We start from the raw sequence: 41,011 nt of genomic DNA on the forward strand, positions 1-41,011 counted from the left end.
GGTAATGCTTCATAGCCATAGTCTTCCAGGACTCCCATCCACCCGAACCACTCAAGATCCAGGTTCCAGGTGTCCAAGATCAGGGGTCAACTCCCCCTTCTCCACGGCAAACTGCAGCGGGTCGGTCCAGTTGGGCGGGTTGCCCCCGGAGCCGTAGGACAGGTTGATGACACGGATCGGGTTGGCCGGGTCGTCATTGCGGTGCTTTACTACCCAATCGATCGCCGCGATCATCTGTGATACGTCCACAGCACCGCTTGCGGCACCGATCTTGACCGACGTCAGTTTTGCGTCGGTGGCGATGCCTTTCGCGCCGGACTCCTTGTCGTTGCCGACGATAATGCCGGCCAGGTGTGTGCCGTGCCCATACGTGTCCAGGTACCGCAGTTCCGGCGCCTGCGATTCGAACGACAGATCTGGTCCGTTGACCACGCTTGCAGCCGGCAATCCCGGTACCGGCGCAACACCGGTGTCGATCAGCGCCACACCCACCCCCCTGCCGGTCAATGCGGCAGCAGGGCCGGTGTCCGCACCGATGATGGCGCGTACCGCGGTCAGCGACGTCGCCGGCGACGCGGTATCCGTGGTGCTCGCCCACGCCGTTCCGTCTGTCCGCGACTCCGCGGACCGCAACATCCCAGGCATCGGGGCGCTCAACGCCGCCGGGATCGCCACCAATGCGATCATGGCACTGACTCGGCGCCGCCGACGCGAATCCATCTGGTTGTGGCCCACCCTGCACTCCTTCGCCGGGATGTTGACTGTGCTGCACCAACGATCACCGCAAGCGCGCGCTGCCGTCACCATGTAGCCCGACTTCGAGCCAACCGCCCGACAGGCTCAGACCGGTCGCAGTACACCGATCCGGCCGATTCAAGTCGAAGTCCTCAGGGCAGCCGACCTGCAACCGATGGAGGTTCCTGCTGTGTTTGTCGCAGGGCCGGTACGCCTCGAGTTCGGCGTACCACCTCATCGAGGCGGCTCGCGCCGATCGACTGGGCAGATCACGTTGGAGGTTGAATGGGGCCGGACGAGCTGACATCCGCGTCGCCGATGCTTGCGACGATCGTGAACACCCGGTCCAACGCGGTCATTCGGAAGATCCGTAGCAACCGCTCATGCGGGGTGGCCAGCGTCAGTCCAGCACCGTCGTCACGCAGGCGCTTGTGCACGCCGACGAATGCACACAGCGCAGTCGAGTCCAGGAACGCCACCTCGGTCAGGTCGACTATCAACGCCGTCGCACCGTCGTCGATGCAGCCGTGCAAGACCCGCCGAAGCTGCGCAGTGGTGGCGATGTCAAGTTCACCCGAAACCATCACCACGGTCCGGCCAGATACGTGTGTCACGGCGATCTCCACCATGGGCCTCCCGACAACCGGCGGCCAGACATCCGCTCCGACACATCGGAGACCGCGCCCGGCACCGCAGTTGTCGAAGCGCGGGCGGATGCCTGCCGCCCCGTCGCGACCAGAGCATTGAGATGCACCGATCGGGCATCTGAGGTTGCCGCCGGATGCGGCGGCCGAGAATCTTCATGAACTCTTTGACGACATCGACGGCGAACCTGCTGACGAGACTTTGACCTTCGGCGTTTGACGGCGTCGACTATCAGGTCGATCTCTCCTCGGCTAACGCGGGCAAACTCCGCGGAGCGTTGGCACCGTTCATCTCAGCCGGCAAACGCGTGGGCGGCCTCTCCGTCTCCAACGCAGGCCAGTACGTTGGCTCGCCACTCACGTGTACCGCTACTGCAATGGGTGATCGCTGAGACGATCCCGCGTTTTCCATCTCGGCGAACACTGATCGGGCGCCTATCCGAACCGCGACTGTGGCGTGCTGGGCTATGCCTGGCAGGTGGTGGGCATGCCGAAGCTGCGTGAGTTCGGTTGGTACGTCTCGTTCAAACCGCCGAGGTGGGGAGCAGCCCGATACGGCCGTGGTAGGTGCCACCGAGTTGGTCGGTGTCGGAACCGACCAGGAGCCCAGCGGAGCAGGTGACGAGGACTTCGACGCCGACGCCGCGGCTGTGCGTCGGGTTCCACGGCAGTGCTTTGCCGGTGACCGGGTCGACAGCGGCGATCCCCGGCCTTGATACGGCACCCGGGCCGGCGTTCTTACGACCGCGGGGATTGTCCATCCACTGCTGGTGTCCACCGACGTACACCGCGGCGTCGGTAACCGCGACAGACCACAGGGTGTTACCGCCGGTCCGGTTCACCCACACGGGCTGATGCGCACCAGCACCAGCGACGTCGAACCGGGCGACACTGTCACACATCAACGTCGGTCCCGCCATCCCCCCGGTCGCGGCGACCGCGAGGTACGAACCGTCCGGTGCGAAGTCAACCCCCCGCAGATAGCTGTCGTACAGGGTCTTGCACTTGCGGGCATAGATCTCAGTCGACCACCCGCTTAACGCCGTATCCGGGCCGCCGACGTCGGCGAGCAGCAGTTGCGCGCGCGGCGCGCCGGTGGCGGTGTCGAACGCGCCGACTGCGGCGAGGCGGGCACCGTCCTGCGTGACGGCGACCGTCTCGACCTTCACAACGCCACCGTCGCGGCGCGCCAGCCGCAGGTCGAGCCCAGCGTCCACTCCACCGGTCGTGGCCGACAGGCGTGCTAGACCAGCTCGACGCTGCCCGCCGATGCTGGTGAAGCTGCCTCCGATGTACAGCCACGCACCGGACGATGTCATCGTGCGGATCTGTCCTGCCCCGGCGGTGGCGGTGAACCCCGCTACCCGCTGGCCGGTGCCGACGTCCAGCTGGACCAGGCCGGGCCAGGCATCGCCGTTGACCTTCGTGAACGTGCCCGCGGCGTAGACCGTCCCGCCCGGCCCAGGCGCGACCGCAGTGACCCGGCCGTTCACCTCGGGCGCGAAGTCCAGCATCCGACCGGTGCCGAGCTGGAACGCGAACAGCGACCGGCGCACGGCACGACTGCCGGTCGCCGCGTCGGCGACGCTCGTGAAGTTCCCGCCGACTACGACGGTGTCACCGACCACCGCCATCCCGGCGATCGCCCTGTCCAGGACGTTCGGCGTCCATACGACCGGCCGTTGCGACACCACACCATGCAACGCGTGCCCAGCAACCGCTGCCCCAGCGGCCACCACCAGCACAGACACCAGCACAGACACGGCAGTCAACGTTCGACGCATCAGACGGCACCTCCCCCCACAGCGACAGCGACGCCGGGCCCGACACACCCGGCATGACGTTCAACGAGACAGGCGGCGGACCGGCTGCTGACACAGAGCAACGTCGTACAGGCCGTCCTCGGTCCGACCGGCACACGCCCCGATCCGCGAGCCGCCCAGTCGCGGATGTCGCGGTTGGTGGGAACAACACCTTGGGTCGGTCGTACGGTGGATACGTGGAGCAGGGCGCTGAGGCCGACATCGCCGCCCTGCTCCACGAACTGGATCAGCAGGCACATGCCTGGCGTGTGGTCCTGGACCGGCTCGCCGAGCTCGGTGTGCCGGCCACCGACCTGGTCGGACAGCACGCCAGACTCGACCAGGCGCAAGCCATGATCAAACACCTCCGCCGCTCGGACAGTACCCCGGCATCCCCTGCCTCCAAGACCAGTGGACCGCCGCAGCGGCAGGTACCGCCGCCCGGATAGTTACCTGCTGCAGCACAGACAAGGCTTGACTGCAACGCCGCGCCTGTGTTCAGCGCCTGTTCGTCCTGATCAGGCGGTGTAGGTGGCGATGGCGTCACGTAGGCCGGTGGACATGCTGGCGAGGGTGGCGGCGGTCTGCTGGGTTTCGGTGGCTCCGGTGGTGACGGCGTCGGCGGTGCGGGCAACGCCGGCGATGCTGGCGGCGATGTTGCCGGCGCTGGTGGCGGTCTCGGCGACGCTGCGGGAGATCTCCGCGGTGACAGCGGTCTGCTGCTCCACAGCCGAGGCGATCGTCGCGGTGTAGTCGTTGACCCGGCCGATGACTTCGGCGATCTGCCCGATCGCGGCGATCGTGCCGTCGGTCTCCTGTTGGATCGCGGTAACCTGCGCGGCGATCTGCTCGGTTGCTCGTGCGGTCTCCTGCGCCAGGTCCTTGACCTCCCCGGCAACGACGGCGAAGCCTTTCCCGGCGTCACCGGCCCGGGCCGCTTCGATGGTGGCGTTGAGGGCCAATAGGTTGGTCTGTTCGGCGATCGCGGTGATGAGCTTGACCACCGACCCGATCTGCGCCGATGAGGCTCCGAGGTTCTGCACCGACAGCTGCGCTCGATCGGTGATCTGCGCGGCGTCCGCGGCCACCCGGGATGCCTCGGTAGCGTTGGAGGTGATCTGCCGGATCGCCGCGCCCATCTGCTCCGCCCCGGTCGCGACGGTCGCGACGTTGCCCGACACTTGGCCCGCCTCGCCCAGGACGGCGGCGGCCTGCCGCGACGACGTCTGCGCCGACCTGGACAGCTGCGTCGCGACGCTCGACATCAGCGCCGACGTGTCGGTCAGCAGGTGCGCACTGTCTGCGACCCGGCGGACCGTGTCACCGACCGCGGCCGCGGTGGCGTTGAGGGTGTCGGCGAGCTCCCCGAGATCATCGCGGGTATCGACGTGGACGCGGGTGGTCAGGTCCCCCGCACCGATGCGCCGCAACGCCGTCATGCACCGCTGCAGGCCGGTGGAGATCAGCCGGGCCAGCCCGAACGCGAGCAGCAGCCCGAACGCCAGGGTCCCTACCAGTACGGCAATAACGACACGCAGCGTGTGACGGTAGCCGGCGTCGGCCTGCTCCTGCTGCGCCCCGGCGCTCAGCTCGGCTTGGGTCACAAGGGTGTCCAGCGCGGCGGAGACCTGGGTTGTCAGCGGGGCGATCTTCGTTGTGCGGACCGTTTCGATGCCGGCTAGGTCGCCACGTGCGGCGAGTGGTTGCAGTTCGCCGCGCAGGACCGTCAGATACGAGGACCATGCGGTGTCGAACGTGCCCAGAGCCTGCTGTGCCGCTGGCGTGAGCCCGTGCGCACGTACCGTCGCCTCGGCGTCCGTAACGGCCCGGGTGGTGGTGTCGATCGCCTGGGTCTTCGCAGTGACCGTCGCCGGAGTCTGGGCGAGGAACAGGTCCAGGGAGTTGATCCTGGCCTGATATACCGCGTCGCGGAGCCGACCGGTCGCCTCGACTTGGCGGGTGTGCCCGGCGACCGTGTCAACCCGCGCGTTCGTGGTGGCCAGTTCCTGCAGCGCGAACACGCTGTCGACGGTGCTCAACCCGGCAACGATCGCCACCGCCGTCAGGACCTTTGTACGAATCCGGAGATCGCGGATCCACGCCCACCAGCCCCGCCGAGTCGCATCCGCCGTCTGTGTCGCCACCGCCTCGACCCCCCAAAGCAACCTGCACCGCCTCCGCAACCATCGGCACCCTCAAGAGCACCCTGAGCCAATCGGCAGCGACACCCGCGGCACGGTCCGGTCGGCCCAGAAGGATGTGACGCTGCGTATCGCCGCCGTAGAGCCAGACCGGAAGTGCGTTGGGCCTGGTAACGCCATGGTTGGCGTCGGCGTCGCGACTCCGGCGATTTCCGCAGTGGCGTCAAGCGCGGCGGCCAGAAGCTGGTCGGCCGGCAGGACTGACGGCAGTACGCCAACGACGCGGTTTTCAGCATCAGTCAATTACTGAAAGTATTTGTCGATAGGTAAAGATTGTCCTAATTTGATAGACGTTTATCGATCTGCTGGGACTGGGGGGTCTGATGCTCGACGCCCAAGGTTGGGACCCATTCGGTGAGCCGGTCGACGGCGTCCGCGCCGACCCACGACTTCTCGCGCAGCCGGACCGACTCGGGCTTCTCCGACGAGCTGCTGTTCGTGTTGGCGCCGGCCCGCGGTGATGGCGGCGAGCGCACCGGCTGGGTCGGCCGTGACGACGACGTCCCCTTCATCTCCACGCTGGCGTGAGCACCCGCCTCTTCGGTGACCGGGTCACCGTCGACCACGCCCGTGTCCGGATCGTCGGCCGAGTGGAACCGCTTCGCCGGCTTGCCTGCGAAGCGCGCCGCCGCCGTCGAGTGCAACGTATTGAGCCCACCGTTCGCCCTGGCGAGCAACTCGACGATCCGGTGCAGGCGTATCCGGAACGGGCACCTACCGGACGGCGCGCCTGCCCGTCCTTGGTCTGCTTCGAGCCGCGGTCGCGGCTGATCAGACTCACTGCGCATCGCCGTACTGCAGCGCATCGCCGTACTGCAGCGCGCCAGCGTGTCGGCAAAGCAGCCATGGCAGTGAGCACCACGACGATCAGGCACTTCACGGAAGTTCGTGCTCGATGCGCGGCGCATTCCTAGCGGCGTGACCGACTCCGCCAGTGACGTGGACGATGGCGCAGCATCCGTCGTTTGGAGGCGGGGTGGTGAGGCCCATCCGGTATGCCTCGTGCCAGCGGAGCCCTTCTGCGCTAGCCGTACCCACAGTGGCTGGGCGCGCCGGCCACTCGGAAGTGTGACGGACCGTCGATCTCTCGTGTCAGGCAGACACCGGTCATAACCTGAGCGCATATGAGCAGCCCTCCCGCCTATCAGGCGCTCGCCGCCAACCTGCGGCGAGCAATACTGTCGGGTGTATGGAGGCCAGGTCAGCGTCTACCGAGCGAACAACAGCTGCAGGCGTCGAGCGGGCTGAGCCGCACCACTGTCCGCGAGGCGCTCCGCCAACTCGGCGCCCAGCAGATCATCACCATCCATGGCAGGCAGGGCGGCAACTACGTCGCGGTCCCCGACCCCGACACAATCAGCAGCACCTTCGCCGCGGGCGTCGGGCGGCTCGTCGCGGCCGGTGCGGTGACCCTGCACGACGCGTTCGAGGTCCGGCGCATGATCGAAGTCCCAACCGCCGGCCTCGCCGCCCAACACCGCACACCGGCCGACCTCAAACAGCTTGAGGCGGCGCTATTCAACCCGGACAGCGATGACTTGCACCAGTGCCTCACCGCCCACGCCGCGTTCCACCGCGCCATCGCCGCGGCAAGCGGCAACCCGATCCTGTCGATCCTGGCCTGGCCCCTGTACGAGGTCACCCCTACGCAGATGCAGGGCAACCCATCTCCTGCGGTGTGGCAGCAGATCGACAGCGACCATCGGGCACTGGCGCAGGCGATCCGCGATCACGCTGTCGGGCGCGCCGAAGCACTCGCCGCCGCACACCTCAAGCGCCTACAGCCCGCTGACTGAGTCACCTGTGCCGAGCGGGTCGGCCCTTGGACCCACGCTGGACGGCGGCTACGCAAGGGGTGACGGAACGTTCGGCGAGCCTGGCAGCTCGGCGCGGCAGCTGCCGTGCTGCGGAAGGCGATGGTCTCGGTAGGACGCACCGCAGCCACGCCAACCTGCACCCGGCCTCCCCCCGTGAGCGATCGCACACCTGCCGCGGTACCGGTTCTACGAGTGGTGCACCAACCGAGCTGCAACCGAGCGTGGAATACCGCGAATGCGAGGATGACGCCCCGCCTGCCTCCTCGACATTGCCGTGATGGCTCAGCCGGGCGGGCGCCTCGGGGCGCCTCGGGGTCGCGCTCAGGTCGTTGCGTTCCGAGATCCGCGTCGAGCATTACCTGGATCGTGTCGGGGTCATCCGCGCCATGATGAGTCGGGATGGCCCACCAGGCCGTCGAGCAGTACCTCGCCGTCAGGGAAGCGCCACTTGAGGTACGCCGTGAAGGTGGCGATGTATGCGATCTCGTCGGCGTGCAGTTCCAACGTCGGTCGAGACCTCCACGACGCATGCAACCTCACTGGTCCACGGCAGGCCGGGTTCGCGACGCTCACATCGCCGTATCCACCGTCGTGCCGGGGGCACCGCCCATCGCCGCGGCGAATGTCTCCGGTCGGGATCCGTGGCGCTCACCTGGCCATTCTCACCGTCTCGCCAGGGCACGGTCCACCTCCGTGGCCTGGCGTGACGTGATCGGGTGCGTGTCGAGATCCACAATGGATGAGATCTCCGGGTATGTGGTACATCGGCCAAGAACCTGTACCGGAGATCTGTGGACACCATGGGGGGACACAGCTGCATGTCCTAACCGACGCGCAATGGACAGTGCTGGGACCTTTGCCGGCCAGGCGGAAGCGGTCGGTCGACCGCACGAGTGCGCTCGACGAACAGTTCCTCGACGTCACGAGGCTACGCTAGCGTGATGGCGTTCAGCGACGGGCAAGGCTGGCTCCAACTGGGCGAACTCACTCTCGCACTGCTGCTCTCCGCAGTCATCGGCCTGGAGCGGGAAATCCGGCAGAAGAGCGCCGGCCTACGCACACACACCGTCGTCGGATTCGCAGCCGCGCTCATCATGCTGGTGTCAAAGCACGGATTTACCGACGTCGTCGGCGACCATGTCGTGCTCGACCCATCCCGCATCGCCGCCCAGATCGTCTCCGGCATCGGCTTCATCGGCGGCGGCCTGATCTTCGTACGCCGCGACGCAGTCCGCGGCCTGACAACCGCCGCCGTGATCTGGCTGACCGCCGCCGTCGGCATGGCCGCCGGCGCCGGGCTGTGGCTGCTTGCCGTCGCAGCAACCGCCGGGCACCTCCTCGTCGTGCTCGCCTTCGCCCCGCTGTCGGCCTACCTGCCCCGCTCGAAGTACGCGCCATGGCGCTTACGACTGACCTACCTCGACCGCCACGGCGTGCTGCGCGCCGCGATCGCCGCCTGCACCAGCCGCAGCTTCACGGTCGCCGAACTCTACGTCGAGCAACCTCGGCGCAACGAGGAACCGCCCGTCGTCACCGTCCTGCTCACCCTCACCGGCAGCCGAGACGTCACGCCGTTGATCGCCGCGTTGACCGACCTCGACGGTGTTCTCGCCGCCGCCGTCGACGATCCATCCGCCGGCAACGCCTGAACGCACACAAACCCCCCGTCACCCGCGTTCTACACGGTCAGCTGACGTCTGCGAAATACGGTTGGGTCATGGCAGAGATCGGCTGGTGGTGGTGCCCCCTCTGCAGCACCTTCAGGAACCCGTCCTGGCTCGGCCGGCACGGCGAGGCCGCCTACCACCAGTTCGGTCAGCCACCCTTCATCGCCCGGCACGCCCTCATCAACGCCCACCAACTCGATAAGAGCGCCACCTGCACGACCCCACCGCTTCGCGAGTGACCGCAGAACCTGCGACCTCCGAGTGTGTAAGGCCTGTCCAGCGTTATGGAGTTCCTCCGTGGACTTGGCGTTCTCTGGCGTCGAGCCGTAGATCACGCACCTCATCTGGTCCAGGCTGATCTACGTCGAGGTGGGTTCCGTCTCGTTGAGGACGGCGTTCGACGTCGCCGGTGGCGGCCGTGATGCGGCAGCGATCTCCGGACAGCTGCGCCTCCTCCGCAGGGCACGCACCCTTGGCCTGTACCGCTTCGTAGCCGGAGCTTCGACGGCTCGGTCTCTGCCGGAACCTGCTCCCGCGCGCTTTGATGGAACGGTTCGCCGCCGTCCGGGGTGCGAGGAGGCGCCGGACGGCGCCTCCTCGGTCCCAACCGAGGAGGACGCCGCCGATCCTCGTGTTGCGTGCGAGGAGGGTCTGTCGACCGAAAAGACACATCGGCGTCGCGGCTTATACGGTGGCGAGTTGTGGTCCGCTGAAGTTTCGGCGTAGCTTGCGCTGCAACGGGGACTGGATACCTCGGGTCAGGTGTGACGATTGTGACGGGCGGACGGTAGAAAGACTGTCACTGCAGCTGTAAGGGTGGACTGGACGGCTGCGGCTTCACCTGCGGTTGCGTAGTACACGAACGCGTCGCCGCGGCCCGGGGCGCTGATCGCCAGGATCCGCAGTGAACAGGCATAGCCGGTGGCCTCGGCGGCGAGCAGAATCTGTTCGTCGGTGGTGTCCGTGGACGCTGCGGGCCGAATGGTGATGATCGTGGCGTTGCCTCCGGACATCAGCTGGCATGCGAGGAATAGGTCGACGATCGATGTTGCCGACGCGGCGGGTCGGGTGGCTCGCGGCCATTGCATCGTGACGAGGCTGACCGGTTGGCCTTCGGTGTCGAGGGTGTCGAGTTCGGCGATGTCTGCGGTGTCGGTGAGGGCGAGGTGTGTGCGGCCGGTGGCGTGGGCCGCTGCGCGCAGGTGGGGGTCGTTGTCGAAGTCGAGCACGGCGTGTCCGTGTTCGGTGTAGATGAGGATGAGCTGCTTGGCGAGGTGTGCTGCGAAGTCGTTGTCTGGGTCGGCTGCAACATCTCGGTCGTGCTGTTCGCGTCGATGGTCGAGTTGCCATAGCACGACCGGTTCGTCCTGACGGGCAGCCAGCCCGTTCGAGGCGGCAGTGGGGTTGCTGTCGTGAGGTTCGGGGTGTGGTTGGCGGTGCATGCGCCAATTGGGAAGTGCCGTCATGGGCGGGTGGCTCCCACGGGTGGCTGTGTTCGCAGTACCGAAGTGCCCAACATGCCCGTCCAACAGACGGTGGTGCAGGATCGGCGGGGGCAACGGCGTCCGACAGGAGTTGGTCAACGTGCCGTGTTGGGCACGGTCCAGGCAACAGAAGCCAACAGCATCGGCGTGTTGGGTTGGTCGGACCGAACACTGCACCGCGGCCGACCGCTGTTGCCTGCTGTTGCCCGTTGTTGGGTGGACAAGACCCGGCAGTGATCCGAACCGGTACCTAACACGCCGTCGAACGGTCCGACCTGTCAGACGATGTTGGGTCGGGCCGCCTGGCCGTTCGATGAGGCGATGTCGCACGGCACGGCCGAGTCACCGACACCGGTAGCCACCTGGATTTCGCGCCGGAACTCTGGTCTGTGTGCCGTCCAGTGCAGGCTTGTCCGTTGCCGGAGCGCAGGGACGAGGTCCCGGTTGATCTGCTGCCACGACAGTCGACGCTGCGGAGCTGCGGCGGTGCGACCGGCAACGTCACCCAACTGCCCGGGTACGACCGGCATCAGTTGCGTGTTTCGGCAGGTGAGCGATCGTGCGCGGTGGTGGCCGGGCGTGGTTCGGATAGTTCACCGGCGGGTTCACGACGTCGGTGGTGGGGCCGTGGATGGGTGCTGGTGTTGGGTCGGCGTGCGCGGATAGGTCATGCGTCACCACTGGGGTGGTGCGATCTGTCGTAGGGAGTTCTGCGCATGTCTGCTGGTCCGTACACTGCTCGGGCATCGGTCCGGTCGTCTGGTCTGCGTGCTCGTTCCTGGCCGTCGGGGTGGCCTTCGTCGCCGTTGGACGTGGCTGAGCGTGCCTTTGACCTGTTGGTGCAGCCGCCGTCGCAGGTGGGGTTTGACGGGCGGGGGTTCGACGGGCTTCCCGATCGGGTGTTGTCGTTGCCTGAGTTGCGCCGGTTGTTGTTGGCGTGGGGCACGCCGGTCGCGGTTCGTGATGGGGTGTGGCGTGAGCTGGTGATCCGGGCGCGTCGGGATGGTCCGGCGTGGGTGGTCGCTGCGGTTGGTGTGGCGATGCCGGGTCTGCGTCGGCTCGCCGGCCTGTTGGCGGCTGGGTGGTGTGGCGACAGTGATGATCTGGACTCGGAGCTGATTGTCGGGTTCGTTGCGCGGTTGCAGACGGTGGACCTCGCGGAGCCGCGGATCTGTGGTCGGCTCATTGATGCCGGGCTGCGGGCGGCGCGCCGGGCGCGGGACCGCGAAGCTGATGCGCAGTTGGTGCGGGCGGCTGTGGCCGGGCCGATCGCGCCGGTCCTGCCGTGGGATCACCCAGATCTGGTCCTGGTCCGTGCGGTAGCGGCCGGTGTCCTGGATGCGGCCGAGGCGAAGCTGATCGGCGCGACCCGCCTGGGTGAGGCGACGCTGGCCGACAGTGCACGGTTGCTGGGGGTCAGTGCGGCGGTGGCGTCGTCGTGGCGGCGTAAGGCCGAACTGCGGCTGGCGGCGGCGATCCGTGCGGGTGACCTCGCGTTCGTGCCGTTGCGTCCGGATGCGGCTCGGCGGGACTGACGGTAATTACGGCGACTGCGCTGGTCGTCGCGAAGCCGAGTTCCCTCGGTTCTCTTTCGTGGGAGGGGCTCCGTCTGGCGTTCAACAGTGCACCGAGCAACGGTGGTGTCCACAGCCGTGGATGTGGATGTCGAAGTAGCTGGTGTTGGTGGCCTGTTGGGTGGCGGTCCGCCCAACAGTGCCGTGTTGGGTGGCGGTCGGCAGCCATTCGGAGGCAAGACATCGGTCTCAGCAGAGGCCGGTGTCGGCGTCCCGGTGCCGGGGCGTGACCGGCCGGTGTGGCTGTGTTCGCGCTCGATCACTCGCGGCTGGAAGGAGCGATGCTCCCACGGTCTCGTCCCGGTTCCGGCGGCGCCTTCGTCCCTTGATGTGAGCCCCGCCTGGCGGGGCAGGAGGTCCGTCATGTTCCGCCGCATCGTCTACCGCACCCCCTACCGCACCCCCTACCGCATGGTCTGCCGCATCGTCTGCCGATTCTGCGCGTTCGCGGTCACTGTGCTGATCGTCGGCCTCATCGCAGTACCAGCATGGGCTGCACCACCGACCGACCCGAATCCGACGGCGCGTATCAACGCGATCATCACGAACATCACGAACTGGGCCACCGGCCTGTTGATCGGGCTCGCCACCTTGTTTTTGACGATTGGTGGTCTGCGCCGACTGACGGCCGGCGGTGATCCGGCCGAGATCGAGAAGTCGAACTCGGCGTTCAAGAACAGTTTGCTCGGATACGCGTTGGCGGTGCTGGCGCCGGTCCTGCTCGGTGTCGTCAAGGGCTGGATCGGCGGCTGACGTGGACAGTTCGATCGGTGGCTACATTCTCGTGCCGATCCTCACGTGGTTCAGCACGGCGGTGCTGTCGGCACTGAACGGGCTGTGGGATCTGCTGGCAGAAGGGGTCTTCGACAACCCGGATGTCACGACGCTGCCGCAGGTGGCGGCGTTCGCCGCGACGTCGCTGCGGATCGTGAACAGCTGTTATGTCCTGGCGTGGTTGTGGGTGGCGGTGCTGGTGCTGGGCCGTGACACCGTGCAGAGCCGGTACGGTGCGGAGGAACTCGTTCCGCGGCTCATCGTCGGGTTGGTCGGGGCGAACTTCGCGCTGCCGGTGTGTTCCGCCGCGATCACCTCCGCGAACGCGTTGACCGGCGCGTTGACGGGGCAGGACGTCAGCTCGTCGAAGTCGATGCAGCTGTTGCGGAACACGACGATCGCGTCGATGAGCACGGCTCAGCAGCAGACGCCGGCGTCGTTGCTGTTGGTGGTGCTGGCGGTGCTCGTCACGGTGCTGGTGGGGATGCTGCTCATGCAGTGGATCGCCAGGGTGGGACTGCTGATCGTGTTGGCCTGTGTAGCGCCGATCGCGTTGGCGCTGCACGGCACCCCGCAGACCGAGGGGGTGGCGAAGCTGTGGTGGCGCACGCTCGGTGCGACCCTCGCCACCGTGCTGATCCAGGCCGTCGCCCTGCATACGACGATGACGGTCTTTCTCAGCCCGGACGCGAATCTGAAGGTGCTGGGCTGGCCGGGGCAGGGCAACCCGGTGCTGAACCTGCTGGTTGTCCTGTGCCTGTTCTGGGCGAATGTGAAGATTCCGGGCCTGATGCGTCAGGCCGTCACGCGGTCGAAGCCGAACCCGGTCGGGGCGATCCTGCGGATCGTGCTGATCCAGCAGATCACCAAGAAGCTGCGCCTGGGCGGCACCCGCAGCGCCGCCAGCGCCCGGGCATCCAGCGGGTCGGTCGGCGGCGCTGGCGGCCCGCGCCGGCCGGCCGGTTGGCCGCTCACCTGAAGGAGTACGCATGTATCAGGACCCTGATCCGGAGCCGATGGCGTGGATCCCGGCCGACGTCGACACCCCTGACAAGATCGTGTACGGGTTGACGGCACGGCAGCTCGCGATTCTCGCCGTTGCGGCGGCGGCCCTGTACGGCGTGTACCGGGCGGTTGGCGCGGTGCTGCCGGCGCCGGTGCTCGCTGCGGTACTCATTCCGCTGGCGGGGGCGGCGGTCGTGATCGCTGTCGGGCGCCGTGACGGCCTGTCGATGGACCGGTGGACCGTTGCGGCTGTCCGGCACGCGATCCACCCGCGACGGTTCGTATCCGCAACCACTGCACACACCGCAGCCAACGCACGGACCGTTCGGACAGCACGGAGCGTGCTGAACTGCAGGCGCGGGCGGGCGGTTCCCGTTATGGGCTGGGCACCGGAGGCCACCACACCCATCGCGGCAGTACCGCCACTGCGCCTACCGGCGACGGCGATCGCCGCATCCGGCGTCATCGACGTCGAGGACCGCGCCGTCGTACTGGTGGCGTGCACAACGGTGAACATCCGGCTGCGGACCGGCGATGAGCAGGCGGCACTGCTCGCCGCGTTCGGGCGGTGGCTCAACAGCCTCAGCGACCCGGTCCAGATCGTCATCTCCGCGCAGCGGGTCGACCTGTCCGGTCACGCCCGGCGGATCGCGGAGGCAGCCGACACCGCGCGGAATCCGGCGTTGGCCAGCGTCGCCCGCGACTATGCGGTGTTCCTCGCCAACCTGGCCAGCGACCGGGATCCGTTGTCCCGGACCGTCACGGTCGCCGTCACCGGCCCGCCCGTGCGCCCCGGCGTCAGCGGCGGTGGTGTGCGGGTGCGGGCCGGGGAGGTGCTGCGCCGTGCCGAGCAGACCGCGACAGCGCTGGCATCGCTCGGCGCGGACACCGCGGTCCTGGACGGCGACCGCGCCACGACGGTGCTCACCTGTGCCGTCGACCCGTACTCACCGGCCGGCGTGGGCTGGCGGCGGGCCCGCCCCGGCGCGGTCATCACCGGTCGCGGCGGCGTGGTGACCCACGGCCGGCCAACCCTCGAGCGACAGGAAGGCAGCAATCGATGACGGTGTTCCGCAGGCGGCGACCGGCCGCTGGTGCAGACCGGAGAGCGACTGTAATACCAGCGGCCGAGGACACGCCGGTCGAGGTACCGGAAATCTCTGGGGCGTCTGAGGTGGCCGCGGTCGTCGGTCCCGCAGCGGTGGAGAACGCACCACAGCATCTCCGGGTCGGGGACGGGTACGCGGCCACCCTGATCGTCACTGGGTATCCCGCGGAGGTCGGCGTCGCCTGGCTCGACCCGCTGCTGGCGTGGCCGGGCCGGCTCGACGTCGTGGTGCATGTCGAGCCGCTGCCGACGCAGGTCGCGGCGGCGCGGCTGCGCCGGCAGCGGGCCCGGCTGGAGTCGAACCGGCGCACCGACAGCGGCCACGGGCGGTTGACCGATCCGATGACCGACGCGGCCGCCGACGATGCCGGCGACCTGGCCGATCGGGTCGCCCGCGGGCAGGCGCGGTTGTTCCGGGTCGGGTTGTACCTGTGTGTGCACGCCGGCTCGTTGCCGGAGCTGCACTCTGCGGTCGCGGACGTTCGGGCGGTGGCCGCGTCGGTGCTGCTGGACGCGGAACCGGCGACGTGGCGGCAGTTGCAGGGGTGGTTGTCGACGCTGCCGTTGGGTGTTGACGGGCTCGGGATACGGCGGGTGATGGACACCGACGCGGTCGCTGCCGCGTTCCCGCTCGCCTCCGCCGACCTGCCCGCGGCGTTGCCCGGCGATCCGGTCCCGGCCGGCGGCATGTTGTACGGGACGAACCGGGATTCCGCTGGTGTGGTGTGGTGGGACCGGTGGGCGCAGCACAACGCGAACAGTGTCGTGCTGGCCCGTTCCGGCGCCGGAAAGTCGTACTTCGTTAAGCTTGAGGTGTTGCGGTCCCTCGCGGATGGCGTGCACTGCGCGGTGATCGACCCGGACAACGAATACCTGCGTCTCGCCGAACGTGTCGGCGGGGTGAGCATCGCCTTGGGCGCGGGCGGCGTGCGGGTCAACCCGTTGGACATTCCCGCCGATGACCGTCGACCGCAGGCGCGCACCCACCGGGCGATGTTCCTGCACACGCTGGTGGCGGTGCTCCTCGGCGAGGTGCTGCCGCCGTCGGAGCAGGCAGCGTTGGACCGGGCCGTCATCGACGCCTACGACGCTGCAGGGATCAGCGACGATCCGGGCACCTGGGGCCGGCCTGCGCCGCTGCTCCGCGACGTCGGCGCGGCTCTGCACGCGCAGCGCACCGACGCTGCCGACACGTTGGCGGCGCGGTTGACACCATGGACGACCGGGTCGTTCCGGGAGTTGTTCGACGGGCCGACCACGACAGTGCCGACCGGGCAGCTGGTTGTCTGGTCGACGCGGCACCTTGCCGAGGAGCTCCGCGGGCCGGGCATGCTGTTGGCCCTGGACGCCATCTGGCGCGATGTCAACACCACCACGACCGCGGTGGCAGACCTGCCGCGGAGGCTGGTGTTCGTCGACGAGGCGTGGATCTTGCTGCGCGACGGGGCGGGAGCCAGGTTTCCTGGCCCGGCTGGCCAAGAGCGCCAGGAAGCGCCGGGCCGGGCTGGCCGTCGTGACGCAGGACGTCGGTGACCTGCTCGGCTCCGACCTCGGGCGGGTTGTCGTCGCCAACGCGGCCACCCAGATTCTGTTGCGGCAGGCGCCGCAAGCGATCGAGGCGGTCAGCGAAGCGTTCGGGCTGACCGGTGGTGAGGCGAGGGTGCTGTTGAGCGCTCGCCGCGGTGAAGGGCTGCTGCTGTCCGGCAGTCACCGGGTCGGGTTTCAGTCGATCGCGTCGAAGGATGAGCACCGACTGTGCATCGGTGACATCGACCTCGCCGATCTGGACGACCTGAACGCCTGAACGCCTGAACACGTGAACGACCTGGTCGGTCTGGATGGTCTGGACGGGTTCTCGGCGCCGTGACGGTTCCGGCTGGTCTTGCCGGCGAGGGGTGACACGCACAGCAAGCTGACGTACCGCCAGGGCCGCGAGCCCTTTGAACGCCGCACCAACAGCACCGCCGCTTCACCAGCGGTACTGACCCGAGGGCCGTGGCCCGCCATCACCGGCGGTCCACGGCCCTTTTGCTGTCCGCCAGGAAGGACCCTCTGTTGTCCGCACGCATCCTGTTCGAAGATCCAACGATCGAACCGGGGCCGCAGCCATCTGCGGTGCCGCTCCCGACGTCCTGGCTGCAGGACACCGTCGCCGCCGTCACCGCCGGGGTGATGTCCTGGGTAGGGCAGCATCCGTGGTCCACCGGCGCTGTAGCCGCCGCTGTCACGGTCCTCGCCGCCGCCGGGTTCGCCGGTCGCGCGGCGCTGGCCCGGTACCGGCTGCGGTTGCTGACCCGGCGGGCGCAGGTCATCGTCATCAGTCCGCCCCCGGAGGTCGACCCGCGCGGCGTCGCCGTGTTCTGGGCCACGATCGCCGAGGTGCTGCGGGTCGGCTGGCGGCGCCGGCTGCGACAGGGCCGTAGCCACATCGCCGTCGAATACCGGTGGAGCGGGCGGGCGCTGAGTATCGCCGTGTGGCTGCCCGGCACGGTGCGGCCCGGACCGGTCCTCGCCGCGATCCAGGGCGCGTGGCCTGGCGCCGGCGTCACGGTCGTCGCCGCGGACCCACCACTGCCGGCCGACGCAACAGCGATCGGCGGCACCCTGAGACCGGTGTTGCCGGCATGGTTTCCGCTGCAGACCGGCCACGACAACGACCCGTTGCGAACCTTGATCGCGGTGGCGGCGGGCCTGCACACCACGGAGCACGCGTGTGTGCAGGTCCTGGCCCGACCCGCCACCGGCAGGCAGCTACGGCGGCTCCACGGCGGGGTGCAGGCACTGCGGTCCGGGACACCGCCGAACGGCGGGCTGCTGGACCCGGTCCTGTGGCTCCGTGCAGGCCTCGATCTGATCGTCGAGCTCCTCGGCAGGGGCCATGCCCGGACAGGTCGGGGAACAAGCCGCTCGGGCCGGTCGGAGCGGCCGTTGCCGGACGGGGATCCGCGCCGGGACCGGGATATCCGCGCCGCGGTCGACAAACTGGCGGGTCCGCAGTGGGAGGTCGCCATCCGCTACGCCGTCGCCCGGACCCGCCACCACGATCGACCCGTCCAGCCCAACCAGCCCAGACGATGTGGACAAGCTGGACGGTCTGGACCGACCCAACGGGCTGGCGGCGACGACGCAGACCTACGGCCGCGGCTGTTCACGCTCGCTGACGGTGTCGTGGCCGCGTTCGGCGTGTACACGGGCCGCAACCGGCTGCGCCGCATCCCGGTGCGGCGGCCGCAGGCGGTCCTTGCCGGGCGGACGCTGCGACGCGGGTTCCTGCTGGGCGCCACGGAGCTCGCTGCCGTCGCCGCGCTCCCCCACGACATCGCCGTGCCGGGCCTGGACCGGGCCCGTGCGATTCCACGACCGGCGCCGGTGTCGGTCCCGTCCGGCGGCCGTGGCACGAAGGTCCTCGGCAACGCGGATGTCGGCGGGCACTCGGTGGCGGTCAACGTCGCCGACAGCCGGCAGCATCTGCACGTGCTGGGGTCTACCGGATCCGGGAAGAGCACCCTGCTGCTGAACATGATTCTCGACGACATCCACGCCCGTCGCGGGACGATCGTCATCGACCCGAAGGGCGACCTGGTCATCGACCTGCTCGACCGGATCCCGGCCAGATACGCCGACCGGGTCGTCATCATCGACCCCGATCAGCCGCCCGGCGCGATCCTGAACCCGCTCGCCGGTGACGACCATGACCTGGTGGTGGACAACATCGTCAGCATCTTCGGCCGGATCTTCGCCAAGCATTGGGGTCCGCGTATCGACGACACGCTGCGGGTGGCGTGCCTGACCCTGCTGCGCAAGTCCAACGCCACGTTGACGTTGATCCCGCCGTTGCTGAACGACCGGCAGTTCCGGCACGCGTTCACGCAGGACCTCGACGACCCCGAAGGGCTCCGCGGCTACTGGGACTGGTTCGAGGCGACGCCGCCGCCGCTGCGGGCGCAGGTGATCGGTCCGGTCCTGTCACGGCTGCGGGCGTTCCTGTTGCGGGATTTCGTGCGCCGTACGCTCGGCGCGCCACGGTCGAGTTTCGATATGCGGCGGGTGCTGGACGGCGGGATCCTGCTGGCCCGGTTGCCGAAGGGGCAGATCGGTGAGGAGACCGCCCGGCTGATGGGGTCGTTCATCGTCGCGTCGGCGTGGCAGGCGGCGACCGGCCGAGTGCGGCTGCCGGAGCCGCAGCGTCGGGACGCGACCGCATACATCGACGAAGCACACAATTTCCTGAACCTGCCGGGCAGTGTCGGGGACATGCTCGCCGAGGCTCGCGGCTACCACTTCGGGCTGGTCCTGGCCCACCAGAACCTGGCCCAGATGCCGCGGGACACCCAGCTGGCGATCTCCGCGAACGCCCGCAACAAGATCTTCTTCAGTTGCGCGCCGGAGGACGCGCATCAGCTGGCCCGGCACACACAGCCGGAGCTCACCGAGCATGACCTGTCGCACATGGACGCGTACCGGGCAGCGTGCCGGCTCGTCGTCGACGGCCGAGAGACCGCCGCGTTCACGCTGCAGACCCGACCGCCGCGTCCGGTGGTCGGTGAGGCGACCGCCCTGCGGCAGGCCGTCGCCGCGGCCATCAGCGCCGACCAGCGCACAACATCCGGCGCCGACCGGCGCCGGATGTTGTCTCGGCGCGGCCGGCCAACCAACCGGAACACCGAACCGCACCCTCAACCGGACACCGACCGGACGGTCAACCCTGCTGCTGGCACAGACGCTGATCCAGGCGCTGATCCGGCCGCTGGCACGGAAGCTGGCACGGACGCTGACCCGGTCGAAAACACTCGTGTCGACCCTGGGGCCGCCCCCAGTGCCGCCTCCGGTGCCGCCTCCAGTGCTGCAGTTGGTGTTGACGCCGCTGTTGACGGAACCGGCGATCGGTTCAGTCGCCGCACCGCGATCGCGGAACTCGCCCGCATCACCAGTGCCGACCGGCCCAGATCCGCTGGACCCGGACCTGCCCGCTGACCCCGCCGATCCCCCAACGACTCCCCAACCAATCCCCCGGCCACAGCACCGGCCACAGGACCGGCCACAGGACCGGCCACAGGACCGGCCGGTGCCCGGCCCGGCACGGCCGGGTCCAGGCCAACCCTCCCCCTCGAACCGTCCAGGTAGGAGCCTCCATGTCTGCGCAACCCGAAACCCGACACCTCTCCCGAGGGACGATGCCCGAACCGGGAACCATGCAAGCCGTCGCCCGGCGAACCCCGGACGCTTCCCGCGCCGCGGGCAGTCTTGTGCACCTGTCACACCGGCTCCGGCCACGCGACTACACGATCGCGACCCTGCTCGACGAACACACCACCCTCACCACCGACCAACTCACCGCGGTGCTGTTCACCAGCTCCATCAGCTGCCGGCATCGACTGCACCAACTGCACGTGCTGCAGTTCGTCGACCGGTTCCTGCGCAACCGGCCCGGCGCACCGAACCCGGCCTGCTGGGTGCCGGGAGTCCTATCCGCCCGCTACGCGGCACTCGCCCGGGACGAACGCCCACCCAGCATCCGCCAACTACGGGACCGGCAGGACCGCATCTACGCCAGCCCGACACTGCTGCACCTGCTGGCCGTCAACGACTTCTTCGTCGCGCTGCTCAGCCACGCCCGGCAGCACCCGACATCGCGGCTACGCCGATGGTGGTCGGAACGAGACACCGCAGCCGCGTTCGGGCAACGGATCCACCCCGACGGACACGGCGTGTGGGCCGACGGCGACACGGAGGTCGGGTTCTTCCTGGAGCTGGACCGCGGCACGGAACCGGTATGGCGACTGGTGGACAAACTCGCCGCGCAGCGGCGGCTCCGGGACGCCGGCGGCCCGGACTATCCCGTGCTGTTCGTGTTGCCGACCCGGGCCCGGGAACAGCACCTGCACCGTCGGCTCGCCGATCAGCCGGAACCCACGCTGGTGGTGGCGACCACGTCCCCGGAAGCCGCCCGGGACCCGGGCCGGCTGCGTGCCCCGTACGGGCCGGCCGGTCCGGTGTGGCGGGTGGCGGGCAACGGCAGGCACCGGCTCCGGCTTGCCGAGCTGCCCGGCGGCCACGGCGACCCCGGTCCACTGAACCCCGCGGGGCCGCAGCCGCACGACGATCCACTGCGGCTGCTCGACGCGATCTGACGCAGACGGCCGGGCCTACGGGTGCGGTGACGCGGGCACCGACGGATGCGGGAGCGGATGCGGGAACAGGTCTGAGCGCAGTTGCTTGGAGCGGGCGAGCGGCCGGATGACCAGGCAGTTGGGTGATGACGCCGTTTCGATCCGGCCGACAAACCCAACAGCGGCGCCGCCCGCCGCCCGTCCAGTGCCGTGGTGGCACCCAACAGCGCAGGTCAACGGATGTTTCGGCGTCGGCGGAGGTGCCAGCATCGCTGTTGGGTGATCCGGCTACGGTCAGGGCTCACCTTTTGCACTGGTTGCTCCACCCCGGGCCCGCCGCCCACGATCCGGCGTTTGCAGTCGCCCACCCGCCCTCCCGGCCGGTCGGCCTGCCACGCCCGTCGGCGCCCTGCCCTCCCGCTCCACGATCGTCGCGCCTGCGCTGGCGTCAGCTTGCCGCGCCCGCCGTCGGTCATGTCCCGGTGCTCCGGTCGCTGGTTGCGATCGCACGCCACACCGCCTGTCTGTCCCTGTTGGAGGTAGCCCCCATGACCAACCCGTCCTACGCCCTGACCGTCGTGTGCCTGTCCAACGGCACCCCGTTGCACGAACTCGACCGGCACGCTGTTGCCCGTCTCACCACCTGCCGACAGCAGACCGGTGGATCGGTCGACGCCGCACCGGCGGCACATTTCACGATCACCACCCGGCTTCGGCGGGGGAAACTCCTGCAGCCTTGGCAGGACACCGCTGCGGGCGGCCCGATCCGACTGTTGGACCTGGACGCGATGCGCGTCGCCGGCCGCAACCGGTTCTGGTCCCGGTGGAACGTCTGGAACGCCGTCGTGGCCGGAACACCGGTCGCTCAACCGTTCTGGGTGTTCCAGCACCGGCACCTCGCCAACCCTGGCAAGTACCCGGTCGCACTGGCACAGCAGCAGTACCTGGCCCAGCCGCGGGTCCTGGCGATGCGGACCTACAACGCCATGCCGAACCGGATCATGGAGGTGCCGACCGGTCATCTGGAGGCCTTCCAGGCCGGCTGTCACACATATGCCCACCTCGGGTGGCTGATCGCCGTGCCGGGTGCCGCGTTCGTCGATGTCCATGGCACATACCTGGCAGCATCCGGTGACCAGCTTGCCGTTCGGCTGTCGTACCTGGCGGACGTCAACCGGCGTCTCGCCGCGCTGAGCGCCAGGGACTGTCTGGTGGCGCTGCTGGCGCGCTGACCATCCCGCAACGTTTCAACGGCTACTCCTACAGGCGGACCGGACTTTCCGGTCCGCCTGTTCGTGTTTTCCGGCATCGCCGCGTCGGCATGCCCGTACCGGCATGCCCGTGGCGGCGGTGCCAGATCGAAGTCCGGATCCCCCAATCAACCATCCGGGCCGTCCGGTTCGGATGTGGAAGGAGCACAGCATGCTGAATCTGCAACTGCTCGGCCGCGCGTTGCGGCGGGCGGTGCCCCGGACGGCGTTGGCCATCAATGTCCTCGTCCTCGCCGCCCTGGGTGCCGGCCCGGTGGGATTGCCAGCCGTCGCCGGCTGCGTCGGCAGCCTCCTGATCACGATCCTGCTCGTGGTGGCCGAGTCCCGGCTGGTAGAGACCGGCGACGAGGCCGAGGAACTGGGCCGGCGGGTCGGTGACCTCCGCGCGGCGCTAACCGTCGCCTACACCGACCCGGTCACCGGGTTGCCGACGCGCAGGATCGCGGAGAGCCGGCTCGCCGACGCTGACGCGCCGGTCACCGTCGCGTTGATCGACATCGACGACATGCACGGCGTCAACGAGACCTACGGCCATCCCGGCGGAGACGCCTACCTGGCCGGGATCGCCGATCTGCTCACCGGCTCCACGGACGACGACGACACGCTCGCCCGAATCGGCGGCGACGAGTTCCTCCTGATCACCGCCCGTCAACCCGATGTCGTCGCGGAGGCGTTGATCGCAGCGCTGGCGTACCGGGTCGCCGTCGGTGACCACGTCATCGACGTCCGGTTCAGCGCCGGTATCCACCGGACGGACGGTGGCCGGCCGGATGCCACGCTCGGCGGCGCGGACCTGGCGATGTACACGGCGAAGCGGCTCGGCGGCGGGGTTGCGGTCTATGACGCCGTCCGCGACGGCACGCCGTCGGCTAGTTCCGGGCGGCGCCGTCGGCGGGTCCGGGATCGGTCATCGGAGGTGCCGCTACCGAGACAGGACGGTCCGTCCGGGCGTCACGCCGCTGCAGCATCCGCCGAACCGGTTGCCGTCGGGCGAGGGCGGGACGTTCCAGCGGCTGCCCCGACCGCACCGTCCCAGCCGCCCGCGCCGGCATGCTGGCAGTGCGGGACGCTCGACCCGGCGCCGCCCGGCGGAGTCCGCCGGTGCAGCCGGTGCGGCGCCGGCCTCGTCTTCGACGACTCCGCCGGCACCTGGATCAGCCCTGCTGAGCAGGTGCACCGCCGCCGCGCCGACGACAACGCGCGGCAGGTCGCCGCGTCTATCCGCCGTGTCGCCGAGGCGACGCCCGGACTCACCCACCTCGCTCCGACCGGCTGGTCGGTGACGGCAGCGACGCCAGCACTCGACGGTGCGACCCACACGATTGCGGTCGATCCGCCGACGCACAGCGTCGACGCTACTGCCCATCTCAATCCCGTCATCGAACAGGGCGTCGACACCGGTTGGTGGGTCCGAATCCATCATCGCGGTCAGCGCATCGACTTCCCGCTCTACACCGATGGAGGTGCCAGGACGGCGCGATTCAGCACCGCCGTGGATGCCTTGGACGCCGCAGTTCGGGCGCTGCAGATCGAGATCGCTGCGGCGGCGCACGGTTCACTGAGAGGCCGGCCCGGCGGGGCCGCGACCGACACGTCGAACAACTCGCCCGGACCGGCGCACGCGGCGGGTCCAGGTGGCCGAGTAGTTGCGTTCCCAGGCTTTGCGCCAGCGGTCACGGCGCCGACGGCAACGGGTGCCGTCACCGGAGCTGCGCCGACGGCGTCCATCCATCGGGCGTAGGCACGGACGTCGGTAACAACCGCGGAGGCTTCCGGCACGGCTGCGCGTACCGCCTCCGGACAGCCGGACAGGGTTCGGCCTCGAGCGTCCCCTGAACGATCCACGACACCACTGCTGTGACGGACCACCTCACCGACGCCTGCATCGTCGACGGCCACCTGCCGCCGCTGCGCGCGGCCAGACCGCGGTCCCTCACGCGCCACGCCCTAGGCGTACCGGTTCAGCACCACACCCGGGACGCCAGCAGGGCGCCCGGGTTCTCGTATAACCCGGAAGGAACACCACCATGTCCAACACCGCACCACCGGTCGACGTCAACGCGGCGTTCGCCGCCGAACGCGGCCAGCAGCTCCAGGCCGCTGCCGCCAGCCGCGCCGACTTCGACGCCCGCGTCGCCGACGGCAAACTCGTCCCCCTCGGCAACGGCCGATTCCGGGTCAACGACCCCGGCAGCTGGGACAACGGCGAGACCCTCGTGCAACGGGGTACGCAGATCCTGCCGCAACACGGCCTGGACACCAGCCTCGGCCAGGTCGCGCTATACAGCAGCACCCCGGCCTGGCACTCGCTCGGCAACGTCGTGCTCGGCGGCACCAGCGACGTGGACCTCGTCCTCGAATCTGGCGGCATCGGATTCCCGGTCGAGCGCCGCCCGGTCGAGTACCGCAACAGTCTCGACGGTCCGAACCACGTGCTGCCGGAACACTTCGTCACCGTCCGCTGCGACACCGGCGCCGGGCTCGGCGTCGTCGGCAGCAAATACGAGGTCCTGCAGAACCGGGACGCGTTCGCGTTCCTGCAGGACCTCGTCGACCGGCACGACGTGGTCTGGGAATCCGCCGGGGCCTTGCGCGGCGGACGGAAGGTCTTCGTCTGCATGCGCCTGCCCAACACGGTCACCATCGACCCGGGCGGGGTCGCCGACCAGATCGTCCCGTTCATCGTGGCCCTCAACAGCCACGACGGGTCCAGCCTGTTCCAGGTCGTCGTCACGCCGTGGCGGCCGGTCTGCGGAAACACCGAACGGTTCGCGGTCCGCGACGCGCACTCCCGCTGGGGGGTTCGGCACACCCGCAACGCCCTGGACCGGATCGAGGAGGCCAGACGCACCCTCGGCCTGTCGGTCAAGTACTTCGACGAATTCTCCGCTGAGGAGGAGACCCTCGCCCGCACCGACGTGGCGCTGTCCGACTTCCGGCGGGTGATCGACGACCTGTGGACGCCGCCCGCGGACGACGCGACCGCCCGGACCAGGACCAGCTACCAACGGCGGGTCGACACGCTCGTGGACCTGTACACCGAGAACGCGGACCAGTTGGGCCGCACGGCGTACGCCGCGGAACGGGCCATCACCGAATACGCCGACTGGAAACAGGGCGTACGCCCGACCGGGTCGTTGCGCGGCAACAATCTGGCGGCCCGCGCCACCGCGGTACTGGAAGGCAGCAACGACGAACTCAAGAGCCGCGCTCACCGCCGGTTGCTGACCCTGGTCCGTCGCTGACCTGCACCGGACGGGCATCACGCGGGCACGCAGGCAGGGCCGGTACGTGGCCGTCGGCACCGGTCCAGGTGCCACGGCTGCTGAGACGGCTACTGAGACGGCCACTGAGCACGCGCTGAGCACGCGCTGATGCCGTCGCCCGATTCCCCTACCGGTATCCCGGGCGCGACGGTAGCGCCGTGCCCGGGAATCCGCTCCCCCGCTGATCAACCACCGCGGCTGACAAACCGGCGTCGGTGCGCCGCCTGAACGCTCGCGGTCACCTCGGCGGCGTACCCGCACCGGTCACGGACCGGAGACAGGCCGCAGACAGGCCGCAGACAGGCACTGCCGCAGGGCCGACCGATCGCACAACCGGGTCGTGCCGAGCACGCACGACCCGGTTTCCGGCATGCAACCCGAAAGGAACCACGAACCATGTCCGACGAAACGTACGTCTACGGCAAGATCCGGATCATTCCGCCGGTGCCGACGTATCGCCTGACCGACCGCGGATTCGATCCGGCCGTCGCGGACGGCGAACTGGCAGCGAGGCTGGATAAGGACCGGGACCCCGACTGGTACACCACGATCGTGGCGTCCCCCGACAACGACAGCAGGACCACGGAGGCACACGATCTGGTGGCGCACATCAACCGGCTGCTGGTCATGATCGGCCCGGGCCACCGGTACCAGGGCGTCATCTCCTGCGCCGGGCCCTTCGGTCCCGAGGACCTGTGGCGGGTCCGGATCGTCGATGGGGTCGCGGTCAGCGAGGACGCGGAGGTCGTGTACCCGGCCGACTGGACCGGGCCGGCCGGACCCGTGGTCGTCTTCGACACCGCCACCGCCCGGACGTGGATACGCACGCAGATGAGGTCGATGGACCTCGACTGGTTCTGGCCGGATTCCGCGCCGGTGCAGAACCCGTTCGGTGTGGCGCGGCGCTCGTCGGCGTGGGCGAGACGGCTGTTGATGGTCCTGGCGGGCGGGGCAGCGCCGCACGTGTGGCGGTGCCTGCCGCAGGTCCAGCTCGAGGTGCTGGCGGGCCTGGGCAGCGGCGGCGACCCGGACGGCAGCCTCGTCCTAGTCGTCACGGTAGCCGGGCTGCGGCTCGCGACCGCACCGATCACCGTCGCTGAAATCGCCCGCGTGTACGACACGGCAGGGCAACTCGGTACGTTCGGCGACAACCTCGACGGGCACGTGGATGCGCTGGTGACGGTGCTGGGGTGCGCCGCGCAGCATGTCACTGCGGCGGTGGCCCGGCACCGGACGGCGCAACAGGCGGTCCCACCGTTCACCGTCGAGCACGCGTTGGTGCTGCAGGACGCGCTGGACGTGCAGCTGAGCGCCGATCACCAGCCGTGGACAGACCGGGCCGGGCTCCCCGGCAGCGTGGTGGTGGACCAGGACAGCTACCTGCGCACCAGACGGGATGCCGGCCGGGTCCTGCAACGGCTGATCGACCGGAATCCGTTGGGCCGGTCCGGGCTGCGGTGGCGCTCCGTCGCGACCATCGACCGTCACGGGCTGCCGGACGTGCGGCAGGTTGCGGTCAGCAACCGGTACGGCAGCGCCGGCGGTGACCGCGGCGACGTCACCTGCTGGCTGGTGGAGCGTGCCTATACCGGATGGTGGAGGCTCGAGCTCGTCAGCTCCGCCGAAGGGCAACTCGTTGCCGACGGGGGCACGGTGCTCGGCGCCACGTACCCGGACGAGGTGACCGCCCGGCAGGCCGCGGCACTGTTCGAGGCGGCCGGGGCCTTCGACGCAGCACGGTACGGCGGCGCGGCAGATCCGTTGGGTGACGCCGTGACGGACGATGACGTGACGGACGATGACGTGACGGGCGACGCGTGACGAGCCGCGTCCTGACGGTGGTCGCCGCGGTCGTGGTCGGATGCGTGCTGCTGTGTGTCGGCGGCCTGGCCGTCGTGGTCGGCGGTGTGGTCGGCGGTGGCGCCGTCGGATGCGGCGCCGATCCGGGTGTTGTCCCGGGGGTTGTCCCGGGTCGGTACAGCAGCGAGCAGCTGCAGCACGTCGACGTGATCGTCAGCGTCGGGCTGCGGCGGGGTGTCTCGGGGCGCGGGCAGGTGATCGCGGTCGCCACCGCGATGCAGGAATCCGGGCTGCGGAACCTCCAAGATCGCGGTGCCCGCAACGACCACGATTCGCTCGGCCTGTTCCAGCAGCGCCCGAGCCAGGGCTGGGGCAGCCCGGCGCAGCTCCTCGACCCGGTCTACGCCACCGGCCGGTTCTACGATGCGCTGCTGCGAGTCACCGGCTGGCAGCAGCTGCCGCTGACGGTGGCGGCACAGCGGGTCCAGCGCAGCGCATACCCGGACGCATACGCCAAGTGGGAGGCGGCGGCGACGGTACTCGTCACCGCCGCCGTCCGGGCGTTGCTCGAACCGCCGCGCAGCCCCGACGGTGGCGGTCCGTCGGCGTCGATAGGCGTCGGCACGGGATGTGCCGCGGCGGGGCGGGTGCTGCGGCCGGTGCCTGGGCCGATCGTGTCCGGGTTCCGCTCCACTGGCCGGCCGTCCCATGACGGTGTCGACATCGCCGCGGACCGCGGAACCCCGGTGCATGTCGCGGCGACCGGCGTGGTGATCACCGCCCGGTGCGACGCCCACCGGGTCGACGGCAGCCCGTACTCGTGCGACATCGACGGTGATCCGGACACCGTCCGGGGCTGCGGCTGGTACGTCGACGTCGCTCACGCCGACGGGCCGGTCACCCGCTACTGCCATCTGCTGCACCAGCCCTTGATCCAGGCCGGTCAGCTGGTCGTCGCCGGTCAGGTCATCGGATTCGTCGGCAGCAGCGGGCACTCCTCCGGCCCGCACCTGCATCTGCAGGCGCACACTGGCCGGCCCGCGGTCTCGTCGAATGCCGTGAACCCCGTCGGATTCTTCGCCGTTCGAGGCGTCGACCTCACCCGGGTGGGCTGACGGCAACATCGCCGACCGCCGCATCGAAGGATGAGGCGGCCATCGATGTGCAACTCAGGACGAGCACCTCGGATCGGCTGACCTGCACGGCGACCGTACTAGCGTGCGCTGCCACACCGGTCTCGATCGGCGGCGGGACCGATGCGGTGCATTGCTGGGCGACCTGCTGAACCTGCCGCGATCCTCGGTGCCAGCATGTGCACGCTCGGCAGCGGTGGAAGCGCCGACGCCTGCCAGCAACGACCGGTGGTCACACCGTTGACGGTGTGCACCGTGGTCGGGTCTGACGCGCCAATCCCGGCCGGTGCCATCACCGACCAGCACGAGGTGACCGGCGGCGGCACCGGCGAGTTCGGGCAGGGTCCATAGGGCCGCCACGGTGACCGGGTCCGGGACGCCGAGACCGCCGAGCTGCTCGCCGTCGACGACGTACGCGACGCCTGGCGTTGGCACTGCGCCGGGAGCCGCCGCGTGCACCTGCACGTGTTGCGGCAGAACCGAACACCATTACGCACGGGCGTCGTCACGCCGCCGGTCCGTGCTGGACCGAGCGTGTGACGGCGCCCGTCCCTTCTGGACGGAGATCGATTCGATGAGTTGCTGCACCACAATGTTCAAGCCGCCAATGCATGACCGCGACGGTGAACCGCGGTGACGGTTGACCCGGCAGCGATCGAGTCAGCCACCGTCAGCGCGTTCGAGCCTGCATTCGCGACGATCGACTGGGCCGAGGACGAGATCGTCCAGGCCGCCAGGCGGCATCCTGGCCAGACCGATGTGCTGTTCCACGCGTTCAGCCTGCTGCGGCCACGAGCCGTCGGATCGGGTATGGACACCGAATTCGTGTACCGGTCTCATGCGCGGGAACTGTTGGACCGCGTCGCCGCCGGCGCCGACACCCGCCAGGCGACCGCGGCGGAGATGTGCCTGATGTGCGCACACATCAGTGCGTGTGTGCCGTTGCACGGCGCGGCCGCCGGCCTCTACTTCCGACTGTGGCTGCAGGCATTCCCTGGTCTGCAGGTGACCGCCGAACTTGCCGTGCAGCAGTCGCACTATGAGTGGATCCACCGTGCTGGGATCGACGAACTCGAGACGATGCTCCGGCGGAAGCTGGCTGACCCTTCCCGCGCGTTTGTCGCGGTGTCGTGCAGCGGTACGCATCACGGCATCGCTGTCGCCTGCCGGTACGCGGCTCCTCCCGGCGCGTAGTGAAGAGGCAGGGTCCTGCGTCGTAGCGCGGTCTGCTGGCCACTGTGTGGCATCCGGCTGATGTTGTGGTCGCCGGCGTCGGTGTCGGTGTGGTCAATGCGCCTAATCGCGTTGCAAGCCCACATCCCCTGACCCGCATTGCGCTTTCTCTTCCTCGCCCGGCGGTGAGGGGTTCGGCTTCACCTCGTGCCTACGGGCAGGTTGGGGCCGTACGGGGTCCCAACCTGTCCGCCGCCACGAGGCGGAGACAGGAGGCCATTCTGATGGCCAAACATGCGATGAAGGTTCTGACATCCGCAACCGGGCGAACTGCTGGAGTCCAGCAGTGTCCGGCCAACCGCCACTGCGAACAGGCGCCTGCCGCGGCGACTGCTGAGCACCGGCACCGCGGTCGGAGTCGGGGTCGGGGTCGGGGTCGGGATGAGGTCCGCGGTGCCGCGCACGTCGCAGCACGGGCATCGGGTACCACCAGCACCGTCGGCGGCGGCGACATTGCGGGGCGGGTGAGTGTGTAATGGACACCGTTGGCGAGGAACGCCTCGCACGCGCGATGCTCGGCTGGCTGTGCGAGCCGCGTGACGCCAGGTTGCGGCAGCTGCTGGCCCTGCACGGCCCGATTGAGACCGTCGAGCTGCTGTCCCGACGGAATGTGCCGTTCGTGCGCCGGGACGAGACCCAGCAGGTGCCCGCGGCGCAGTGCTGGAGCGACGCGGCGGCCGCGGTGGAAGCCGTGGAGCGCGGCGGTGGCCGGGTCGTGATTCCCGCCGATCCCGATTGGCCGGCGGGGCTGCGGGACGTCGCCGGGGGCGAGCCGGTGTGTCTGTGGGCGCAAGGGTCTGCACTGGTCCCGGTCCAGGCCGTGTCGGTGACGGTCGTCGGGGCCCGGGCCAGCAGCGATTACGGCAACGTCGTGACGGCCGACCTCGCCGCCGGGCTGGCGTGCCGCGGTTGGACGGTGGTGTCCTCTGGCGGGCTCGGCATCGACGGTGTCGGGCTACGCGCTGCCCTCGCCACCGACGGCGACGCGGTCGCGGTCCTCGCCTGCGGGCTCGACCAGCGCTACCCGCTGCAGCACCGACCGCTGTTCGAGCGGCTCGCCGAGGACGGTCTGCTGCTCAGTGCCTGGCCGCCGGGAGCGCGGCCGACGCTGGAGCGGAGGCTGGCGAACCGGTCGCTGTTGGCCGGCCTCACCGCCGGCACGGTGGTCGTCGAAGCGTCAATGCGTAGCCAGTCGCTGGCCGTCGTGCGGCAGGCCGTCGACATGGGACGCATCGGCATGGCGGTACCCGGGCCGGTCACCTCCGTCATGTCGGCCGGATGTCACGAGCTGCTGCGCGCCGACCTGCGGGTGCGTCCGGTCGCCAACACCGGGCATGTCATCGCCGAACTCACATCGCCGCGCACCGGCGCCTGATCCGCCGCTCGAGCCAGGCCGAGACGCGGCCGGCCTTCCTGGCCTCGGCCGAATCTGGCTGACGCGGCCTGGATGGCAGTCCGGTGGGCCTTGGTGAGCGTGAACTGTCCGGTCCAGGGGCGTGGACGGGACCCGCCGGGGCATCGCCACGCAGGTCACGCCATCACACCGGATAGCACGGCACCTCGACAAAGCACGGCACCTCGGTCCCGGCGGACTTCGACGTCAGCCGCGTCGAAGTCCGCCGCGCGGTGTGACGCGCCGGCGCGTCATACCGCCGGACACCCCGACCTCGGCGCGGGGCTACCGCGCCACCCTCACTCCGTCGGAAGGAACCGACATGCACGCTGTCACAGCCGGGCCCAGACCGGACCCGGTGCAGCTCCGCAGCATCAAACACCTGGCCGGTGCGGCATGAGCCGCGCACAGGCCCACTGCCGCACACAGCAGACGGCAGTTTTCAGCCACGACCTTGCACGCAAGGATGACCTGGTCCATGACGTGCGCGCCGCGCACGACAATGGCCGCCGGTACACCACGGGTGTCGTCGGGACCGCCGACACCGAACCGGGCATCATCTGGATCACCGCTGGTGTCGCCGGAGCGATCTGCCGGCAGCATCAGCGGCTGTGGGCCGAGACCGTCGCGGCCGCCATGCACAACGGTGATGCGTGCGAGGACGCGGTCGCCGACACCGACGCAGTGCTGCCGCACCTCTTCCTGTTTGAGGGATACCTGGTGCTCGACTATCGGCGGGTGGCCCGCGACGCCGACGCCATCATCGCGGTCGCTCCCGACCATGGCCGCTACCGCATCGGGCTCGGCAAAATCTGGTACGAGGTCGACCGACGGCACTGCGACACGATCATCGAAGACGTACCGTCCGCGGCCACAGCAGGTCGCCGGTCCGGTGTCACACGCAGTGTCACACTGACCCGCCAGGATCTCCAGGCGTTGACCGCAGATAACGCGGTGCTGGTCCGAGACGCCGCCGGACGGCAGATGCTGGTGCGGCCGCCCGACAGCCGCGGATGGGCCGTCGAACAGCCCTCGTCCGCCGGTGACCGCCGAACGCGCCAGATGGATCAGCAGCTCACTGATCTGGTGCTGCATCACATGCGCGCCAATCCAGGCCTCGACTTCACATCGCATGACCTGGCGAGGGTGCTGGGCCGTCCGCGCCGCACGGTGCACCAGCTGCTGCTGCACCTGGTGGACGCTGGTGCGGTCATCCGGACATGGCAGCGGCCAGCCCGATTCCGCGTCACCGGCTGAACGGCACCCGCATGCTCCGGGCGGGTCCCGCCGTCGGCGGTCCGTAGCGGTGTGCCCACATGCCCACGGCCCGGTGCCCCAGTCTCCCGGAAGCACCGGGCCGTGGGCAGTCGAGGGCCAGCAGAGCATTGATCGGCTGGTCGTGGATTCAAGCCCTATGCGGCGTACAGCACGAAGCAGGCACGAACTGGGATTAGGCCCGGCTTCGTGACCTGCTTGCTGTCCACAGTGAACGCTTGTGGGTTCCGTGTGTGATCTGCAGCTGGTGGAACGTGCCGGGACTGGGAGGCACCAGGAGGCACCAGGAGGCACCGGACCATCAGTTGCGGAACGGTGCAGCTGCGCCGAATCCACTCGTACCCCGGGTCGCTTCGGACAGGGTCGCGATGAGCGCGCAAGCACGGCAACGGCACAGCGTTCCCATGGGCTGAATCGCCGATGGTCACCCCAGCGGCAACTGCGCGACGCAGCTACCAAACCACGTGCATCCGACCGGGAGGCCGGGGTTCGCCCAGATGGCCACCACACCAACCTTGCCAGTGCCAGGTATCCCCGCCAGAACAGCTGGCGGGCACCTCGGCGTACCCAACGAAACGAACGGAAGCCCGCATGAGCCTACTCACCTGGACTGCAACGTCCGACGACGCCAGTCCTCACCCTGATGACCTCCATCTGTCAGCCCAAAGCCGCCGCACGGTCGACGGCGTACCTGCCGTCTACAGCATCGGTCGCGGCTGGGAGGCCCGCTTGTGGGTCGTTCTCCTGGAGGCCCCCGAAGAAGGGTCCATTGAAGGTTCCGAGACGCACCTGGGTGCGTACCTGACACTAGACGAAGCCAAGCAGGCAGCCGAGTCTCACGAACAGACCGTCTCCTACCACAACGGCAGTTAGATGGCTGGGCGGCCGCGTCGATCGTCATGCCAGTGTCACTTTCTCGGCGTCTTCCGGCAACGCACGACCGCGGCGACCCGGCCGATCACGAGTGTCGCCACGGCGAATACCCCACCTCAGGACAGTACGTCCTCAGCGGATGGCTACGCTCCTCGGCAATCGCGTCCTCGATGTTCTGGATGCGGTCCGGTTTCAGTCGGCGAGCAGTTGCGTAGTAAGCCTCGCGAGGGCCGCGGCCAAGAGCCGGGAGACGCGCGTCTGGGAGACGCCAAGCTGGGCGGCGACCTGTGATGGGGTGCAGCCCTCAAACACCGCAAGTGGATGATCTTCTGTTCCCGAGGGGGAGCTGAGCCAGCAGCGGCCGCACAGGCCTCCCGGTGCTCGACTACTTCCATGTCGTGGTCGTCTTGGCCGAGCAGGTCCCCGAACTCGGCGACGACATCATCGTGACTGCGGATGGGCGCGTCCAGCGACAGCGCCCGATAGGCGGAGCCTGTCTCGAGGGCCTCGATGATCTCCCCTCGGAGGTGTGGAGGACAAGCGGCAAGGGCGGCGACGGTCGAGTCCCGGCCGAGGGCGTGGGTGAGCTCGTCGGTGACCCGGTTGATCCGCAGCCGCACCTCCTGAACCCTGCGGGGGGGACGTGCACGTCCCAGCACTTGTCCTGGAACTGTCGCTTCGGCGGGCCTGAGATCATCGGGATGGCGTAGGACGTGAACGCCGCCCGCGGGACGGGTCGAACCCGTCCACCGACTGCACGAGACCAGCACAGGCAGCCTGGACAAGATCGTCAGGCGGTTCGCCACGGCGACGGAACCGTTGCGCCAGATACCGGTCCAGCGGCATATACAGCTCGATCAGCCGGACCCGGACCTGCTGGCGGGCCTGCCGGCCGGCAGGTCGCCAGCAGCGACAGCAACGACAGCGCGACCGCATCGGTCCGCTCCCGCGACGTCGGCCGCATCTGGGTGCGCCGATCGGTGTCCGCCGAGCCTGCAGGCGGCTGCACCTGCACCGGAGTTGCTCGAGCAGTGACGACGGATATTCACGGTCTCACCGCCTCACCCACCGCCCTCGAACGCACTTTCCCTCATCCACAAGCACGCAACACCGGCCGAAGCTGCGCAACCGGCAACGTCGGCCGACCGGGTGAGCTGTACCCAAGCCGCCGCAATCACATACGCGCATCGAAGATGGCTGACCCTGCTGATCCGGCTCGATGCGGTGCCACGGTCGGCGACTCCGCCGGAGCCGCGTGCGGCGGTGCCGGTACGACGGTGTTTACCGCTCGCCCGGTCCGGGCAGACCTCGGGTCGGCGGCGACCCGTCGCCGCACATCTCAGGAGGACATGTGACTGTCACCGGCATCATCACCGCCCTGATCGTCGGTCTGATCATCGGCGCGCTCGGCCGGCTGGTCGTCCCCGGCCGCCAGAACATCCCGATCTGGCTGACCATGGTCATCGGCGTCCTCGCCGCGATCATCGGCACGTTCATCGCCAACGCGATCGGCATCTCCACCGACACCCCCGGCGTCGACTGGGGCGAGCTCCTCGTCCAGGTCATCGTCGCCGCCATCGGCGTCGCCGTCACGGTCGCCGTCATGGGCCGTGGCCGCCGCGGCGCCCTGTAGGCGCTCCGGAGTCCGGCGGTATCGCCGATATCGGCAATACGGTCCTCGGCCTCTCGGCCGGGGACCGTTGCCTTTTCCCGCTACCGCAAGTGCTCTTCTCGGGTGCCATCGCCGTCATCCGAGTCCTACCCCGTGGTCGAACCCAGGCTGCACGCGCAGCTCGAGATGCTGGTCGACCTCCCGCACAGCGACCGGGACCGGATCCGGGACCGGGTGATCGAGTTGTACGTGCCGCTGGCCCGGCGGCTGGCCCGGCGTTGCCGTAACCGCGGCGAGCCGTTGGACGACCTCGTGCAGGTGGCGAGGCTGGGCCTTATCAAATCCGTCGACGGTTTCGATATGTCGCTTGGCGATGACGCCCGCGACTCGATCAGCAACCTCGTCCTCGGCTACACCTACCGGACTACCCACCGCTCGCGTCCGCACGCTGACCTGCAGTGCCGAGCTCCTCATGTTCGGCGAACAGTCGGCGCGCAGCGGGATCACCCTCGCGCTGCAGCTGGCTGTTCATCCCCCGCCGATCCTTCGAGACAGCACGGCGGGCCTCTCTCAACGCCTGAGTCCGGCTCGGTTTCGGGGGTACCTGCGATCGGATCGGCGCACTGGAATGTCCCGTATGCCGACCGGCTCCGTGCAGGTTCGGCATTTGGCGTGTGGGGTGACGGGAGCACGGGTGCCGTACTGGCCACTCTCCGCTGCGTGGCGTACGGCGGGCGGCCGGCGCCAGCCAAGTGGGGCGGCTACGGCCGCCTTACCCTCGGCGAGGTCCGACGTCTCCTGGCGCACCTGATCGCGGCAGTACGACCAGTGCCCATATCGGTCGATGGTCACGATGGCACCATCACTAGCGGTATAGGGCCTGAAAACAACCATTGCCAGCAAAGACGGCGACTTCATGGAGTGCGGATGGAAGTGCCATGTTCGCCGCCAGTTTACCGACATAGTAAATATTTAGATCTATCACTATATGTGATGTCGTACACGTTGGCCGTACGAGGCATCTGACGTTCACTCACCTGGATGCGGTAAGCAGCGGACAACCGCCGCGGAGAAGGGTCGAGGGCAATGAACAGGATCTACAGGTGGCTTGTCGCTGGACTGGTGGCCAGCGTCGCGACGGTCGCGCCGACAACAGCCGCGCAGGCTCACTCCGTCGCCGACCCGATGAGCCTCTACCCACCGATCCAAGGGACGTCGACCTGGGACCGCTTCGGCGCGTCCGGCCCAGCCAGCCATCACGTGGTCTTCTCAAACTGGGGCTACACCAACGACTGGTCAGTCGACATCTACCGCAATCCTGGTGCGACCGTGGTTTCGCCGTTCGGCACCCGCAGCGCCGCCGGCCACCCGATCTCCGTACGGGTGGTGACCGTCAGGCCCGGATGCGCGACCGGCAATCTGGCCGACGGCGGATACCGAATCGGCCTGGAGGCACGCGACGACACCCTCGGAGCGGTCATCGCGCGCGCCGATGTCATGCACGTCAACAACAAGCCAGCGGGCATCACGGTCGGCGCGACCGTCGGCCCGTGGACCCCGCTCGGCGAGACCGGCCGGTTCCGCTACTCAAGCTGCTACCAGGTCAACGGCGACACCGGCGCGCACATCCACCTCGAAGTGATCAACCAACACCGCTACTCGTGCTACATCGCCCGCGGAGCGAACACCACCCTGACCGACGAGACAGCGATCGGACGGGCAGGAGTGCACTACACCGGAGGCCGACAGGCCTGCTGATCCCGCGCCAGCTCCGCAACAAGAGCATGGCTGAACGGCCGCCGCGCTCAGCCGTCGAGGTCTCCACATTTGGCGTCCTCGACGGTGTCGAGTTCGTTCTGAACGTCGGCGGTACTCGCGTCGCTGCGGTCGGTGTCACCGATCGCATGAAGGGCGCCCGGCAATTCCTGGTGTCCACCCCGGCCGGCGAAGCAGGAGCCGGCGTGCAGCACTTCTTCGTGTGCCGTTTAAAGCATCTCGAATTGGAGAAATGATCCGGGCCAGAATTCGGCGACGCGAGCCGGGGCGGTTAGGACCTCGACCGGATAGCGATCGGAGCGGACGGCTCAATCGAAGTCGATCTGAAGCCGGAGTCACTGAAGACGTTCATCCAGACGAACTGGGCACGCTGACCGATGCCGCATCAGGCTCGACGAACAGGCCACGGCCGTGCCCATACCGTGGACATCGGCCCGACCGCCCACGAGGTCATCTTCGAGCACCAAGCTTGGCCGTCCCCATCGCCGAAATGTACGAAGCTACGAAGCCACGACCGCCACTCTGCGCAGCACATACAACGTCCCGATCGGCCTCACCAGCCTCGATCACCCGCCTGCACGACATCCCCGACGTCAAGTTCTCGATGCCGCTGGTCCCGACCGGCTCAGCCCCCTTCGACAGTGTGCTCGTGTTCCGGGACTTCTTGCGTCCACCACCGCGACGCCGCCGCAGCGGCGTAGCAGCCCTCAAAAATGGACCTCTCCGCGCGCCACCGCAACACGATCGGGAGGCCTACGCGACGGCAAGACCCCACCTGATCGCCGAACTGACCGCGGCAGCACACCAGTGGACCACGACCGTTCCTCAGACCCGTCAGGAGGAGCAGCGTGGGCCGCCTGATGACCGACCTATCCGGTGTCCGACCGATCTCAACACTTCTCGCCCTGCTCAAGTGCCCCGCCTGCCTACATGCGGGGCCGTTGGGAAGCAGCCTGGTGAGACGGCCTGGCGTGGGAAGTCACCTACGACGTCAGAGCGGCAGACCTGCACGATGAGTTGAGATGCTGGAGCGGGAGCAAGGTTGCCGGTTGGACCGGCGGGGTAGGGGTGACTGCCTGATGACGGAATTGTTCTCAGCCGTTCAGCGGCTCGTCGATGCGGTACATGATGCCCGGCCCGAAGATCTTCCGGGACTGGCGACGCAGGTGGGTGCCGATCTCGGCGCCGTCGAGATGACGCTGTATCTGGTCGACTACGAGCAGACCGTGTTCACCCGGTTCGCTGCTGCGGCACGGTCGCGGCAGCCTGGACCGGAGACATTGCCTGTGGAACCAATGCCGATCGACGGCACACTTGCTGGTCGCGCATACAGCACGGGGACCATCGTGTCGACCGCTTCGGGCGCCGGCTACCAGGTCTGGGTACCGCTGACCAACGGGACCGAGCGGCTCGGTGTGATCGGCGTCCTCACGCCCGCTGAGCCCGATGCCGTCCTACTTCGCGCGTATCGGACCACTGCAACGCTGTTCGCCGAGCTTGTGGTCACGAGCCGGCGGTACGGTGACGCCGTCGAGCGCACCCGCCGGCGGCTGCCGATGCAACTCGCTGCCGAGATCATCTGGACCCAGTTGCCGCCGTTGACGTTCACCACCGCGGATGTGGCGGTCAGCGCCGTCCTCGAGCCGTGTTACGACGTCGGCGGTGACGCCTTCGACTACGCCATCAACGGCACCGTGCTGCACATCGCGATGTTCGACGCTGTCGGGCACGGCATCGCAGCCAGCGCCACCACCTCGCTTGCGTTGAACGCGTACCGCAACGCCCGCCGGCTCGGCCTTGAGCTCACCGACACCTACCGCTCGATTGACAAGTGGATCAGCGCTCAGCACCCTGACGGTTTCGTCACCGCCGTCCTCGGCGAGTTCGACACCACGACCGGCATCTACCGCAAGATCAGCGCCGGGCATCCCGGCGAGCTGTTGCTCCGCGACGCCGCCCTGGTGCACCCGCTCCCCGCACCCACTGCCATGCCGCTGGGTCTGGGCCGGCTCGTCGACCCGATCCCGGACATCACCGAAACCACCCTAGAACCCGGCGATCATCTGTTGCTGTACACCGACGGCGTCATCGAAGCCCGCACCGACACCGGCGAATTCTTCGGCACAGAACGGCTGGCCGACTTCGTCACCCGCGCCCTCGCCGACCACCTGCCCACACCGGAGACGATGCGCCGGCTCGTCCACGCCATCCTCGAGCACCAGCATGGCCGGCTGCAGGACGACGCCACCGCAGCACTGCTCACCTACCGCCCCACGACCCGCGGCCATCTTTCGCCAGACCCCGATTTCTGAGCCGTCACCAGCAGGCTCTTAATCTGCGGGTTGTAGGTTCAAGTCCTACGCGGCGTACCATCTGAAACAGGCCATGACCTGGGCAAACGCTCTAGGTTTTGGCCTGTTTGTTGTCCACATCGGACAGTCGTGTGATCCGCGTGTGATCTGTAGCCAGCGCTACACCCCGACAGCGGGCGGTACAATCCGGTGCCTGATCTTGATCAGGTGTAACCCCACTCACATAGCCAGTCAGCTTCGGGCGCCGCAGGTTCGAACCCTGCCGGGGCACGTGGAACATGGGAACGGACTTACAGATGTCGCACTTGATGTAAGAACGGTACCGGTACCTGCGCTTGGTCTCTGTGTGGGCGTTGCTCGTCGCCTTCGATCGAGACCCTTGCCGGTAGCGCCCGATAGCGCTTGCTGCGTCGAAATAGGCGCGGGTCGTCAGCGGCTCGCGCGTGATGCTGAGCAACCACACCCATTCAGTAGGTGGGTTCACGCGGCCTTTACCCCTCGGTCAAGATCTGACACGAGCTGCACCGCCGTGGTGTGCGGGTGGCCCGGTGCACGGTCGAACGGTTGATGCGCGCCGCCGGGCTGCGCGGGCTGCTGCGCGACAGGTCACCGCGCACAACCCCGCCCGGCCGCCGAAACCGACCGGCCTCGCGACCTGGTCAACCGCGTCTTCACCGCAGCGCATCCGAACCAGCTGTGGGTCGCGGACCTGACCTACGTGCGCACCAGCATCGGCTGGGTCTACGCAGCGTTCGTCCTGGACGTGTACTCCCGCATGATCGTCGGCTGGCAGGTCGCCACCAGCCTCTACACCGACCTCGCGTTGGACGCGCTGAAGATGGCAATCTGACGCCGCCAACATCAGGGTGCTGACCTGCGTGAACTTGTCCATCACTCCGACCGCGGCGTGCAATATCGAGCGATTCGCTACAGCCAGCGGCTCGCCGAGCCGGCGCCGTCGCCTCGGTCGGCTCCAAGGGCGACTCCCACGACAACGCCATGGCCGAGGCGTTCAACTCCCTCTACAAAGCCGAACTCGTCCGCAACAAAGGGTCCCTGGCGTGGCCTCGACGACCTGGAAATGGCCACCGTCGAGTACATCGACTGGTACAACAACCGCCGCCTGCACGGCGAACTCGGACACATCCCACCCGCCGAACACGAAGCCCTACACGCGATGACCCACCCATCCACCACAACCCTGAAAACCAGATAAACCCGTCTCCATCAAACCCGGGGCTTGACATATCTCCGTGTTCCACAGCCCGCTGACCAGCGCATTCCACCCCGCAGGACCTCCAGGACCGCCGAATTACGTCGAACGCGGGCTTGATGTTCACGCTCTCGATCCGACGAAACTGCAAGTCATTTCATGGGTGACATCTTCAAGATCACCGACCTCGTTGAGTTACAGGATGTGCCTTCGAGATTCAGCCGAGCCAGAGCTTGGCGCCCACCACCGCCAACTGGTTTTTGCGTGCCTCATAGTCGGGCAGAGCTCGCTCGACGAGCATCCAGAACCCGGGCGTATGGCGTTCGTGTTTGATGTGAGCCAACTCGTGGACCAGTACGTAATCAACGAGGCTGGGCGGCAGTTGCAGCGTTGCCCAGTGAATGTTGAGCTGGTCGTTCTTGCCGAGCGAACCCCAGCGGTACCCGAGGTCGCGTACATCAAGGCCAGACGGGCGCAGACCCATTCGCTGTGCCCATGGCTTCATTCGGGCTGGCAACCAGTCCTCGCCCTTCGCGCGGTACCAGCGGACCAGCGCGCTACCGGCGTCGGTGTCACTGTAACCCCTGGGCAGCAGCAGCCGGCCGCGCTCTAGCTTCACGGCCGAAGTATCGGCGAGCAGAAGCCGGTAGCTGCGTCCGAGGTAGGCGAAACCTTCCCCAGACACAAACTCCTTGGCTGGGCGTGCCGACAGCAAGAGATCCTTCTCCGCAAGCTTGCGGTAGACCCACATACGTTTGGTGTACGCCCACATCGCGAGCGCATCTGGCTCGCACGTTGCGGGAGCGTGGAGCTGGAGAGATCCGTCGCGGTCGACCGTCCCGGGTTCGACGTAATTCGCTGGCCTGGAGAGCCGAATTCTGGTCCTGACCTGGTTGGACATGGGTAGGACCGCCTGGAGAGCGTTTCTCTAGG

38 protein-coding genes and 4 pseudogenes are annotated in these 41,011 nt (G+C 68.5%); 32 read left to right on the plus strand and 10 right to left on the minus strand.

The window, feature by feature from the left end; all coding sequences use genetic code 11:
* Positions 1-51 precede the first annotated feature (51 nt).
* Positions 52-636, minus strand: coding sequence for a S8 family serine peptidase (locus ACZ6TV_RS53040; protein WP_465309064.1), 585 nt, complete (start codon positions 634-636; stop codon positions 52-54).
* Here ACZ6TV_RS53040 and ACZ6TV_RS53045 point away from each other — a divergent pair.
* Complete coding sequence (locus tag ACZ6TV_RS53045; RefSeq protein WP_465309068.1) at positions 524-811, plus strand: hypothetical protein; 288 nt, start codon at positions 524-526, stop codon at positions 809-811. The two genes, ACZ6TV_RS53040 and ACZ6TV_RS53045, sit on opposite strands and share 113 nt — an antisense overlap.
* Before the next feature lie 193 nt (positions 812-1,004).
* On the opposite strand, the gene ACZ6TV_RS53050 is transcribed toward ACZ6TV_RS53045, so the two are convergent.
* Positions 1,005-1,364, minus strand: coding sequence for an STAS domain-containing protein (locus tag ACZ6TV_RS53050; protein WP_465308996.1), 360 nt, complete (start codon positions 1,362-1,364; stop codon positions 1,005-1,007).
* 275 nt (positions 1,365-1,639) lie between these two features.
* On the opposite strand from ACZ6TV_RS53050, the pseudogene ACZ6TV_RS53055 reads away from it, so the two are divergent.
* Positions 1,640-1,771: pseudogene (locus tag ACZ6TV_RS53055) on the plus strand (hypothetical protein); the annotation flags it as partial.
* A gap of 132 nt (positions 1,772-1,903) precedes the next feature.
* Here the strand turns inward: ACZ6TV_RS53055 and ACZ6TV_RS53060 are convergent.
* Positions 1,904-3,163 (minus strand): PKD domain containing protein, encoded by a 1,260-nt coding sequence (locus tag ACZ6TV_RS53060; protein ID WP_465308998.1) that lies wholly within the window; start codon positions 3,161-3,163, stop codon positions 1,904-1,906.
* Between the two features lie 215 nt (positions 3,164-3,378).
* On the opposite strand from ACZ6TV_RS53060, the gene ACZ6TV_RS53065 reads away from it, so the two are divergent.
* A complete protein-coding gene (locus ACZ6TV_RS53065) occupies positions 3,379-3,630 on the plus strand; it encodes a hypothetical protein (RefSeq protein WP_465309000.1) in 252 nt (83 codons plus the stop codon).
* Between the two features lie 69 nt (positions 3,631-3,699).
* Here ACZ6TV_RS53065 and ACZ6TV_RS53070 read toward each other — a convergent pair whose 3' ends face one another.
* Both ACZ6TV_RS53070 and ACZ6TV_RS53075 read right to left on the minus strand, forming a co-directional pair.
* Complete coding sequence (locus tag ACZ6TV_RS53070; RefSeq protein ID WP_465309002.1) at positions 3,700-5,325, minus strand: methyl-accepting chemotaxis protein; 1,626 nt, start codon at positions 5,323-5,325, stop codon at positions 3,700-3,702.
* Between the two features lie 335 nt (positions 5,326-5,660).
* Complete coding sequence (locus ACZ6TV_RS53075; RefSeq protein WP_465309004.1) at positions 5,661-6,170, minus strand: hypothetical protein; 510 nt, start codon at positions 6,168-6,170, stop codon at positions 5,661-5,663.
* Positions 6,171-6,506: 336 nt separating this feature from the next.
* Between ACZ6TV_RS53075 and ACZ6TV_RS53080 the strand changes: the two genes are divergently transcribed.
* Positions 6,507-7,178, plus strand: a complete 672-nt coding sequence (locus ACZ6TV_RS53080) for a FadR/GntR family transcriptional regulator (RefSeq protein ID WP_465309006.1) — start codon at positions 6,507-6,509, stop codon at positions 7,176-7,178.
* Between the two features lie 396 nt (positions 7,179-7,574).
* Here the strand turns inward: ACZ6TV_RS53080 and ACZ6TV_RS53085 are convergent, their stop codons facing one another.
* Positions 7,575-7,703 (minus strand): hypothetical protein, encoded by a 129-nt coding sequence (locus ACZ6TV_RS53085; RefSeq protein WP_465309008.1) that lies wholly within the window; start codon positions 7,701-7,703, stop codon positions 7,575-7,577.
* 437 nt (positions 7,704-8,140) lie between these two features.
* Here ACZ6TV_RS53085 and ACZ6TV_RS53090 point away from each other — a divergent pair, with 437 nt between their 5' ends.
* Entirely contained in the window at positions 8,141-8,848 is a 708-nt protein-coding gene (locus ACZ6TV_RS53090; protein WP_465309010.1) for an MgtC/SapB family protein, read from the plus strand.
* A gap of 68 nt (positions 8,849-8,916) precedes the next feature.
* Positions 8,917-9,105, plus strand: a complete 189-nt coding sequence (locus tag ACZ6TV_RS53095) for a hypothetical protein (protein WP_465309012.1) — start codon at positions 8,917-8,919, stop codon at positions 9,103-9,105.
* A gap of 519 nt (positions 9,106-9,624) precedes the next feature.
* Here ACZ6TV_RS53095 and ACZ6TV_RS53100 read toward each other — a convergent pair.
* Positions 9,625-10,332 (minus strand): hypothetical protein, encoded by a 708-nt coding sequence (locus tag ACZ6TV_RS53100; RefSeq protein ID WP_465309014.1) that lies wholly within the window; start codon positions 10,330-10,332, stop codon positions 9,625-9,627.
* A gap of 824 nt (positions 10,333-11,156) precedes the next feature.
* Between ACZ6TV_RS53100 and ACZ6TV_RS53105 the strand changes: the two genes are divergently transcribed.
* The 17 genes and pseudogenes from ACZ6TV_RS53105 (at position 11,157) to ACZ6TV_RS53185 (ending at position 33,165) form a co-directional block, all read left to right on the plus strand.
* Positions 11,157-11,885 (plus strand): hypothetical protein, encoded by a 729-nt coding sequence (locus ACZ6TV_RS53105; protein ID WP_465309016.1) that lies wholly within the window; start codon positions 11,157-11,159, stop codon positions 11,883-11,885.
* 402 nt (positions 11,886-12,287) lie between these two features.
* The gene (locus ACZ6TV_RS53110) at positions 12,288-12,677 is read left to right on the plus strand and encodes a pilin (RefSeq protein ID WP_465309018.1); all 390 of its coding nucleotides are present in this window, start codon (positions 12,288-12,290) and stop codon (positions 12,675-12,677) included.
* 1 nt (position 12,678) lies between these two features.
* A complete protein-coding gene (locus ACZ6TV_RS53115; RefSeq protein WP_465309020.1) occupies positions 12,679-13,677 on the plus strand; it encodes a conjugal transfer protein TrbL family protein in 999 nt (332 codons plus the stop codon).
* A 37-nt stretch (positions 13,678-13,714) separates the two neighbouring features.
* A pseudogene (locus tag ACZ6TV_RS53120) lies at positions 13,715-13,975 on the plus strand (PrgI family protein); the annotation flags it as partial.
* Positions 13,976-14,080: 105 nt separating this feature from the next.
* Positions 14,081-14,767 carry a hypothetical protein gene (locus ACZ6TV_RS53125; protein WP_465309070.1) on the plus strand — a complete coding sequence of 229 codons (687 nt, stop codon included), beginning with the start codon at positions 14,081-14,083 and terminating at the stop codon, positions 14,765-14,767.
* Positions 14,764-16,615, plus strand: a pseudogene (locus ACZ6TV_RS53130) (VirB4 family type IV secretion system protein). Before ACZ6TV_RS53125 ends, ACZ6TV_RS53130 begins: the two are co-directional and overlap by 4 nt.
* Positions 16,616-16,926: 311 nt before the next feature.
* Entirely contained in the window at positions 16,927-19,785 is a 2,859-nt protein-coding gene (locus ACZ6TV_RS53135) for a type IV secretory system conjugative DNA transfer family protein (protein ID WP_465309022.1), read from the plus strand.
* A gap of 272 nt (positions 19,786-20,057) precedes the next feature.
* A complete protein-coding gene (locus tag ACZ6TV_RS53140; protein ID WP_465309024.1) occupies positions 20,058-20,942 on the plus strand; it encodes a replication-relaxation family protein in 885 nt (294 codons plus the stop codon).
* Between the two features lie 527 nt (positions 20,943-21,469).
* On the plus strand, positions 21,470-22,153 hold the full coding sequence (locus ACZ6TV_RS53145) for a hypothetical protein (protein WP_465309026.1): 684 nt from the start codon (positions 21,470-21,472) through the stop codon (positions 22,151-22,153).
* Positions 22,154-22,325: 172 nt separating this feature from the next.
* Positions 22,326-23,933: a GGDEF domain-containing protein gene (locus ACZ6TV_RS53150; protein WP_465309028.1), complete on the plus strand. Its 1,608-nt coding sequence runs from the start codon at positions 22,326-22,328 to the stop codon at positions 23,931-23,933.
* Positions 23,934-24,219: 286 nt separating this feature from the next.
* Positions 24,220-25,437 carry a DUF932 domain-containing protein gene (locus ACZ6TV_RS53155; protein WP_465309030.1) on the plus strand — a complete coding sequence of 406 codons (1,218 nt, stop codon included), beginning with the start codon at positions 24,220-24,222 and terminating at the stop codon, positions 25,435-25,437.
* Positions 25,438-25,854: 417 nt separating this feature from the next.
* Complete coding sequence (locus ACZ6TV_RS53160) at positions 25,855-27,279, plus strand: hypothetical protein (protein WP_465309032.1); 1,425 nt, start codon at positions 25,855-25,857, stop codon at positions 27,277-27,279.
* Positions 27,276-28,373, plus strand: a complete 1,098-nt coding sequence (locus ACZ6TV_RS53165) for a M23 family metallopeptidase (RefSeq protein ID WP_465309034.1) — start codon at positions 27,276-27,278, stop codon at positions 28,371-28,373. Before ACZ6TV_RS53160 ends, ACZ6TV_RS53165 begins: the two co-directional genes overlap by 4 nt.
* Positions 28,374-29,024: 651 nt before the next feature.
* A complete protein-coding gene (locus ACZ6TV_RS53170) occupies positions 29,025-29,585 on the plus strand; it encodes a hypothetical protein (protein WP_465309036.1) in 561 nt (186 codons plus the stop codon).
* Between the two features lie 514 nt (positions 29,586-30,099).
* A complete protein-coding gene (locus ACZ6TV_RS53175) occupies positions 30,100-30,999 on the plus strand; it encodes a DNA-processing protein DprA (RefSeq protein WP_465309038.1) in 900 nt (299 codons plus the stop codon).
* Between the two features lie 414 nt (positions 31,000-31,413).
* Positions 31,414-32,274 (plus strand): hypothetical protein, encoded by an 861-nt coding sequence (locus ACZ6TV_RS53180; RefSeq protein ID WP_465309040.1) that lies wholly within the window; start codon positions 31,414-31,416, stop codon positions 32,272-32,274.
* Between the two features lie 609 nt (positions 32,275-32,883).
* Positions 32,884-33,165, plus strand: coding sequence for a hypothetical protein (locus ACZ6TV_RS53185; RefSeq protein ID WP_465309042.1), 282 nt, complete (start codon positions 32,884-32,886; stop codon positions 33,163-33,165).
* A gap of 192 nt (positions 33,166-33,357) precedes the next feature.
* Here ACZ6TV_RS53185 and ACZ6TV_RS53190 read toward each other — a convergent pair whose 3' ends face one another.
* Positions 33,358-33,477, minus strand: coding sequence for a sigma factor-like helix-turn-helix DNA-binding protein (locus ACZ6TV_RS53190; RefSeq protein WP_465309044.1), 120 nt, complete (start codon positions 33,475-33,477; stop codon positions 33,358-33,360).
* A 65-nt stretch (positions 33,478-33,542) separates the two neighbouring features.
* On the opposite strand from ACZ6TV_RS53190, the gene ACZ6TV_RS53195 reads away from it, so the two are divergent.
* Entirely contained in the window at positions 33,543-33,875 is a 333-nt protein-coding gene (locus ACZ6TV_RS53195; protein ID WP_465309046.1) for a hypothetical protein, read from the plus strand.
* Here the strand turns inward: ACZ6TV_RS53195 and ACZ6TV_RS53200 are convergent.
* Positions 33,859-34,101, minus strand: coding sequence for a sigma factor (locus ACZ6TV_RS53200; protein WP_465309048.1), 243 nt, complete (start codon positions 34,099-34,101; stop codon positions 33,859-33,861). The genes ACZ6TV_RS53195 and ACZ6TV_RS53200 overlap by 17 nt on opposite strands.
* Before the next feature lie 415 nt (positions 34,102-34,516).
* Between ACZ6TV_RS53200 and ACZ6TV_RS53205 the strand changes: the two genes are divergently transcribed.
* From ACZ6TV_RS53205 to ACZ6TV_RS53240, 8 genes and pseudogenes are all read left to right on the plus strand, one after another.
* On the plus strand, positions 34,517-34,798 hold the full coding sequence (locus ACZ6TV_RS53205) for a GlsB/YeaQ/YmgE family stress response membrane protein (protein ID WP_465309050.1): 282 nt from the start codon (positions 34,517-34,519) through the stop codon (positions 34,796-34,798).
* 165 nt (positions 34,799-34,963) lie between these two features.
* Entirely contained in the window at positions 34,964-35,803 is an 840-nt protein-coding gene (locus ACZ6TV_RS53210; protein ID WP_465309052.1) for a sigma factor, read from the plus strand.
* Positions 35,804-35,863: 60 nt separating this feature from the next.
* Positions 35,864-36,535, plus strand: a complete 672-nt coding sequence (locus ACZ6TV_RS53215; RefSeq protein WP_465309054.1) for a hypothetical protein — start codon at positions 35,864-35,866, stop codon at positions 36,533-36,535.
* Positions 36,536-36,561: 26 nt separating this feature from the next.
* Positions 36,562-36,789, plus strand: a complete 228-nt coding sequence (locus tag ACZ6TV_RS53220; protein ID WP_465309056.1) for a hypothetical protein — start codon at positions 36,562-36,564, stop codon at positions 36,787-36,789.
* Between the two features lie 843 nt (positions 36,790-37,632).
* Positions 37,633-38,865 (plus strand): PP2C family protein-serine/threonine phosphatase, encoded by a 1,233-nt coding sequence (locus ACZ6TV_RS53225; protein WP_465309058.1) that lies wholly within the window; start codon positions 37,633-37,635, stop codon positions 38,863-38,865.
* Positions 38,866-39,384: 519 nt separating this feature from the next.
* Positions 39,385-39,453: pseudogene (locus ACZ6TV_RS53230) on the plus strand (hypothetical protein); the annotation flags it as partial.
* Between the two features lie 67 nt (positions 39,454-39,520).
* A complete protein-coding gene (locus tag ACZ6TV_RS53235; RefSeq protein WP_465309066.1) occupies positions 39,521-39,715 on the plus strand; it encodes a DDE-type integrase/transposase/recombinase in 195 nt (64 codons plus the stop codon).
* A 57-nt stretch (positions 39,716-39,772) separates the two neighbouring features.
* Positions 39,773-40,081: an IS3 family transposase gene (locus ACZ6TV_RS53240; protein ID WP_465309060.1), complete on the plus strand. Its 309-nt coding sequence runs from the start codon at positions 39,773-39,775 to the stop codon at positions 40,079-40,081.
* A gap of 214 nt (positions 40,082-40,295) precedes the next feature.
* Here the strand turns inward: ACZ6TV_RS53240 and ACZ6TV_RS53245 are convergent, their stop codons facing one another.
* Positions 40,296-40,979, minus strand: a complete 684-nt coding sequence (locus ACZ6TV_RS53245) for a M48 family metallopeptidase (protein ID WP_465309062.1) — start codon at positions 40,977-40,979, stop codon at positions 40,296-40,298.
* Positions 40,980-41,011: the final 32 nt, after the last annotated feature.

The organism is Dactylosporangium sp. NPDC051087 (genome assembly GCF_055586325.1).

Bases quoted from the DNA above. Each gene is read 5' to 3' on its own strand.
- ACZ6TV_RS53145 (WP_465309026.1), top strand. From the start codon at position 21,470: ATGACCAACCCGTCCTACGCCCTGACCGTCGTGTGCCTGTCCAACGGC.
- ACZ6TV_RS53110 (WP_465309018.1), top strand. From the start codon at position 12,288: ATGTTCCGCCGCATCGTCTACCGCACCCCCTACCGCACCCCCTACCGC.
- ACZ6TV_RS53050 (WP_465308996.1), bottom strand. From the start codon at position 1,364: ATGGTGGAGATCGCCGTGACACACGTATCTGGCCGGACCGTGGTGATG.
- ACZ6TV_RS53200 (WP_465309048.1), bottom strand. From the start codon at position 34,101: ATGCGGTCGCGCTGTCGTTGCTGTCGCTGCTGGCGACCTGCCGGCCGG.
- ACZ6TV_RS53090 (WP_465309010.1), top strand. From the start codon at position 8,141: ATGGCGTTCAGCGACGGGCAAGGCTGGCTCCAACTGGGCGAACTCACT.
- ACZ6TV_RS53125 (WP_465309070.1), top strand. From the start codon at position 14,081: ATGGGCTGGGCACCGGAGGCCACCACACCCATCGCGGCAGTACCGCCA.
- ACZ6TV_RS53210 (WP_465309052.1), top strand. From the start codon at position 34,964: ATGCTGGTCGACCTCCCGCACAGCGACCGGGACCGGATCCGGGACCGG.
- ACZ6TV_RS53160 (WP_465309032.1), top strand. From the start codon at position 25,855: ATGTCCGACGAAACGTACGTCTACGGCAAGATCCGGATCATTCCGCCG.
- ACZ6TV_RS53150 (WP_465309028.1), top strand. From the start codon at position 22,326: ATGTGGAAGGAGCACAGCATGCTGAATCTGCAACTGCTCGGCCGCGCG.
- ACZ6TV_RS53215 (WP_465309054.1), top strand. From the start codon at position 35,864: ATGAACAGGATCTACAGGTGGCTTGTCGCTGGACTGGTGGCCAGCGTC.
- ACZ6TV_RS53180 (WP_465309040.1), top strand. From the start codon at position 31,414: ATGAGCCGCGCACAGGCCCACTGCCGCACACAGCAGACGGCAGTTTTC.
- ACZ6TV_RS53225 (WP_465309058.1), top strand. From the start codon at position 37,633: ATGACGGAATTGTTCTCAGCCGTTCAGCGGCTCGTCGATGCGGTACAT.
- ACZ6TV_RS53075 (WP_465309004.1), bottom strand. From the start codon at position 6,170: ATGCGCAGTGAGTCTGATCAGCCGCGACCGCGGCTCGAAGCAGACCAA.
- ACZ6TV_RS53175 (WP_465309038.1), top strand. From the start codon at position 30,100: ATGGACACCGTTGGCGAGGAACGCCTCGCACGCGCGATGCTCGGCTGG.
- ACZ6TV_RS53185 (WP_465309042.1), top strand. From the start codon at position 32,884: ATGAGCCTACTCACCTGGACTGCAACGTCCGACGACGCCAGTCCTCAC.
- ACZ6TV_RS53080 (WP_465309006.1), top strand. From the start codon at position 6,507: ATGAGCAGCCCTCCCGCCTATCAGGCGCTCGCCGCCAACCTGCGGCGA.
- ACZ6TV_RS53060 (WP_465308998.1), bottom strand. From the start codon at position 3,163: ATGCGTCGAACGTTGACTGCCGTGTCTGTGCTGGTGTCTGTGCTGGTG.
- ACZ6TV_RS53040 (WP_465309064.1), bottom strand. From the start codon at position 636: ATGTTGCGGTCCGCGGAGTCGCGGACAGACGGAACGGCGTGGGCGAGC.
- ACZ6TV_RS53100 (WP_465309014.1), bottom strand. From the start codon at position 10,332: ATGACGGCACTTCCCAATTGGCGCATGCACCGCCAACCACACCCCGAA.
- ACZ6TV_RS53155 (WP_465309030.1), top strand. From the start codon at position 24,220: ATGTCCAACACCGCACCACCGGTCGACGTCAACGCGGCGTTCGCCGCC.
- ACZ6TV_RS53095 (WP_465309012.1), top strand. From the start codon at position 8,917: ATGGCAGAGATCGGCTGGTGGTGGTGCCCCCTCTGCAGCACCTTCAGG.
- ACZ6TV_RS53245 (WP_465309062.1), bottom strand. From the start codon at position 40,979: ATGTCCAACCAGGTCAGGACCAGAATTCGGCTCTCCAGGCCAGCGAAT.
- ACZ6TV_RS53220 (WP_465309056.1), top strand. From the start codon at position 36,562: ATGGCTGAACGGCCGCCGCGCTCAGCCGTCGAGGTCTCCACATTTGGC.